Source organism: Nostoc sp. (assembly GCF_036919895.1).
Lineage (GTDB): Bacteria > Cyanobacteriota > Cyanobacteriia > Cyanobacteriales > Nostocaceae > Nostoc.
This window is the reverse complement of sequence record NZ_JBALBW010000077.1, coordinates 57,672-115,342: the sequence shown is the minus strand read 5'-3', so window position 1 is coordinate 115,342 and position 57,671 is coordinate 57,672. Positions and strand designations below refer to the sequence as shown.

Here is a 57,671-nt window from a genome sequence, read left to right as displayed (position 1 = left end):
GCAACCATTTCAATACTTACTCAAGTGTTGGGCAGAAGTTGTTGGGCCAGGGGTTGCCGCAAATACTCGACCATTATCGATTCAGCGCGATGTTTTGTCGGTAGCAACTTCTAGTGCTGCTTGGGCGCAAAACCTGACTTTTGGTCGCACGTCTCTGCTTTTAAAGTTGAATAAAAAGCTGCCAACGCCTTTGGTTGATATTCGCTTCTCTACTGCTAGCTGGCAGAATCCATCTGTGGAGAGAAAACAGCAACAAACGGTTTCGCCCCACGAGCATCCCAGTTACCTTGGTGATGAAATTAGCCGCCCTGATGTTATACCCACCAAGGATGTAAATGCTGCTTTTGGGCATTGGACGAAGATTGTGCGATCGCGATCGCATGGCTTACCCCTTTGTCCTCAATGTGAATCTCCCACCCCACCCGGCGAACTCCAGCGCTGGGCAGTCTGTTCTATCTGTGCTGCTAAACAGTTTTAAAGAGAGTCAGTTCTGACTTCAATTGACAGCAAAATAGTTTAGCGATTATTCGTTGAGGAGAATTTTTCCTCAATTAATTTGCTTCTGCCATATAGAAAAGTTCTAATTATTGAGAAAATAATATGTTTTATGGCTAAAATATGTCGAGTGTGGTAATGAAAGCAGACTATTTATCTGTAATTATCTGCCTTAATCTATCCTTAAGGAGGAAGTTAAAAGGCTAGATAAATCAAAAGCTTTCGTTTTACTCTTGATCCCTAATAAGTTTTAACCAAAATCTATAGGTAAGCACTCTCTAAATTATTTAAAAATATAACAAGATTATAAAAACATCCTAAAGTTTACTTTATCGTCGGGATCGCTGAAACCTATAGAAAATAATGACTTTTTGGCTTTTATCCGTCTTTATATATAGAAGCAAAATATAAGAATGAAATTTAGCCGGAAACGGCACTAAAGATGAATCCAAATGAAACCTATTAAAGTTTTAGCATCTGCCTGTAGATATTGCCGTCATTACCAACCAGAGGGTCGCCGTGGCGGAGTGTGCCAGCAATTGGGAGCGCCAGTTCAAGCAACTTGGAAGGCTTGCTCTTTGGCGCTTCCACCTTTTGCACCTTCTTGGGAAACCTTGGAAGATGCCTGGACTTTGCCTGATGCAGCACCAGTTTTAGCTTGTTCTCATTCTGTAGCCTCAGATTTAGATAATGCTGCTCTTGTCCCTGTAGAAGAAATAACTGCCTCTATATATTCTGAACAGGCTAAGACTGAAGCAGTGTTTATTTAGCAATCTATTATTACTGAACCGATTTTGTAGTTTTCTTAAGATAAGATTCGTTTTTAAGATATTTAGTGCTTTAAATTTGACATGTATAAAAATCGCACCTCAAAAAAGGGTGCGATTTTTGCAATTTTAAGGTAGCCAAGGAAAAGAGCGAAAATCTGGTGGACGCTTTTCGAGAAAGGCTTGTTTGCCTTCAGACCCTTCTTCTGTCATGTAATAGAGTAGGGTGGCATTGCCAGCGAGTTCTTGTAAACCCGCTTGTCCGTCACAATCAGCATTGAAGGCGGCTTTAAGACACCGAATTGCGATCGGACTTTTTTCTAAAATCTCTTGCGCCCATTGAATACCTTCCGCTTCTAGTTGTTCTATTGGGACGACACAATTAATTAAGCCCATTTCTAGAGCTTGTTGTGCATCATATTGGCGGCAAAGAAACCAAATTTCTCTAGCTTTTTTTTGTCCCACGATGCGGGCGAGATAGCTGGCTCCAAAACCACCGTCGAAACTACCAACTTTGGGGCCAGTCTGTCCGAAAATGGCGTTATCAGCAGCGATGGTAAGGTCGCAAATTAAGTGTAGTACGTGTCCACCACCGATCGCATATCCAGCTACTAGGGCAATCACCACTTTCGGCATGGAACGAATCAGGCGTTGTAAGTCCAGCACATTCAAGCGGGGAATGCCAGTTTCGTCCACATAACCCGCATGTCCGCGCACACTTTGATCGCCACCCGAACAGAAGGCATATTTGCCATCAGTGTGTGGGCCATAACCCGTAAATAAAACAACGCCAATTCTAGTATCTTCACGAGCATTAGAGAATGCATCGTATAGTTCAAAGACAGTTTTGGGACGGAAGGCATTGCGTTTATGGGGGCGATTGATGGTGATTTTTGCAATGCCATCGTTTTTTTGATACAGAATATCTTCGTAGGTTTTGGCCGTTTCCCAGTTAATTTGCATTGGTATGGAGTGCGCTGTTGTGCTTGAGAATTTTATCGCGGACGTAGGGACATGCGATACCTGCGGTGGGCTACGCCTACGCTAAAATTGTTGTCTCAAGCCTTTACAATCTGTTAATTGTCTGGGTGTTGAGGAATAAAAATGCGACGTGACACCATCTTTTACAAATTATTTAAGCAATTTCCAGGATTGCTGTTTGAATTAGTAGATGAACCTCCTCCAGAAGCGGAAAACTACCAGTTTGAATCGGTTGAAGTCAAAGAAACAGCGTTTCGGATTGATGGAGTGTTTTTACCTCCTGCCGATGCAGTTTCCAAAACCGTCTTTTTTGCAGAAGTGCAGTTTCAGAAGGATGAAGACTTATATCACCGCTTCTTTAGTGAGTTGTTTTTGTTTCTCTACCGCAACTCGATTCGTTACGATGACTGGTTTGGAGTCATAATTTTTGCTTCTCGCAGCTTGGAACCTTCTTCCTCTTCGATTCACCGCGCTTTGTTAGAAAGTGGTCAAGTTAGGCGGGTTTATCTGGATGAGTTGGGGGATTTGCGAGAACAACCTTTGGGATTGGGTTTGATGTTGCTGACAAATGTGACTTCGGAAACGGAAGCAGTGGAAGGGGCGCGGTTTTTGCTGGAGCAAGCACGGCAACAATCTGAACAAGCGATAATTGATTTAGTTACGACGATTATCGTCTACAAGTTTTCTACCTTAAGTCGAGAGGAGATTCAAGCGATGTTAGGACTAAATTTGCAAGAACCACGGGCTATTCTGGAAGCGAAGCAAGAAGGGCGAGAGGAAGGAAAGGTTGTAGGACGAGAGGAAGGCGAAAGAACGATCGTTTTACGACTATTAAATCGCCGTGTAGGTCATATTCCTGATGCGCTTCTGTCCCAGATCCAAGGGTTATCGGTGGAACAGTTGGAAGCTTTAGGTGATGCTTTGTTGGATTTCTCTACTCTTGCTGATTTGCAAAGGTGGTTACAAGGTCAAGCAACAGGGTAAATTTCACGTAGAGAAAAAGGGCGATCGCAGTCAAATTCTCATAGCTACAAACCTTTGATGAATGTATTGCTGGAAGACACACGGGGCTATCAGGAAGCGCTGGAAGAAAGAGTGCGATCGCTCATCCTGCGACTGTTAAAACAGAAAATTTTGGCTGTTGACACTCGATCACAATCACCATTAGGGATAAAATAAGCAACCGTGCAGAAAGTTACGTTAAGGCTAATTTTCCTAAAAACAGAACTTAGTCATTATCTTTTGAACAGCCCGAAATCTTGATTATTTAGTTGAATGTCCATGCATATTACTCAGCGTCAAGAGCAATTTAGTAACGCTTATATTCGTGCTGTTGCAGCAGTAGCAGGTTATACCCTTTATAAACAAGAGGTAGATGATGACAGCATTGACTTGGGTATTGCAGCCAAAGGAGCTATTGGAACTATTCGCTCCCCCCATTTAGAATTACAGCTAAAAGCCCCTTTTAAGAGGAATGTAGTTGGTGCTACGAGTATGAGTTATCCATTAAAGAAAAAAAACTATGACGATTTAAGATATACTAATCTTTATATTCCACGCATTTTAGTTGTTGTTGTCTTGGCTGACGATCTAAATAGTTGGTTGTATCAGTGCGAAGAACAATTAGTTATTAAACATTGTGCTTACTGGACATCACTGCGAGGTGAAAAAGAATTACCTATTGGTCAAGAAACTAAGTCAGTGCGTTTATCAAAAGATAAAATATTTAATGTAGAAAGTCTACAAAAAATGATGGATATAATCTCAAATGGAGGTAATCCATGAAAGCAACTATACGAGATATTGACGTTCTTAAATCCATAAATCCACTAGAAGTTGCTAGCTATTTGGAAACTCAAGGTTGGAAGGAACAAAGGCAAATAAACGATATTGCATCTCTTTGGACATTAGAACTAGCTCAAGGAGACAATGTTGAAATATTATTACCTCTGAATCCTGAATTTCGAGATTTTTCCGCTCGGATGGGGGAAGTTTTACAAAATCTTGAAATTGTAGAAAATCGTTCTCAGTTAGAAATAATAACTAATCTTAAAACTCCACTAGCAGAAATTGTACAAATTTCAGTGAATCATTCAGAAATTATAAATGGGAGCATTCCTATATCTCAAGGAGTTCAATTATTTGAATCGGCTAAAAAGCTCATGTGGTCTGCTGCTTCATCTGCTGTACAACCTAAACCTTACTTTAAAGGAGGTTCATTTAGTGAAGTAACTGACTATATGCAAAATTTACGTTTAGGACATACCAAAGAAGGTAGCTATGTTTTAACTATTATTTCTCCATTAAAAGTTGACAATTATCAATCTTCAGATTGCTTTGAAAGAAAGGTTACTAGAACTCTATTTCAAGCTTTAAATATTATTAGTTCAGCTCACGAGCAAAAACTCTCTGAAAGAGAAAATGTTTTAAATAAAGCGATAGAAGAAGGAGTAAGTGCTAATCTATGTGATGCATTATCACACATGATAAATAATGATAATGATCCAAACCTGAGTTTTAATTTAACTTGTTCAAAAGCAATAGATCATCCATCTAATATTCCTTTAGAAATAAAATTAAACAAACAAGTTCTGTCTGTTATTACAGAAGTTAGGAATAAATTAAAATCTCGCAAAAATACTTTGGGTAGAAACCAAAAAGCTATCCTAATCGATACTATTGCATTGCCTTTATCTTCTAAACAAGAACTATTACACTCAACAATTAAAGGTTTAGTAATTAAGCTTGAATGGTTTGGTGGAGATGAAAAAGCAAAAGTTACTGTTATAACTATTATAGGAAATGAAGAGAAAGAGATAATTGTTGAAGTTAATCGTAGAGACTATCTAATTGCATTTCAAGCTAATTTAGATCAGCTACCAATAATATGCAATGGTCACTTAATTACAGAAAATGAATTATTAGTTTTGAGAGAAGTAGAGAATTTTTCTCTATCTCGAAAGAATGTTTAAATTCACTAAATATCAATAGTTTGTACTTACTTAGTCAGTGCTTATAATACTTGTTGTAAAGCACTTCCAAGTTCAATCCCACAAGCATTTCACCAAATGGGATAGTTAAATCGCAATATTGGCGGAAAACTTACTTAAATTATCCTGTCGCCACTTAGCATCTGCTTTACGATTTGTCTGCAACTCCAAAACCCGAATTCCTTTAGCTGTTAGTGGGTTTAATCTTTGCTGCAATTGCTCCCAAGTAGTAATCAATTCATGCTGCACATTATAAGTAACGCACAACTGAGCAAAATCAATATCCTGGGGTGTGCCAAAAAACTCTTCAAATGGTGGATCAAATTTGGCGATGGGTAACATTTCAAAAATACCACCGCCATTGTTGTTGATTAATACAATTGTGAGATATCCCACAAATTTATTGCGGATTAAAAAACCATTTGTGTCATGTAACAGCGCTAAATCTCCCGTTAACATCACACTACTTTGCTGGCGATGGGCAATTCCTAAAGCTGTGGATAATGTGCCATCTATACCATTTGCACCCCGGTTAAAGTGCGATCGCACTCCTAAGTTATTCGGCTTCCAAAAATACTCCACATCCCGCACAGGCATACTGTTACCAATAAACAGAGGTGTTCCGGGCGGTAAAATCTGAGAAATTAACCAAGCTGCTTTACTCTCAATGATTTCATCTATCTTCCCCATCGTCTGGTCAACAGCTAACCTAACCTTAGCTTCCGCATCACACCATTTCTTTCCATAGTCTGAGGATAAAGATAAATTCCTCTCTTCTACCTTGATGTCTTCTACAGATATCCGCAAATGCGTCGTCCTTCCATGCAAAGGGTCAAGGTTTTGATCGCTCTTGTCAATTACCCAGCGTCGTGGTTGCGTTGCATCTATCCAAGTACGTAGTTCTTTACTCGTAGGTATTTCACCCACCTGAATCACCATTTCGGGCGCTAGCTGCTTTGCTAATTGCTGATTTCGCAAAATCAGGTCATAAGTAGAAATCAAATAAGGGTTGAGTTCGGCATAATTTCTGACTGGGGAAAGTCCCTCAGCTAGCACTGGCCATTTGAGAGTTTGGGAAAGATGCGCGATCGCTCTACAATACTCTTCTGGTTGCGATGGTTGGGCAACACCTGCGATAATAATGCCGCGATCGCATTCTTTCCATTCTTGGGGAATGGGGAATGGGGCATAGGGAATGGGGCATGGATTTGCTATTCCTGCAAAAAAGTCTTCTGGGTGAAACTGCGATCGCAAATAGCTCAAGTCAATTCCATCAGGTACAGGCGCTAAGGGATCGCGAAAGGGAATATTCAAATGTACTGGCCCCTTTGTAGGAGTTTGCGTTCTTTCCCAGCTATGAATTACCGTTTGTCGCAGGTAAGCTAGCATTCCCAGATCGGCGGAGGGTAAGGCTAACTCTGTTTGCCAATTTGGGTAGTTTCCATATAATCTCAATTGATCTACAGTTTGCCCAGAGTGACAATCTCGCAATTCTGGCGGTCTATCGGTGGTTAATATCAACAGTGGTACGCGACTATATGAGGCTTCAATTACTGCTGAATAAAAATTTGCTCCTGCTGTACCAGAGGTACAAACTAATACCACTGCGCGTCCGGTTGCTTGAGCTTGTCCCAAGGCGAAAAAGGCGGCGGAACGTTCATCGAGAATGGAAATCGCTTCAAGTTCAGGTGCTTGTTGAGCAAATGCTACTGCTAAGGGTGTAGAGCGCGATCCAGGACAAACGATGGCACAAGTCAATCCCAATCGCTTTAGCGTCTCTGTTAAAATATAAGCCCAAAGTTGATTAACATTCCTATAAGCGATCGGCATTAAATCAAACATAGCTATAAAACAATCTTAAATTTTAGATTTTGTCTAGGGAAATTCAATTTAAAATCCATCAATGCGGTGTTGCGTTCCATCACCGCTACGCGAGTTTCTGGGAAAGAAAATCTCCAAGCAAACTTGCTCCACTTTCTACAAAATGCCCAATTTGCTCTCAAACTTTTATGGACTGCATTCATTTAACGGGAATTCGCGGCTATGGCTACACTGGGTATCTACCAGAAGAACAGGTGCTAGGACAATGGTTTGAGGTGGATGTGAGGTTATGGTTGGATATCTCCACAGCGGCCAAGACTGACGCGATTGAAGACACTTTAGATTATCGCAGCGTCATTAGCTTGATACAACATTTGATCAAAACGTCTAAATTTGTTTTGGTGGAGAAATTGGTAACAACGATCGCAGATTCTATCCTCCAAGAATGCAATCGTGTAACAAAAGTCCAAGTCACTCTCAGCAAACCTGCTGCACCTATTCCAGACTTTGGTGGCAAAATTAGCATTGAACTGACTAAAAGTAAGTCCAATCTCTAAAGCGCAAAATGTGTTTTTCTTCTCAATATCTATAAACTAGCAAAAACAGGGGGTTTCCGTGGAGTGTGGAAGTATCTCCCAAAGAGAATCTTTCCTACCATTCCCCCCCAGCACCTGTTTTTTATCAAAAAACTAAAAAATCACATAATCTACTAATGAGCATTTGATTTGTATATTTTCACTTCAAATCATTTATGATGAAATCTTAACCAAAAGCAATGAATAGTTCTAACTAATAATCTTTCATTCACAATTCAAAATTTAATACCAATTCTTTGTAAGACTGCATAAAATCAAGATTATTTGGTGAACCAAGGGGCAAAATTACCTGATTAGTTGTTAGTAGCATTCTAGTTAATGAATAGTATCATATCGCATACAACACACGATCTTAGTTGAAAAAACTAAGATCGTGTGTTGTATGCTGTGATTTAATTAATTTTTTTCTTGATTATTTTTTAAATAAATACTATACTTAATATTTATTTTCTCCAGAAAAAATATTGTATATTCTTGAAAATCAGTTTTTGCTTGATTGTAATTATCTTGATTGTAATTATATGGTAACTTCCATTTCTTGGAAATGGCATGATATCAACTGCATAGAATAATCAAAATAAGCTTTGACAAGCACAGAAACTATCGGAGGTTAATAACATGATGGTATTTCCTCATTAGTCAGTATCTATATCAAGCAATAACACAGGCTATTAAAAGATTGTTTATGATAAAATAATAACCTTTATATCGAGTTGACACTAACAGTAAAAATCTGAACCTTAGCAAACGGGTTATATTACTATGTTCGCCCGCAAAATCCTAGTTGTTGAGGATGAAAAAGTCATAGCCTCAAATATTAGAAAGAGTTTACAAAAATTAGGTTATTCAGTTTCAGAAATAACCAAGTCTGGTGAAGAAGCAATAAAAAAGGTAGCCGAAACTCATCCACATTTAGTATTAATTGACATCTGTCTAGCTGGTGAAATTGACGGTATACACATAGCAGATATTATCCAAAACCAGTTCCATCTGCCTGTAGTCTATCTAACAGATTGTTCGGAACACGAAACATTACATAATAATCAGCTAAGTGAGCCTTTTAGTTACATAGTCAAACCATTTATTGAAAGTGATTTACATTTTGCAATTGAAATGGCTTTGTATAAACATCAGAGCAAAAAGATATTATATGAAGAAAAACAGAGGCTAGCAGCAATTATTAACAGTATGGCCAGTGCAGTGATTGTAACTTATGCAAATGGTTGTATTCAAATGATGAATCCCAGAGCAGAACTAATCACTGGCTGGAAGCAAAATGAAGCGTTCGGTAAAGATTTAGTAGAAGTCATTAGCTTAGTTGACAAAGATGTAGGAGAAAAAATTCAAAATTTAGCCAAAGATGCAATCGAAGCAGGTGAAGTTTTCAATTTACCAGAAAACTGCACACTGATTGCCAAAGATGGCAAAGAGATAGCGATTGGGGACAATATTGCACCCATCCGCGATCGCGATGGTAATATTACTGGTACGGTTTTAGTTTTTCAAGATATCACCAAACGCAAGGAGACTGAGGCGGAACTGATCCGTAATGCGTTTTATGATGGGCTAACAGAATTACCGAATCGTGTTTTATTTTTAGATCGGCTCAGACAAACTATTGAACGTAGCAAACGCAGAAGCGATTATTATTTTGCAGTTTTATTTTTGGATTTAGATGGCTTCAAAGAGATTAACGATCGCTTTGGGCATGGAATAGGGGATGATTTTTTAGTAGCGATCGCTAGACGTTTAGAGTCGTGTTTGCGTGGTGGTGATACTGTAGCACGATTTGGTGGTGATGAGTTTACAGTTCTTTTGGAAGATATTAAAGATATTACCGACGCTACCAATGTTGCTAAACGGATTCAAGAATCCTTGCGATCGCCACTTAACCTGAATGGATATGAATTATCTACTACAGCTAGCATTGGTATTACTTGGAATTTTAGTAGTTATGAGGAGCCTGCAACTCTGCTACGGGATGCTGATATTGCTATGTACCGAGCTAAACGGCAGGGAAAAGCTACTTATGCCATATTTAGTTAATTAGTCTTTTCTAGTACCACTTAAATCAAATTACTACGATTTTCTTTACAACTTGTTAAAAGGGTCTCAAGACTCTAAATTTATTTATGCTCAAGAGAAAAATATTTATTTTGAGATATACGATTCTGCCCGCTTAAACTTATACAAAATCCAATAGTATAATCCACATTTTGTAAAGTTTCATAACAAACTCAAACTTTATACACTCATCTTATACATCTCCAACTTGGGTAATACATCATCTCAAACAGATATCTGTAATACTACATACAGCTTGAGAGTTTACTTATAAATACTTACTATCTCAAATTACCAATTCAGATCAATACGCCTAAGCGGTGTTAACGAAGTTAACTCTTTAAGGGATTAAGGAAAGGGTTGAGTCGAGATTCGGTCACGGCTAATTATGATGGGTAAAAATGATTTGTCATTAGGACTTATGCAAAACTATACGTGGTAGGGGCAATTCATGAATTGCCCCTACCAAAAATCAAGGTTTGAGCTATTTTTTGGGTAAGTCCTCATCATATTAAAGTTTGGTAAAAATAAATCTCACACTAATTAAGTAAGTCACTGAATTTTCCAGAGATGTTCAACATAAAAAAAGAGAAAGAATTAGAGTTACTGATAATTAGGGGATTCTGCCCGAATTGCCACTCAGTGCATTTTAAGTATACCGAATATATAAGAAATATTTCCTTTGAATTTAGTTGTTCTACATGTAAATGGAAAGCTGAGTATAGATCGCAAGATTTGAAAGAAGCATCAGATAATTGGTTTTCAGGCAAAAACTGAATCGCCAGTCATAACAATAAAAATTAACACTATTGTTCCTCTTTGCACTTATTACTTTGTTCTAAGGAGTCCAATACATCGTGCTAAACAATTTTGAGGCTGTATATCCTGAAGCGGATAAACTTTATTTACAGCAATAAGCTATTAAGCGATACATACTGCTTAAAAAGTTGAACCAATCTGAACTCACTTTAGATGACAAACTCTTTATAAAAAACTTTCAGTCTGCATTGGATTTTTAGTTTGGCTTCGGACAAAAAGATTGGTTCGCGTAAATTAGGCATTAAGCGCATATAAGCATTAATCATAAAAAAGATAACTTATTGTATTTAAAGTAAGTAAGTGCAGCCCGCATTTCTCTACGATACACTCTTGCTAGCTTGCTTCCACGTTCGCGGAGAGTCGTAGAGAAGTGACCGGCAAGCTCAGTGACCATCGGCATTCCTCTTTGGGAAAAACTTTTTGGTTTACAACTATAGCAATCCTAATTTGATTTGCTCTCCACCGATAAACTCAGATCCCCCACTTCTTCAATAAATTGGGGATATTTATGTTCCTAACTGATTTAATATTTCTATATATAGAATTTTTATTCATGGAAAAAACCGAAAAACAGAAAATGCTTGCAGGTGAGTTATATCTGGCAGAAGATCCAGAATTGGCTGGCGAAAGTAAGCGAGCTAGTCGTCTATTGCGAAGGTACAATTCTACAACTGAAGAACAGCAAGAGCAACGTCAGGAAATTTTGCAAGAGTTATTTGGAAAGATCGGTGACAAAGTATCAATTTTGCCACCCTTTCACTGTGACTATGGTAGTAATATTTTTGCTGGCGACAAATTGTTTATGAACTATGGCTGTGTAATTTTAGACTGCAATATAGTTCATATTGGTGAAAATGTCTTGTGCGCTCCTTATGTACAAATTTATACGGCTTATCATCCGACAGAGCCAGAAATTCGCCTTTCTGGGAGAGAATTAGCTGCCCCAATTAACATTGGTAACAATGTCTGGATTGGTGGCAGTGCAATTATTTGTCCAGGTGTAACTATTGGTGATAACACAACCATTGGTGCTGGCAGTGTAGTTGTTAAAGATATACCTGAGAATGTTGTCGCTGCGGGCAATCCCTGCCGCGTCATTCGGTATTTGTCGTAGAATTTAAAATTTATAACCTCTAGCAATCCAGTAGAGCCAGTCTGCGATCGCTTCTTGAGTTTCGCTATCAGTATCAATGGCTGCTATTTCAGATAACTTTGCAGAATATACATCTTCATCCTTACCATTAATATAAGCCACTTCTACAAACATATCTTTTAAACACTCATCATCTGGAGCCATTCCCAGCACTTCCACATCTTTCTCCTCAGTAGAGCCTGATTTGCGTCCCTTCTTAGTCCACTTAGCCACAAAGGGAAAATTCAGAACCTCTTCGAGGTGGTAATACCAACCCATAGCTCGGTCTTCTTTGTCTTCAGCATCTACAATAATCTCTGTTTTAATGCGATGCTCTCGGTTTTCGTCGGCTTCAACATTAGGCATAAGATAGCGCTTTACGTGTATAACATTTTGATAATATTACCAAAGTCTTGACTAAGAATAATTTTTCTAAAAGATGGTTAAGTATATAGGACTGACGCATAAGATACACCCCAACGCCCTTAAAAGTGGGCTTTTAGGGTTCCTCTTTTTTTATGGGAGATTAGAGAGGATATAGGTTTCAGTTTTCAGTGCGTAAGTCTTGCTATATCTAAGTTATACAAAAAACCGCTTGTCATTGACAAACGGTTTTCTAGTTATTTCCCTCAAATAGGAACTTATTTGCTCTGCTTCGGTGCTAAATTATTTCTCAGCACCAAAGCGCAAAATTTTTCAGGAATTAAACTAGTCTCAAATCAGGATAATTTGCCAGTACATCATCAGACGTGAGGGTATCATTTTCAGCCTGCGGAGTCCAAAGTACTTCAATTGCCAGAAGTTTCTCACTAGGGATACTACCAATTTGGCGCAAAGCTTGACGCAATTCATCAGCACTGTTAATGGCTGCGGGGATTTCAAACTTGCCTAGTGTAGCTGCTAGCAAGGTGACAATAATATATTCTCCAGGGCCTTCAGTAAATAGGCGGGTGGGATTGTCGAGTTCACCAACGGGGGGTAAAGCATCTTTGGCAAGGGCTGCTTTTAGCTGGTTGTTGACGTTAGAAAGAGTTTCTTCGCTAAACTTGCTGCGTTCTGCCAGTGACAGCCGATTAAACTGACTTTCAGCTGAATTTAAACTGGCTTGTTGAGTACCACCACCTGCATATACAAAGTATTCGGGATGGCGGAGTAAGGCTAGGCTGGCTTCTTGCAGAATTTCTGCTCTCCCCTCTGGGGTGTTAGTATCAGCAGTTTCAGCAATGTGGTTGAGTTCATTTTGCAATTCGCGGGCTTGAGCTAACAAACCAACTTGTAAACGAGTTACCGAAACAGGAGAGTTGCTGCTGTAATCGGCTTCTGGTGTTTCACCACTAGAGACGCGGCGGAAAGTTTGCCATAAGAAATTAGCGATCGCAAAGAAGATTAAGATGCTAAATAGACCACCAAATCCTCCCCCGATACCCCAAAAAGGAATTAGGAAGGGAAAGCCAAAACCGCCACCAAAGCCTCCGCGAGGATAATACCCGCCCCCTCCAGGTGGTGCATAAGTGCGTGGTGTATAGGTGCGGCTGGAAGGCGCTCTAAATGAGCCACCACCGATACGGCCTCCACTGCGGGCTGCTAATGCTCCATCGGCGTGACTAAGAGCCAAAGCTAACACCAGACTTAGGACTAAGAAGGTCTTTAACAGTGGTTTGATGATTTGTTGTAGTTTTTTACGCATAGTTACAATCGCTTAGAAAACAGAATTTTTTATGATTTCTCCCCATGCTGGTAGGAGTGTTGCGGTATGGCGCTAACGACAGCCTGTAACAAGCAAGCCTTGTAGCATTCACTTTTATTTTAAAGGCTACATACTCAATCTACCGCGTCTTAGCTGGCGTAGGCAGCGATCGCAGGGGGGATTTCTCGACTGGGGAACCGTACCTTAAGATATGTTCACAATTACAGAAAGTTGTGATGTCTACAACGGTCTAAGTCTACGGGCAATTGTTGCTACGTCTTGGATTAGCATTTCTATACTACAGTCTTAAATTATACAGTTGATTATTTTTACTAATTTTTTAATACTTCACCTACTTGTTTTGTCACAAGCTGGGAGGATCTTTTTAATATATAAGCACTATATATAGGAATCATATTTGATTATTGAAAAAATACAAGTATCTGTAGGGTGCGTTACGCTACGCTAACGCACCCTACATGGATTTCAAAAATCAAATACTAGTCTTATAATACATTCATAAATCATTATATTTACTTATTTACGAGAAACATCAAGTGACTATAATACTAATCAGTAAAGCTAACAAGACACTAAATGGTTATCAAATGCTTGTGCAGCTTTGTGGCATTTTGGCACACAACTTCAAAGTATTCACGATACTTTATTGAACGTAGGTTATTTTCGCAACATTGATTCGCTAAGTAAAATAACTACAAGGGCTAGATTTTATTTATTGTCCATCATGCACAGGAATTCTCAATACTTGAGAATTCCGCCGCCAAAATAAAATCAATCCAAAAAAATAATCTTCCTGGCTAATCTTCTAAAATAGCCTTCAAGTTTTTCTACCAGATTCGTTTTAAAAGAAATAAAATAATAATTGTGGCTTTGGAAGTGATCCTAATTGCAAATAAATTGAAAATTATTTGAAGTAAATTCGTCAACTTGATTATGGAACATATTTCTCAACTAACAGCTGAAGTCAGAGATAAAGCTGCATACCCAGATATCCTAGTCATAAGCCGGATCTTCCTACCGAAAGAAGCTGTAATTGGGGAATATATGTATAATCGCTGTCTCCAAGATCCAGAGCGAGTTATTGTGCTGACAGCGAGTTGTTCAGGAGATAAGGTATTTGACGAAAGTCAACAATTTCCTGTGTATCGCTGGTTTTATCCTACATACTGGCGTAGTGGCTTTGTGGGAAATATCCTGAAGCCTTTTGTCAATATTGTCTGCTCATTTGTCCTCGCAATCAAACTCTATTTTCGCTATCACTACCGTTATATAGAATGGGGCCACGGTTACGACTTTCTTTCACTGTTGCTATTGAGCTATTTCTTACCTATTCGCTTTTTTATCTATTTGCACGGAAATGATTTTCTTTGTACTTTACACAATCCCGTGCTGCGATCGCTATTTAAATTAACACTCAAACGCGCTGAAGGTATTGTTTGTAACAGTTCTTATACACAAGACTACCTCAGAACTGCTTTCCGATTAGATACTCCTACCCACGTCATTAACCCAGCAATCAGACCAGAAAAATTTGGTAATAATGTAGAGAGTCCCAGCAGCCTTGGTGATTTGCGTGTTCGCGTGCGTCAGGCGTACAACATTCCCGATTCATCAATAGTTATTCTCTCCATCGGACAGTTAGTAAAACATAAAGGTTTTGACCGAGTAATTGATAATGTTCCACTATTGCTAACCTTTGGGGTCGATGTTCACTATATAATCTGCGGTGAAGGGCCAAGTGAATCACAACTGAAATCTCTGGCGCATCGTTTGCGAGTAGATAAGCGCGTCCACTTTGCGGGATATGTGCCGGAGCGGGAATTAGCAGGTTATTATGCAGCTTGCGACATATTTGCCATGCTGACTTTATTGGATACTAAACCTAACAATATGGAAGGTTTTGGTATGGTTTATTTAGAAGCAAGTTACTTCGGTAAGCCGATAATTGCCTCTCGCTTAGGTGGTATTCTAGATACAGTTCAGCATGAAGAAAATGGGATACTGGTTAATCCCAATTCTGGTTGTGATGTGCTTCAAGCTTTCAATCGGTTGTGCAAAGACCAACAGCTACGCGAGCAACTCGGTCGCAAAGGTAAAGAATTAGCCAAGGGTCGAACCCTGCATCGATCGCTTTACAAATCAGAGGGGAGAAACGCGATTTTGTGAGATGAATGCAAATCGATGGATGCCTACGACTGTCTAAAATACGCCAAAATTGGATTGGTGTCAACTTAAAGCCAGGGCAATTTAATTAAGCGAACTTGATATCACAAATAGCTCTGCAAATGAGCAAGATTGCAGTGTAGAATCTCGCTTGTGATTCGATTAAATGTGCAATGAAAAATATCTGGTTTCCCATAGAGAAATTCCTTCAGCATTACGCAAAGCGGCGAATGCAATCTTTTGTGTTTACAGTCATTGGATGTCTTGCTGTAGTTAGTGTGATTACCTTTGGGACTATGTATGTTGTGGCTCAACCTGCTTCAACCTCATCTGAACGTCCTGCTGTGAAAGCGCCAAATTTCGGGCGACATTTTCAAGAATTCGGGCGTGAAGGCTCTATCTTGATTTACGACTCAAAAAACAACCACATTTATGAACATAATCCTCAACGTAATGTAACAGCGATCGCTCCAGCTTCGACATTCAAAATTTTTAACGCGCTGGTAGCTTTAGAAATAAGTACACTTCCCGATGATGTAGCAGTTCTCACTTGGGATGGAATTCACCGAGAAATTGATGCCTGGAATCATGATACAAATTTGCGTCAAGCCTTTAAAAATTCAACTGTTTGGTTCTATCAAGTACTAGCGCGTAGGGCTGGATATGAACGGATGCAGCAATTTATTAACAAAGTAGGTTACGGAAACCGCCAGATTGGAACCGCCGCAGACATCGATCGTTTTTGGCTACAACAGCAGATATTGCAAATTTCACCCCAAGAGCAAATTAAGTTTTTGCAACGGTTGTATCAAGGCGATTTGCCTTTCTCGCAACGGACAATAAATCTTGTTAAAGACATTATGATCCGCGAACAAACTCCAGACTACACACTGCGAGGAAAGACAGGATGGTTAACGAGTAGCAAACCAAACGTTGGTTGGTTTGTGGGTTATTTGGAGCAAAACAAAAACGTCTACTTTTTCGCCACAACCCTTGATATGCTTAAAGCAGAGGATGCACCCGTCCGCATCGAGATTACACGACGCAGCCTTAAAGATTTGGGCTTGTTGGCTCAAATCAACTAACCACCTCCGACAATAGTTACCACTTCTAAGCGATCGCCTGGTTGCACTTTTGTTTGCGGCCAAAACTGGCGGTGTAAAATTTCGCCATTATATTCTACAGCCACCAAGCGGGGATTGAAACCCAACTGTTGGAGTAAATCGGGTAAAGAAGTTTGAAATGAGCAGCTATGGGTTTCCCCATTTATCTGAATCGTAATCTCATTAGACATAAATGTGGGGAATAGGAAATTGGGTATTGGTTACTCACTTTGGGCTAATGACAAATGACTCTTTTTAAAGTTCTGGTTTAATGCGATTGAGTTGGGATAGCAAATATTGTGTTACTAGAGTAGGCTGTTCGGCTTGCATGAGCGATCGCACCACGGCTACTCGTTTGGCTCCGGCATCGATCGTATCATTGATATTATTCGCATCTATTCCCCCAATGGCAAACCAGGGAATTGAGCAATTTTTGGCTGCATAGCTGACATATTCTAAACCTGTGGCTGCCTTACCTACTTTTGTGGGAGTTTCATAAACTGGCCCCACGCCAATATAATCTACACTTTCAGCAATTGCCCCTTGCATTTCTTCTTTATTTGTGGTAGAGAGACCTATCAGACGCTGCGAACCGAGTAATTGCCGAGCAACAGCAATAGGCATATCTTGTTGTCCCAGATGCACCCCATCGGCATCGACAGCTAAAGCTAGATCCACGCGATCGTTAACAATAAACAAAGCACCGTAAATATGGCATAACTGGCGGAGTTTTCTCGCTTGTTCTAGACGCAAAGAATCATCGGCGGTTTTGTCGCGGTATTGTAAAAGGGTTAATCCTCCTTTGAGTGCGGCCTCGACATTGTTCAACAAATTTTCATGTGGGGAAGTAACAAGATACAAATGCGATCGCCACAACAATTGATGGCGCTGATGACCCATTAAACTACTTTCTAGGGTATAAACTTGATAGCGCATCTGTTTACAAGCCTTAGCCATATTTGGTTGGGTTAGCTTGCTGTATTCTTCCAGTACCCGCAAGGCTTCTTCGACGCGGCAAAAATTAGCTTGCAATACCGATTTTATACTAGCTCGTTCTTCTTCTTGAGGATGGGTTAACTCAGTTCCAGGATCGCCTGGTGTATCTCGCGCCGCCCGCAATTCTGAGGTATGCCACCTGGCTAATTCTTGGCGTAGGCGCTTGCATTCAAGAGCTAACTGGGCATTATTCAACCCAAAACGACACCATTCTTCAATAATTCGTAAGCCTTCACGAGCGCGGTCTAAATTGGCATCTAAAATGCGGTAAACAACTTGTTGTATTTGCTCTTTTTGGCTGAATGGCTCGACCATTACAACAACCCCGTTAGTGCTTTCATCGAAGTGTGAATTATCATAAGTCCTAGTAACCATAGTTAATTAATTTGCTTTTTTTTACTCAATTTTCGCTGAATCTACGCAAAACAACGTAGTAGTGAGGGTTACGATAAATTATCCCATGTTCCTATAGGCAGTGATAAGGGTAGTTTGAGGCTACAGTTTTGCACTAAGGTTAGTCAAGTCTTTTTGGGTGAACGACAAGCTTACAAAGGACTAGCCGAAAGGGATACACCAGAAAATCTCCAATGGGCAAACTAAACTGAGACTGTATGGATACTATTTAGAGAGTATTTGTTTTTTGAGGAAGATTTAAAAGATGTTGGTAATCACCATCTCTCAAAAAACTGGTAATTACCAAAATTTTTGTCAGAGTTCAAGGATTGCAACGGCCCACATCCCTCCCAGAACTTAAGTCCTGGGCTAATAGTTGAAGTCCACTTAAGTGGACTTTAATTCTTGTTTAGTTCTCTTGAGAGGAATACAATCTGTTAGCTTTGGAATTCTATTCCGAGGCGACGATTGTTAGATGTGAATAATGACAAGCTCTTTGGGGGTGAAAGTATTTTGACAAAGATATTGTTGGACACACACAATATCATTTATTACCCTGGATTAAAAATCGCCAATCGGTCAATATGTGAGTAATATTATCGACATAATACTCTCTAAGAGTATAAAAATTTATTGTTACTTCTCAGGAGACGTGTTAAATATGATTCACCGGAGTGCATTTACTAAGTACCGTAGAGTAGATATTATGCTTGCAAGGCTGAAGTTTCTGGAATCAGCAAAGCTTTTATTTTTTAGCTTATCAGTATTATCTTTTACCGTCACCATAGGAACAGCAAGTATAGCGTTCCTGGGTAGCGCGATCGCTCAAATGCCATTGACACCAAATTCAGCACCTGTGGGTGAGAAAACCAATTCTCAGGCTAACATGCTGTTTGTCAACCCCAATGGTGGAAATGACAGCGCAGGTAATGGCAGCGAATCTGCTCCTGTGAAAACCATTACTCATGCGTTGCGATTAGCAAACGCCAATACTGTAATTATGCTCTCCACCGGCACTTATAGCGCCGAGACAGGAGAGGAATTTCCTTTAATGCTAAAACCGGGTGTTTCAATTCAAGGCAACCCTAGCAATCAAGGTAAGGATATTATCATTCAGGGAGGTGGTGATTACCTGAGCCGCAGCTTTGCCGGTCAAAATGTCACAATTGTGGGAGCAACCCAAGCTTTACTGACTGGGGTAACGGTGACGAACCCCAATCGCCGGGGTTACGGTTTATGGATTGAATCTAGCGATCCAGTAATCGCGGAAAATACATTTACTGGTAGTACTCAAGATGGCATTTCTGTCTGTGGTAATGCTGCACCCACTATTAGCAAGAATTACTTCGATCGCAATGGAGCCAATGGCATCACAATTGCTGGTAACTCCAGTCCCCAAGTGAAGGAGAATGTTTTTCACGAAACGGGTTTTGGAATTAATATTGCTCAAAATGCCGCTCCGATAGTCATAGGCAATCAAATTCAGAACAATAGATCGGGAATTGTCGTGCAAGCAAAAGCCCGCCCGATTTTACGGAATAATATTATTCAAGATAATAAAGAAGATGGTTTAGTTGCGATCGCTCAAGCAATGCCAGATTTAGGTAGTGCATCAGAACCTGGGGGTAATCAATTTCAAAATAATGCCCGCTACGATATTAACGCCAGCGCTGCTAAACAGGTAATTTCGGCTGGCGGTAATAATCTTGTGAGCGATCGCATCACTGGCAAGGTAGATATTAACGGGACAATAGCACTAGCAGCCCAAAATTCTCAATCAACTTCCAGCAATGTGCCACAAGAAATACCACCAACTGGGGAAATCACCTTCTCGGCTCCCGAAACCTCTGAAACTACCAATAGGCAAACCAGCAACAGCATTTCAGCAAATAATCCTGTTTCTACACAATTAAATAGTCAATTGCTGCCATTAGTACCAGCCAAAGTTCCACTTTCCACGCCTATATCCAATCAGCAGCAAGCTACCTCTAAAGTTGCCGGTTTTCCCACTCCTAGCAGCTTGTCGGCTAGACAAATACCAACTTCCAGTCCAGCACAACCACCTGAGACACCACAGTTAAATTATGTGCGGATCGATCCTAATACGATTGAGTTTACTGCCCCTGAGTACCCATCCAATTCAGTTGCCAGCACGAGAAATCAAACACAGCAGCCATTGCCAATAGTAGAAGCTACTGCCCCAAATGCGTCAGCACTTTTACCACTTCCTGATAACAATATCCCCATTAGTAATCCTCGCAATATACAAACAAGTTCTGCAACTATGCCTTATCGCGGTAAATCTGCGACACAGTTCGGTATCCGTTATCGCGTAGTTGTTCCACTCTTCACTGATAAAGATAAAGATTTAGTGCGATCGCTTGCTCCTGGTGCATTTCCCACAGTTTGGGATGGACAAAGAGTTATGCAAGCAGGAGTATTTAGCAGTGAATATAACGCTAAGGAAATGCTCAAAACACTCTCTAGTAAAGGTTTAAGAGCCATTATGGAGCCGTTGAATTAATAAGTGCTGAGGGCTAAAAAATTCTATCCTGGCTTGTGATCCAAACGGGTGGCTTGCTCTAAGGCCGCTTTTTCTTTGGCTCGGCGGACATAAGGTTGTAATTGAGAGCGATCGCAACCTGTTAAAATAATCAAATTTTCTAAGCTGATTCCCCGCATTAACATTTCTACGCGCCAGGTTTGTTGCGCCTGAGCGATCGCTGGCGTTTGTCCTTGGGGAGTTAATAGTCCCTCACTCCACACTTGCCAACGTTTCTCAAACTCTGATTCTGACATCGGCGTGCCTATTTCATTCAGAAACATGGCTGTTTGAGCATCTTTACGACTTTTCAGCCATTTAATTAAGGGATTATTGGTAAAAGAACCGTAGCGTTTGCCCAAAATCCATTGATTCACAGGCACTTGACGGACAAATCCGGGGATTGTAATTTGTAGGAAGTGCCCTTGAGGATCGTAGATTTGGTGCATTCGCTCCAAGCGAATTATTTCTGTGGCGGATAACCCAGCCCCAAATAACACATAAGCCAAGGCATAATCTCGGAGTCCCGATTTCTTTGCTTGTTGCAGAATTTCATTAACTAAACTAGCTGGTAAATCAGCTACTTCTGTGGTATTGAACCCTCCTTGGAAACAGCTTGTTGCTGATTCTGGTGAGGATGACATGGCTCCATGTAAAAACAACTCCACCAAATTTTCCAGAAAATCATCCCGATCCTCCCAAAGTTCGTGAAATTCGCTGGTAAACTCAATTACGGCATATCCCAAGATCATCCCATTTAGCAAACTGGCTAATTTTTCTGCGGGTAAATAGGTATTTAGGTGTCCTTGCTGGATTACAGTAGCTAAATACTGAGCTACATAACGGTTTGCCTCTGTTACTCCCCTGCCTAATGCGCGGCGATTTTCTGCCGGGAATTGGTCGGCTTCACCTACCACAGACCGGACAAACTCTGGCACTCGTTCTAATGCGTGCAAGCTATCACTTGCATAATCTTTCAGAGCTTGGTAGACATTGCCAGGAGGTGTTGCCCGCCGCACCAGCGACTCACCTAAATCCTTAAAGGCTGCGGACTCTTCCAGCACAGCTAAAAGTAGTCCGTGCTTATTGCCAAAATTCCGAAATAGAGTCACTTCATTGACTTCGGCTTTTTCAGCAATTTGGCGGGTTGTGGTAGCGCTAACTCCCTGAGCCGAAAACAACTCAAGTGCAGCTTGAATCAAGCGTTGACGAGTGGAAATGAGGTGAGACGACATAGAAAAATGCAAGTGGCACTTGCAGGGGTATCAGAGTTCTGCTAGCATAACAAATGTAAGTGATACTTGCTTTACTCTCCTCTACGAGTTCGCCAGTCACTAATGGGGGAAACCCCCAAGACCGTGCTGGCTCACTGTAACGAATTAGTATATAGGGTGGGTAAATCCCTTGTGGGGTGGCATCCGAAAAAAGGCAAATTGCTTCATCATCCATCAACAGGAATTTTTATGACCGCAAATTTTGGGGCGATCGCCCCTGAGAGAGGCAACTCACCTCAACTCAGTTGGACAAATGTAATATTTTTTACTACGTTTCATGCTTTAGCACTTCTGGCTCCTTGGTTTTTCTCCTGGTCAGCATTAGGTTTGCTAGTGTTTCTCCATTGGTTATTCGGGAGCATTGGTATTTGCCTGGGATATCATAGACTACTGAGCCATAAAAGTTTCCAGGTTCCTAAGTGGTTAGAGTATGCGATCGCCCTCATTGGAGCGCTGGCTTTGCAAGGTGGGCCAATTTTTTGGGTAGGTGGACACCGCCAGCATCACGCTCACACGGAAGATATTAATTTAGACCCCTACTCTGCTCAAAGAGGATTTTGGTGGAGTCATATACTATGGATTTTCTACCCGCGTCCCGAATTTTTTGACTATGACACCTATAAGAAATATGCCCCCGATCTAGCGAGACAACCCTTCTATTGTTGGCTGGATCGCTACTTTTTGCTGTTGCAAATACCCTTCGCACTGCTCCTATATGCTTTAGGAGGATGGCCTTTTGTGTTCTATGGAGTGTTTCTTAGATGTGTCTTGCTTTGGCACTCAACCTGGTTTGTGAACTCAGCATCACACCTGTGGGGTTATCGTACCTTTGATGCTAATGATGGCGCTCGTAATCTTTGGTGGGTATCCATCGTCACTTATGGAGAAGGATGGCATAACAACCATCATACTTATCCCCACATGGCAAAATCTGGATTGTCTTGGTGGGAGATTGATATTACTTGGTGGAGCATCCTAGTTTTGCAGACTTTGGGTTTAGCCAAAAAAGTTGTCTCACGTCCTCCTCAAGGTGCAACTCACGGATAAATTGCAACTCAACGACCGTGAATTTGTTAAGCCGATTGCTTCCCGCAGTCGGCTTACTAATTTTTATCAGTAGTATTTCACGATAAAATCTAACCGTTTAATTATTTACGCCGTTCTACTTAATTCCAAGACGTTTGCAGACTGGTTAAAACTTAACGAACCACAGAGGCGCAGAGTCCACAGAGAGAAGAAAAAAATGCTTAATCCAAGCGGATTACTTTTTAAATACGAACTACGAATTAGTTCGCTAAACTGACTCGACTGTAGAAGCACCAAAACGATAGCCTTTGCCGTAGACTGTGTGAATCAGCGCAGTTTCTCTACCTACCTCAATTTTACGGCGCAGCAAACGAATTAAGGCTGCAATCACATTACTGCTGGGTTGTTCTTCCTCTTGCCACAAATTATGCAAAATTTGGGCATGAGTCATTAGTTGTCCCGTGTGTTCCATAAAATATTGCAGCAACTGACTTTCTTTTTGCGATAACTCAATTATTCTTCCTTGGCGATAGGCGACTTGATTTTCACAATCGAGTTCTAAATCAGCGACGGTTAAACGTCCGGTAGTGGTTTCATAGGTTTGGGAACCGGAACGACGCAATAAAGCCCGGACTCTGGCTAGTAACTCTCGCAGTTCAAAGGGTTTAACTAGATAGTCGTCTGCACCAGCATCTAAACCTTGTACGCGGTCATCTAGAGTATCTTTAGCTGTGAGAAACAGTACAGGAGTAGTTTTGCCTTGTCGTCGCAATCGCTGACAAATCTCTAACCCCGTTTTTCCTGGCAGCATCCAATCTAAAATTAGTAGGTCATAACTGCCTGCTTGTGCATATTCGTTGCCACTTGTGCCATCGAAAGCGGCATCCACAATGTAACCCTCACGAGTCAACAAGCGACTCAAGGGTTCAGTTAGTTCAACTTCATCATCAACTAATAAAATTCTCATGCTGCTGTGGTAAGCATATAGAGATATTATTCAACTGCCAGAACGCCAAGGATATTAAGAAAAAGAATGCTGACTGTTGCATTACCAAAAGGGGAACTCCTTAAAAATAGCATCCGCCTGCTACAATCTGTGGGATTAGATTTTAGCGCTTTTTTAGATTCAGGAACTCGCCAACTTCAAATTCCTGATCCTAAGGGACTTGCAAAAGCTTTGTTGGTACGGGCGCAGGATGTGCCTGTTTATGTAGAATATGGTCAAGCACAACTGGGTATTGTCGGTTACGATGTGTTGCGGGAGAAGCAGCCGCAAGTTGCTCACTTGGTAGATTTGCAGTTTGGAGATTGTCGGATGTCTGTGGCAGTAAAAGCATCAAGTTCTTACCGATCGCCTTTAGATTTACCACCACATGGTAGAGTTGCTTCAAAATATGTGAATTGCGCTCGTGAATATTTCCACAGTCTAGATTTACCTGTAGAAATAGTCCCGTTGTATGGTTCAGTGGAATTAGGCCCGATTACTGGAATGTCAGAAGCGATCGTGGATTTAGTTTCTACAGGGCGAACTCTGCGCGAAAATGGTTTGATTGAAATTGCTACTCTGTATGAAAGCACGGCACGGTTGATTGCCCATCCTCTGAGTTACCGCCTGAATACAGGTAATCTCAGTGATGTGATTTCCAAGCTGCGGGAAACGGTTTTGGTAGATGTTTAACGGTTACAGCAGAAGTTAGAAGTCAGAAATCAAACTAAACAGGATTTCTGCATAAAGGCAGTGAAAGCCTTGATTTACCCTATGGGCAATTCATGAATTGCCCCTACATTTCTTACTTGATGCGTAAGTCCTATACACTAGATTTATTAATAAAAGTTAATGGACACTGGACACATTGATACAGAAGTGGCGCGGCTAGAAGCCCTCCGCCAGTATCAAATTCTTGACACCGAACCCGAAAAAGCTTACGACAATCTTGCTCAGTTAGCGGCATTTATTTGTGATACTCCCATCTCTTTGGTAAATTTTATTGATGGAAATCGCCAATGGTTTAAGGCAAAAGTAGGTTTAGATGTATCAGAAATGCCCCGGTGTTTTGGATTGTCTTACCTTTGCCAAGAGCAACGTCAGGTTGTAGTGGTTCCTGATACCTTAGCTGATGAAAAGTTGGCCAATAATGCAGTAGTCACTGGCTATCCCTACGCGCGGTTTTATGCAGGTGTACCCTTAATTACCCCAAAGGGAGATATAGTAGGAACTTTGTGTGTAATTGACCAAGTTCCAAAAGAATTGAGCCAAAAACAAGTTGAGGCGCTTGCGGCTTTGGGTCGCTTGGTAATCGACCAATTAGAACTTAGACGTTATGTAACTGAGGTATCTGAAGTTACTGAAAAGCTAATGGTGCAAGAGCAAGCAGCCAGAACCCGCATTAATAATCTTCTGGAAAGCATCACTGATGGTTTTTTTGCCTTGGATAAAAACTGGCGCTTCACCTATATTAATGGTCAAGCAGAACGGCTATTGCAAAAAAAACAAAGTGAACTTCTGGGTAAAAACATCTGGGAAGTGTTTCCAGAAATCATCGGCACAACATTTTACCGTGAGTATCACAAGGCAATTTTAGAACAGGTGAGTGTGGAATTTGAGGAGTTTTATCCGCCACTAAACTGCTGGCTTCAAGTCCACATCTATCCTGCAAAAGACGGCTTGTCTATTTATTTTCAAGACATTACTGAACGGCGGCGAACAGCAGAAGCATTACAGGAAAGTGAAGAACGCTGGCAATTAGCATTACATGGTAATAATGATGGCATCTGGGATTGGAACCTCAAAACTAATGAAGTGTTCTTCTCAACTCAGTGGAAAGAAATGCTCGGTTATAAAGACCACGAGGTTTCCAATGGTTGGGATGAATGGATAAAACGAATCCACCCCGATGAGCGAGATTTGGTACTTCAAGCTTTCCAAGACCACTTTGCCAAGAAAACACCGTTTTACGTCTGTGAATATCGAGTCCAATGCCAAAACGGCAGCTATAAATGGATTCTAGATCGAGGACAGGCACTTTGGGACGCATTGGGTGATATAGTTCGCATGGTGGGTTCTTATACAGATATCACAGATCGCAAGCGGGCAGATGAAGAATTAAAACGGCAGATTTTACGATCGCAATTATTTGCTGAAATCACCCTGAAAATTCGAGAATCTTTACAAATAGATGAAATTCTTCAAACTACAGTGACAGAGGTACAAAAGTTACTTCAAGCTGACCGAGTTTTAATTTTTCGACTAGAAGCTGATGGTTCGGGAACAGCGATACAAGAGGCGGTGTTACCTGGTTGGACAGTAATTTTGGGAAAAAATCTGAACGATAAATGCTTTAAAGAACAATACATAGAAAGATATCGTCGGGGCAGAGTGAGTGCTATTGAAGACATTGAAGCTGCTCATATTCAACCATGCCATCGAGAATTTCTTCAGCAGTTTGCTGTGAGAGCTAACCTTGTAGTACCGATTCTTGTCAGGGATGGCATTTGGGGCTTGTTGCTGGCTCATCAGTGTGCCTCACCTCGACAGTGGAATAACTTTGAGACGGAGTTGTTACAGCAACTAGCTAACCAAATTGGCATTGCTTTATCTCAAGCCCAACTATTAGAAAAAGAAACTCAGCAAAGTCAAGAACTCGTCCGTTCTAATGCAGAATTGGAACAATTTGCTTATGTAGCTTCCCATGACTTGCAAGAGCCGTTACGGATGGTAACAAGTTATTTACAGCTACTAGAACGAAGATACAAAAATCAGCTTGATGCCAATGCCGATCAGTTTATCACCTACGCAGTAGATGGGGCCCGGCGAATGCAGACCCTAATCAACGATTTATTGAACTATTCTCGCGTCAGCACCCGCGGACAACCTTTTAAATTAGTTGATTGTGATGTAATCTTACGATCTGCGATCGCTAATCTCCAAATTGCGATCGCAGATTGTAAAGCTATTGTTACTCACGACCCTCTACCGAAAGTGATGGCTGATTCTACCCAACTTACACAAGTATTTCAAAACCTGATTGGTAACGCCATCAAATTTTGCCAAAATCAGCAGCCACAAATTCATATTGGGGTAGCCAAGCCAAATGCAAATTTAGACGGGGAAAATTTAAATTCCATCCCATCGGTAGATGAATGGTTGTTCTGGATATGCGACAATGGGATAGGTTTAGAATCCCAGTATGCAGAACGCATTTTTATAATTTTCCAGCGCTTGCACGGTAGAGATAAGTATCCCGGTACTGGAATTGGTCTAGCAATTTGTAAAAAGATTATAGAACGCCACGGCGGCCGGATCTGGGTTGAGTCGAAACCGGGTCAAGGCTCGACTTTCTACTTCACAATTCCAGATAGAGCAGGTAAGCAATCGTGAGTACCATAAAAGCGATTATGCCTATTGAGGTTTTGTTGGTAGAAGATAATCCTGGCGATGCTCAACTTACACGCATCGCCCTAGAAGATAGTAAAATATCGATTCACCTAAATGTGGTCGAAGATGGTGTGGAGGCAATGGCATTCTTGCGAAAACAAGGGAAATACATCACAGTAGCTCATCCCGATATTGTACTGCTCGATTTGAACCTACCCAGAAAAGATGGGCGAGAAGTACTGGCAGAAATCAAAGCAGACGAAAAGCTCAAAAGAATTCCCGTAGTAGTTCTGACGACCTCCCAAGCTGAAGAAGACATCCTCAAAGCCTATAATTTATCTGCAAACTGTTATATAACTAAGCCAGTAGATTTCGATCAATTCGTTAGAATTGTCCAATCAATAGAGAATTTTTGGTTTGCGATCGTAAAACTGCCGCCGGAGTAGCGCAAATGGCAGGTAAAAATATTAAAGTCTTATTAGTAGAAGATAACCCTGGTGATGTTTTTTTATTACAGGAGTTTTTAAAGGAAGTTACCACAGTTGTAGTTGATTTGATGCCCGTTGAGCAGCTTTCTGAAGCAATTAACTACCTAGCAAAAGAAATTTTTGATGTGATTCTGCTAGACCTCTCGCTGCCAGATAGCCAGGGGCTAGAAACCTTTATCATCGCTCACCATCAAGCAAAAGCCACTCCGATAATTGTGCTGACTGGTATAAATGATGAAACCTTGGCAATTAGGGCAATGCAGGAAGGAGCGCAGGATTATTTGGTCAAAGGGCAAGTCACTGGTGACTTGCTGGTGCGCTCCATGCGTTATGCCATCGAACGTCAACGGGCAGACGACGCATTGCGCCACAGTGAGGAGCGATTTCGGGTGGCCCTCAAAAACTCTCCTATCTTTGTCTACAACCAAGATATGGAGTTACGTTACACCTGGGTTTACAATCCCCCATCGGGCTTGACAGTTGAAGAAATATTGGGCAAACAAGACTTGGATATTATCCCAGTTGAAGATGCTCAACATCTCATCAAAATTAAGCATGGGGTGCTAACTACTGGCATAGGAACACGAGAGGAAGTATCAATTACAATCAAAGATACAACTCGATATTACGATTTGACCGTTGAGCCATTACGGAATGAGTCGCAAGAAATTGTGGGCGTGACATGCGCCAGTATTGATATTAGCGAACGTAAATTGGCAGAAGAAAAAATCCGCGAACAAGCAGCATTACTTGATGTCACCACAGATGCCATTTGCGTCCGAGATTTAAACAATCAAATTATTTTCTGGAACAAAGGCGCAGAAACACTTTACGGTTGGCAAGCTAAAGAGGCTTGGGGCAAAAATGCTACTGAGCTTTTGTTTGACGAACCCTCACCAGAAATCGAAGCGGCTCTGTTGCAAGCTATTAATAAAGGAAAATGGCAAGGCGAGTTAACTAAACTTACAAAAAGGGGTAAGGAAATCCTTGTTGCTAGTCGCTGGAGTTTGGTATACGGCGAACAAGGAAAACCTAAAGCGATTCTCACCGTTGACACAGATATTACTGAGAAAAAACATTTAGAAGCCCAATTATTTCGCGCCCAACGCTTGGAAAGTATTGGCACTCTAGCTAGTGGCATTGCTCACGACCTAAACAACATCCTGACACCGATTTTGGCCGGAGCGCAACTGTTACCACTCAAATTCCCTGATGCAGATGAACGTACCCGCCATCTATTGGAGATTTTGGAAATCAACGCTAGACGCGGGGCTGATTTAGTTAAACAAGTGCTGTCATTTGCGCGGGGTGTAGAAGGGAAACGCATCACTTTGCAACTCAGACATCTAATTGTGGAAGTTTCCAAGATTCTCAAAGAGACATTTCCCAAATCCATACAAATCAGCACTGATGTATTGCAAGATTTATGGATGGTCTCTGGAGATAGCACCCAACTACATCAAGTGCTGATGAACCTCTGCGTTAACGCCCGCGATGCAATGCCCAATGGCGGTAGTTTGAGTCTTTATGCTGAAAATCTGTTGATTGACGAAAATTATGCCCGCATGAACCTGGAAGCCAAAGAGGGGCCTTACATAGTGATTACTGTCTCTGATACTGGAGTTGGGATTACTAAAGAAGTCTTAGATAGAATTTTTGAGCCATTCTTTACCACAAAAGATGTCGGAAAAGGTACAGGCTTAGGACTTTCCACCGTCTTGGGAATTATTAAAAGCCACGGAGGTTTTGTGAACGTGTATAGTGAACCGGGAAGTGGCACTAGCTTTCAGGTTTACTTACCAGCAGTCGAAGGAATGGAAACAATTACTCCAGAAGAATTGCTACCACAGACAGGACGTGGAGAATTGATTTTGGTTGTGGATGATGAAGTTGCTATTCAAGAGATTACAAAAACATCACTGGAAACTCACAACTACAAAACCCTAATTGCCAGTGATGGTATTGAAGCGATCGCGCTATACGCTCAAAACCGGGATAAAATTGATGCTGTACTCATGGATATTATGCTGCCCACACTGGATGGTTTAACTACCATCCGCACCCTAAAAAAAATTAACCCTTTAGTCAGAATTATTGCCAGCAGTGGACTCATGTCTGACAATAAACTCAGTGCAGTAGCGGCTACTGGTGTCAATACATTCTTGGTAAAGCCCTATACTATCAACGAATTATTGCTTTCTTTACAAAAAGTACTATCGCAACTCAACTAATTACGTAACTATACTGGTAGTCACAAGTAGAAAAGGTCACTTAATTTATATGGATGCGAATTTTCTGAATTTGATATGATTGAGCATCGACTAACACACTCTTCTTACGGAGTGTAGGCAGTGGAAATTTTCTAACCCTATGCCTAATGCCCTATGCCCAATCCTTTTTATATGCCTCGGTTTCTTAAGTTAATCGTAAATATAGCGGTTCTCAGTCAAGTGAAGTACAAGAACCCCACCCCCAACCCCCTCCCCGCAAGCGATGAGGGGACTATGATGTAACTCATGTGATTAGGAAAGGCTATATAGTAATCTTGAGTGCATTGTTGCTCATATCTGTGCAAGTTTGGGCGCAAGATTGGCGACCAGTTCGCGGTGGTATCCCTTTCGGTATCAGTGGTATGGCTTTGATAAAGCAGCAAAGCAATACGCTAGATTTTCTGATTGTCCACGACAACAAAAAACCCAATCAAACTCGTTTAGCAATTATTAGTATTAAAGGGAAAAACCAACCTGAATATTTCTCATTAAACTGGCCAGACAAAATAGAATTGCCCATCGATTTAGAAGCTTTAACATCTGTCCCAGAAAAAACAAAATTCTCTTTCATCGCTTTAAGCAGTTCTGGAAAAGCCTATTACATCAGGTTAAATCCAGTTACTAAAACCGTCTTAGTTATCAAAGAATTCAATTTACCAGGAATTATTCAAGGGAATAATTTTGAAGGATTTGGATTACAAAATATAGACGGAAAAATAGTTGCTATTTGGGGACATCGAGGTGAAGGAGAACAACCAGCAACTATTTTTTGGGGAATGTTTGATTTGGCTAAATATGAAATTACTCTCGCAGGTTCTGCCAATCTAAAAGTACCGTTTCCATCTGGCAATGTTCGTCATATTTCAGATATTAAGATAGACCCCATAGGAATTGTGTACATTACCTCAGCAAGTGATGCCGGAGATGATGGCCCGTTTCAGTCAGCTGTGTATATCGCTGGTTATCTAGGATTCCATGATAACAAAATTGTCTGGCGGCAAAATTCTCAACTTGTTCCTCTCTATCGCTCTGAATACCACAAAATTGAAGCTATGGAACTTGTACCTGGTGCAGAAGGTGGTGTGATTGTTGGTACAGATGATGAGAATTTGGGTTCCTACGTATACATTGTGGGTGGAAGTAACTGAAGTATGTCTTTGTTGGTTTATTTGCGATCGCTAGCAGATCCTATGCACATACCAAAGATTTTGTCAAGTCATCCAGTGCGATCGCAATTTAGTATAAGTTGACCATTATCTGATTGATAACGGCCACTTAATTAATTACCCCTACACATTAAATCGGAACAACATTACATCCCCTTCCTGCACAACATACTCTTTCCCTTCACTGCGAACCAACCCTTTCTCCTTCGCAGCATTCATCGAACCAGTTGTTACCAAATCTTTATAAGCGACAGTTTCAGCGCGAATAAATCCCCGCTCAAAATCGCTGTGGATTACACCAGCAGCTTGAGGTGCAGACATTCCCGCATTAATTGTCCAAGCGCGGGTTTCTTTAGGGCCGCAGGTAAAATATGTCCGCAAGCCTAGAAGCGAGTAAGTTGCCCGAATCAATGATTTCAAACCGCCTTCTTCCACACCTAAAGACGCGAGAAAATCAGCCTTATCTTCTTCTGGTAACTCTACTAACTCCGCTTCAACTTGGGCAGAAACTATCACAACTTGAGCATTTTCTGTCGATGCAATTTGCCGTACTGTTTCCACAAAATGATTACCAGTTGCCAACTCATCTTCAGATACATTGGCGGCGTAGATAATCGGTTTATAAGTGAGCAGTTCTAATCCCTTAATAATTACTTCTTCTTCTTCATTCAAACTTACCTGACGCACCGATTTACCTTCATTTAAAGCCGCAGCTAATTTTTCCAAAACTGAGACTTCAAACTGTGCATCTTTGCTGGTACGAGCTTGTTTGCGAGTCCGGTCAATTCGCCGCTCAATTTGTGCTAAATCTGATAAACCCAATTCTATATTAATGATTTCAATATCTCGTGCTGGATCGACAGAACCAGCAACGTGAATAATATCATCATTTTCAAAACAACGTACCACATGGATGATCGCATCAACTTCCCGGATGTGGGACAGAAATTGATTCCCTAGTCCCTCACCCTGACTTGCACCTTTAACTAAACCGGCAATATCTACAAATTCAACCCGCGCCGGAATAGTTTGTACCGAACTAGCAATCTTAGCAAGAACATTTAACCGCTCATCCGGTACTGCGACAACGCCGACATTCGGTTCAATCGTGCAAAAAGGGAAGTTAGCTGCTTCTGCCTTGGCATTAGCAACTACAGCATTAAATAAAGTAGATTTTCCGACGTTGGGAAGTCCGACAATTCCGGCTCTTAGCATTTTGGATTTTAGATTTTGGATTTTAGATTACATTACCAGGGTAATTTAAACCGGCTCCGGTATGGTTTGGGGAATCGTCCCTGGAACTGTTTGAGGAATGGGAGCAGGTAATGGTTCTGGTACAGGCCCCGGTAAGGGTTGGGGTATGCCTGGCCCCGGTGTAGGTTCAGGACTCGGTAACGGATTGGGTTCAATATTGGGAATTCGTGGTTCGGGTATAGAAATCGCAGTAACATTAAGCATGGTAAATCCAAATGAAATTATTCAACCTTTCCAACGTAGATGACAACCTCATCTGTTGACATCTCCCCAAATGGCTATACCCACGAACACTTCTTTTCACTTGGGCATTGGGAATTGGGAATTGGGCATTGGGCATTGGGCATTGGGAATTGGGAATTGGGAATTGGGAATTGGGAATTGGGAATTGGGAATTGGGAATTGGGAATTGGGAATTGGGCATAGATTAGGGACTTCCAAATAAAAAATATTCCAAAACTGACGCAAAAATCCTCTTAATCTCTCCTCTCTCTGTGTTCTCTGCGTCTCTGTGGTTCGTTTTTTGGGATAATTTATTCCTTGGAAATCCCATTATTTTTCTTCCCCTGCTCCCCCTGCTCCCCTGCTCCCCTGCTTCTTCACACTTTCCGAACTACTCATCTATAACTTTTTCCACCACCTCTGGCACCGGATCGTAACCACCTGGATGAAACGGATGACAGCGCAAAATCCGCCGAGTTGCCATCCACCCACCACGCAACACTCCAAATCGTTCAATAGCTTCAATAGCATACATCGAACAAGTTGGTTGAAAGCGACAAGTCGGGAGAAACAACGGCGAGATAAACATTCGGTAGCCCCGAATCAGCCAAATAAATAATAATTTCATTGCAGCTACCCAAATCTTATAAATTAGTAACAGGGGTAAAACTTTTCATTTTGTTGCATCTTTGTTAATTACATTTTCTGACTTCACCTCAATTCCGGTTTTCTGGCTGCAAATTGCGTTGGCTCTGCCCGCCGAAGGCATCGCTGCAATCTGGGTGTTACTCATCCTCTCAATTGCATGGGTGGTAAACCTCTTCGCCGACGAGCCAGAAATCGTGCGGAAGATAGTTCATATTGGCACTGGTAATGTGATTTTAATCGCTTGGTGGCTCGATATTCCCGCTAGCGTCGGCATTACAGCTTCAATTTTAGCGAGTGCAATCACCTTATTATCCTACCGATTGCCCATTCTTCCTGGTATTAATAGTGTTGGACGGCAAAGTTTAGGGACATTTTTTTACTCTGTCAGTTTCGGTATTTTAGTCGCCTCTTTTTGGTACTTGCAACAACCCCAATACGCAGCACTCGGAATTTTGATCATGACTTGGGGAGATGGACTAGCAGCCTTAATTGGGCAACGTTTTGGTACACACAAGTATAAAGTCTTTGGGATGCAAAAAAGTTGGGAAGGCTCCCTAACTATGATGCTAGTTAGCTATTTCATTAGTAGTTTGATTTTAGTTGGAACTCAAGGAAACAGTTGGCAAATTTGGGCTATATCGCTGATGGTGGCATTTATCGCTACTGCTTTAGAAGCTGTTTCATTTTTGGGTATTGACAATTTAACAGTTCCTTTAGGGAGTGCAGCCCTTGCTTTCTTTTTAAGTCAGTTAGTGTTGAGTTACTAATTGTCTTGAGTGCTATTCCTAAAGGCTCGTTACTAACGAGCCTCCTTACATGATTAGCCTTACGCCCAGGCGGCTGGCGGTAACTTAAGCTTTGTGTACGGCTTTTGATTCGACATCGGACGCGCTTGCGCCTGGTTTTACCCAACCGCGATTCTCTTTCAGAGAGGCTGCGCCAACGCGCAAATAGGATTCAAAGTCGCTCGGTGCAGGAAAATCGCGTTTTAACTGTGCCAAATCTGCTGCATAGCCGACGTTCTCAAACCAGCGAAACATAAGGGTCACTTCTTCTCCCGCTTGCTGCTCAAATGCTTCAAACGGAATTTGTTGGTAGTTAACGGTTTTTCCTAAAACACGGCTGAACGCGGCAGCGATTTCTGTCATCGTCATGTCCACACTGGCGACTTCCTGCTCGCGTTTCAAAAAATCTGCGGGACGATCGAACACCTCGGCGACCATTTCCCCGTAATCATCTTCAGAAAGCTGCTGCAATTTCGTATCAGGACTGAGCGGCTGTGCAAGCGTTCCGTTTTCAACCATCGGGCGCATTGCGTTGTAATTGTAAAAGAAAAAAACCGGACGCATGATCGTGTAGGGCAACCCGATCGCTCGAATATATTCTTCGACTTGAAATTTGCTGTCAAAATGCGGAATGCCAGTTTTGCGTTCTGCGCTCCCCACCGAACTGTAGACGAAATGCTGGATACCCGCAGATAAAGCAGCGTCTGCAACAGCCTTGCCCTCACGGATTTCAGTTTCCGATCCGTGTTGGAAGTTTTGCATCGAAAAAATGCCGTCAGCACCTTGCAGAGCGCGATCAAGTGAAGCGCGATCGCTAAAGTCTCCTTCTACGATCTCTGCGCCCGCTTGCTTAAGCGCTTGGGCGGCAGGTTTGTTTAGGTCACGCACGAAGGCACGAACAGTGAACTTTCCGCGCTGCAAAAGATGACGCGCCACCGCGCCGCCTTGATTGCCCGTGGCTCCGGTGACTAAAATAAGTCGTTTTTCGTTTGTTTTCTGCATCATACCTTCTCCACCCTGTTTGTGTGTTTGTTTCATCTTGTTTAACTTTCATTCAGTACGGTAGCTTCTACAGAAAGAAAGAAAAAGTAGTTAAACTTCAAAACAGTTATGCAAAAAATTCAAAGATGCGGTTGCGTGAATGGACAAGCTCAAAAGCCTGATGATTTTTATGCGCTCCGCTCAACATGGCAGTTTTTCGGAGGCCGCACGACAGTTAGGCATGGCTCCTTCAGCAGTGAGTCGAGCCGTATTGCGTTTAGAAGATAACTTGGGGGTGCGCTTGCTCCATCGGACGACTCGCAGTTTGGCACTGACTGAAGATGGCAACCGATTTTATCAACGCTGTCAGCAAATTCTCAACGACTTGGAAGAAGCCGAACTCGAAGTCAAACAATCGCAATCCATGCCGATCGGAACATTGCGGCTTGATCTGAGTTTTGTTTTTGGCAAACTGCATATCGCTCCGGCTCTGCTGCGATTTGCCGCACAATATCCTGAGCTAAACCTGAATGTTTCTTTTAACGATCGCTTGATCGATCTGATTGAGGAAGGCATTGATGCGACTGTGCGGATTGGAATGATCAGCGATAGCGGTTTACTTATGCAACACCTGGCAACTGCACGCTACATCACTTGTGCCTCGCCACAGTATCTCGCCCAGTATGGTACGCCCACAACGCCTACAGAACTATTGCAGCATCGCTGTGTCAACTTTATCTTTCCACAGACCCGACGAGAACCTAACTGGAAGTTTGAACAAGATGGAAAATTGATTGACCTTTCCGTTAACAGTTATCTGCGATTCGATAATTCAGAAGTTATTTTAGAGGCAGTCATTCAAGGAGCCGGTGTGGTTCAATTTCCCAAATTTATTGCCGCGAAAGCGATCGCGCGTGGAGACCTCCAACCGATTCTCCAACCCTACGCGCCCCAAGTTGGATTAGCGATCGCAGTGTTGTATCCACAAAAACGCTATCTCTCGGCTAAAGTTCGCGTTTTTGTTGAGTTTATGAGAGAATTGACGCTTGCTTTAAAGCAAGTTGATGTTGTAGATTGAACGCTTATGAATTATCATCACCTTGCAATTTTTTAACCCCGTTTGGACGTGGTTATATTGCCAATTCGTTATTTTTAGTTTGTATACGCTCTTGTATCTAAACTGCTTTTTTGCACAGTTTGAAAATTTAAATTTGTAACTCACGCAACATCCTTGTTTATTTCGTTTTGAATTTCATCCCAAGACACAGTGCCATTAATGCGTATATCTTCCCTAGCTTCTTTAATGGCTTTTAAGTCTTGGTTCATCGTCGACATCATCGATTCTTTTTAAGAATGCGTGAATTTCATCTAAAGTACTTTCATAAGCTTGATGTATAGCAATCCGATTTGATTTCTGAATCACTCGTAGAGGTAAGGGACTGGGGATTAGGGACTGGGGACTGGGGACTGGGAAGAAGGAATAAAGGTGTACTGAGTTTTGTTCAAAAATCAAATATGAGTCCTATAGCAGTACGTTGATATCTTTAATTAACTATTCTCTTTCGTGTGCTGGTTTCATTTTTAATCATCCGAGCCGTCTCTAGTTTCGCCTAGACGTAGAGAAATAAACATATTACGTGAAAATTGAGCCGAGTCTATTACCGCGATCGCTCCCCAATCCAATCGAGTAAAATCGGATTGACTAACTCCGGCGCTTCATCCTGCGGACAATGCCCCACTCCCTCTAAAGGAATAAACTTTTCTACTTGCGGAAAATTAGCTAATTCTCTCCCTAATTTAATTGGTTCCCACGGATCGGCCGTTCCCCACAAGATAATCGCAGGACACTGTAACAGTGGCAAAAGGTCTTCTGGTAATGGCCCTGTAGAATAAGAAGTAAAAGCCAGGAACACAGCGCCAGCCCCCGGATCGCTTGCTGGTGACATAAGAATATCTACCAACTCATCTGTCACCATCTCAGCATTCGAGTATGCTTGCAGCAGAATTTTCCGCACCGTTTTCGGTTTGGCGAGTTGATTGAAAAAGAAATCGCCAACTGGTTTGATAGATAACAGGCGTTGCAGTAAAGGCGCTCCGTAACGACGAGATAAAGGTAAAGTTACTCGTTTGCGATCGTGCAACAGCCGTAAAGAACAGTTGAGCAAAGCAACTCCCAAGGCAATATCTGGGTTGCCAACTGCTGCTTGCATGGCCACAATACAGCCAATAGAATTGCCAACTAAAAAAGCAGGTTCACCGACAACTTCGCGGCAAAAATCTGCTACTTGTTGTCCCCAGGTTTCTAGAGTGTAAGCAATTTTTTCACCAGGTTGAGGTTTTGCAGAACCACCAAAACCAATCAAATCGACCGCATAAACACGACAACTTTGTGCTAGCACGGGAATATTTTTCCGCCAATGCCACGAAGAAGCCCCAAATCCATGCACTAGGACAACAGCTGGCCCAGTGGTTCCTTGGGTTTGATAGCAGATAGGGAAATCTTGCCAAATCCAGGTTTTTGTAGAGGTAAATGCTGTATTTGAACTTGAGGTTGTCATGGGAAATTTGATGAATATAAGGGTAAAAGCCTTTCAGCCGTCAGGCGTAAGTAAAATTGTTTTTAATTTGAACAAAATTTATCAGATTTTTAAAGTAAATGCTTGGCTCTAGTGATAACTTAGACATACACCACCAAAGCTTCTAAGCTGATAATTTTATGCAGCATAGAGAGTTTTCGTCTTGTTGATAGAGGCAATTTACTCACAACTTAGATTATGTCAGCATTAGGAATCATAACTTCTATGATGCGAATAATATTTTTGCGATTTATTCAGATGTGAGTGAATTAGGATCATTGCTAGATTCAGTAGTTTCACAATTTACGATCGCTAATGCGAGTCTATAACATTATCAAATATGAGGCATCGGCTAAGGAGTGGTTTGCAACTGGAAACTGACGCTGAATTTAACAATATTTTTCTTGTTCCTAGTTCTGCGAGCCAGACAACATGAATTTACTAGAAACAATCGATACTCCCATTGGGAGCTATGCACCCGATTTTGAACTGCCAGGAATTGACACTCAAGTACACCATCTCAGGCGTTATCTTGAGAAGTTTCGAGCAGTGGGCGTTATTTCCATGTGTAACCACTGTCCTTATGTAGAGTGGTATATAGACAGGTTAAAAAACATTCAAGCCGAATTTGCCCCCAAAGGCTTTACACTAATTGGGATGAATGGTAGTGATGGTAATCATGAAACTAGGCCAAGCTTTGAAAATATGAAAGCTTTTGCCCAGCGTCACGATTTGAACTTTCCTTACCTGTGGGATTCAACGCAAGATGTAACCCAGAGTTTTGGGGCGACAAAAACACCAATGGCTTTTTTAATAGATGCTAATGGTATAGTCCGCTACAAAGGTAAAATTGACAATCATCCCCAAGATGCATCAGCAGTGGGAGAGGAATATTTGAGAAATGCGATCGCTTCTCTATTCCTTGGTCAGACAATAGATGTACCACAAACAGAACCAGTCGGTACTACATTGATTTGGCGCAACTAGACATAGATAGTCCCTGTAACTGCTATCTTAAATTGGAGGCAATTGCAACTTTTTTGATAAAGCGTAACTTCATGGGAACGAATTACCGACGGGTTTTACTCAAACTGAGCGGTGAAGCCTTAATGGGCAACATGGGCTATGGCATTGATCCAGAAGTGGTCAAAGGAATAGCACAAGAATTATCAGAGGTGATAGCCACTGGCACTCAAATTGCTATAGTTGTTGGCGGCGGCAATATTTTTCGTGGCGTTAAAGCAGCGTCGGCGGGGATGGACAGGGCAACCGCTGACTATATTGGGATGATTGCCACGGTAATGAACGCCATGACGTTGCAAGATTCGCTAGAACACATAGGGGTACAGACGCGGGTGCAAACCGCGATCGCTATGCAAGAATTAGCAGAACCATATATCCGTCGTCGTGCCATCCGTCATCTTGAAAAAGGGCGGGTGGTAATTTTTGGGGCTGGTTCTGGAAATCCCTTCTTCACTACAGACACCACTGCGGCACTAAGAGCAGCAGAAATCGATGCTGAAGTGATTTTTAAAGCCACCAAAGTAGACGGGGTGTATGATGCAGATCCTCATATTTATCCTAACGCCAAGCGTTACAATAGCCTCACCTACGCGCACGTTTTAGCCAAAGATTTGCGGGTGATGGATAGTACTGCGATCGCCTTGTGTAAAGAAAATAATATCCCAATTCTGGTATTTGACCTAACGGTGAGAGGTAACATCCACCGAGCAGTTTTGGGAGAATCAATCGGTACCCTTGTGGGAGGTTCTTGTGATATTAGCTGACGCTAAAAGTAAAATGCAAAGTTCTGTTGAGTCAACTCAACGAGCTTTTAACACGATTCGCACTGGTCGCGCCAATTCGAGTTTATTAGATAAGGTATTAGTGGACTATTACGGTTCACCTACAGCCTTAAAAGCACTGGCAAATATTAGCACGCCAGATGCCTCGACAATTCTGATTCAGCCCTACGAGCGTAACACCCTAAACATCGTTGAGAAAGCGATTTCTCTCTCAGATGTGGGTTTAACACCGAGCAACGATGGTTCTGTAATTCGGCTGAATATTCCGCCTTTGAACAGCGATCGCCGGAAAGAATTCGTTAAAATGGCTACAAAGTATGCTGAAGAGGGTCGTGTTGCCATTCGCAACATCCGCCGGGATGCAATAGACTCGATTCGCAAGCAAGAGAAAGCCTCCGAAATCTCCAAAGATGAATCAAAAGACCAACAAGACGACTTGCAAAAACTCACAAATGAGTACACTGCCAAAATAGACGCACTCTTGTCAGAAAAAGAAAAAGACATTACGACTGTTTAAAGTCTAAAGTCTGAAGCATAAAGGCTGAAGAATGATGATAAAATTCTTCAGCCTTTATCATTTCTTCAAAAATTAATCACCTAAGTGGGCGATCAACTAATTCAGGAGCAAAAATTCAGCCTTATGTACGACTGCATCATCGTCGGCGCTGGGCCAGCTGGTGGAACGGCTGCATATCATTTAGCCAAGCAGGGTCGTTCAGTATTAGTGTTAGAAAAGGAATCCCTGCCAAGATATAAACCTTGCGGCGGTGGTGTATCTCCAGCGATCGCTCAATGGTTTGACTTTGATTTTAGCCCAGCCATTTCTGTAAAAGCTGACTCCCTTCGCTTTACCTGGAAATTGGGCGACCCTGTGGAAGCAAAAATTGCCACAGAAGAACCAGTCTGGATGGTGCGACGAGATATTTTTGACCATTTTCTAGTGCAGCAAGGACAGAAACTAGGGGCTGAAGTACGAGATAATACTGAAGTAACTGGTATTGAATTTAAAGGCGACTATTGGCAAGTTAACACAGCCAATGGGCCAATTACAGGTCGCTACTTAATCGCAGCTGATGGTGCTAAAGGGCCAATGGCAAAATGGCTAGGCTTTAAAGAACGTAAACGCCGTTTAGCAGCAGCTTTAGAAGCAGAAGTTCTGGCAACAGTGAAGGACAAATCCACGATTCACTTCGAGTTTGGCTTAGTAAAAAATGGCTACATTTGGAACTTCCCAAAAGCTGATGGTTATTCCATTGGTGTCGGTACGTTTATCGGTGGCGAAGCCCAAGATTTTAAAAAGATTTTAGATGAGTATGCGCGATCGTTTAATGTAGATATCAAAACTAGCAAGCAGTATGGTTATCCCCTTTGTTTGTGGAATGGCAAGCAAAAGTTGCATACTCAAAATGCAGTTTTAGCTGGGGAAGCTGCTTGTGTAGTCGATCCCATGACAGCAGAAGGTATTCGTCCCTCAATTTTTAGCGGTTTAATTGCAGCAGGAGCCATTAATGAGGCTCTTTCTGGTGACACCAACGCTTTAGAAAAATATAGTGAAGCCATTAATGAAGAATGGGGTACTGAGATGGCTTGGGCGCAAAAATTAGCTGGAGCATTCTATCGCTTTCCTAGCATTGGCTATAAAGCTGGTGTTAAGCGCCCCTCCGGGGCCAAAATCATGGGCAAGATTCTCTGCGGAGAACTGCGCTATGGCGATGTTGCCGGTCGCGCCCTCAAGCGGTTAATTCCTGGTTTTGGAGGTTAATTAAAAATTAGGTAACGAATCTCTAACGGACAAGACACCATCGCACTTAAAAATACCTAGAGAAAAGCCAGAGACTTGTTCCAGTCCCTAGTACACAAATAAACCCTGCCAAACCAGCTAGGGGTTTTTTGTTCTTACCTGTGAACCAGTCAGAGACTTTACCTGTGTAAGTAATTAATTCTGCTGTATCTAGGGTTGCGATTGCCCATATCCATCCCGCGTGTAGTCCCCAAGCTAGACCCAAATTGTTGCGATCGGCAAAACGTGCCAACACCAGCACCATTCCCATCAGCCACAATCCAGGGAGTTGGGGTGCGGTTTCACGTTGCTCCCAAACTAGATGTAGTAAGGCAAATATCAAGCTAGAAATTGCTGCTGCTACCCAAACGGGATAATCCTGCGCTAATTCCGTGAACAGAAAACCCCGAAAAACTAACTCTTCTATCCCACCGACTAACAACGCTATCAAGAAAATCGGTAGCAAGATGGGTAGTAGTAACTTGAAATTCGTTTTTTCAAAAGAACACCAGCCTAACCCAAATTGCCCACTAAACACAATAGCTAGGCTCACCACTCCCAAACAGAAACCTAGCGCTAAGGAACCAAGAGTTGAAAGATTCCCAATAAAGCCGTAATCAAAAAAAGATTTATTGGTAAACCAACTAACTCCCCACAGAATTGGGGGAGCTAATAGGTAAAGTGACACCAGTAAGGGCATTTTTTGCTCTGGCTGCAAAGGTTTAGGGGGTTGCCAATTGAGCAATATTGCTGATATTGCGGTTACTGGCAACCAGCAAACTATCCAGAAAACAAAAAATACCATCACTATAACTAGTGCTGGTGCATTTTGCATAAATGCTAGTAAGGCATTGACCGAAGGCTCAAAAAAAGTTATCAAAAAAAACACGATAGACTTCTTGCACTATAGATTTCTTGCTGATTAATCAAGACTCTACTAAATTTGGTGAATTATGCAAGGGGTCTAATCGTATTTTTTACCTGAGACAAAATTTTTTCAATAGAGTTACCAGTTTGCTGATGGTAAGGATAAGTTTCAGGTGATGATAACTTGTCCTTACCCCGACAGCAAATTTACTCTTCGTCTTCCAAATCTTCGTCAGATTCGTCAGAGTCTATATCTGGTGAGGTCAGTTTTTTATCACTTTCACCAAGTTGAATCAAGTGAATATGTTTGTATCCCAGTCTAATTTCAAACTCATCTCCAGACTTTAAGCCCATTGCTTTGGTATATGTAGCACCAATCACAATCTGACCATTTTGATGGACACTAACCCGGTATGTCGGTTCACGACCACGACCATCTTTAGGTGCTTCTGGACTTAGAGGAATTCCTCTAGCCGATAGCAAAGCGTCATAAAAATCCGTGAGATTGACACGAACCTGGTTATTCTTAGTAACAGTGTAATAGCCGCACTGTTTAGCTCTTTCTCGGCGTGGTAAAGTGGAAAGTTCTTTTACTTTCGCAAGTAGTGCTTTTCCGGTTAATGGCGCGGTTGCAGTTTCAGTCATTATGCTCAAATTTTCCTTACTCTCTCCAAGCTGATAAACGATGTAGTCTCATGCCAGCATTTGGCTTTTTAGCATTTGCATAGAGCTACTTAGGACTCTAGTGTAACGAGTGAATCACTGCCGATAGGAGACAAAAGCACTTCATATTATGGTTGTCCACAACCAATTAAAGGTCATAGTTGCCATAGAAATTAATTTTGCTGATTTCACGGCACTTTTAACCATTATTCGCCATCAGAAATGAAATTATTTTTTCTTTTGGCGCTACTGTAGCGGTGTAACTTTCAGCCACCTTTACAAATGGGGTTGGCTCTACTCCAAATAAGTCGTAGACCCAATAAATTGCAGGTTTTCACTTTTAGTGCTTGACCTTCTAGCTAATGAGCAGGTAGAGTTTTCTCTACTCATCCTCTCAAGCTTAGGACAGCATAGTATTTCAATAGAGTCCTATGGGCTTATGCCCTTTTGTCCTGCCAGTAGAGACGCGAATTTTCTTGTCTCTACACTACGAATCAACAAAGCAGTAGTAGCCGCGCTGATACAGCTATCGATTCTGGTTTTGTGACTTCGTAATTTTATATTAAATACTAGCATGGACTAATAATAGCAAAATAGTTGTTTAATTTTGAATTAAAGTTGCTGGTAAATTTTTATTTAAATTTCTGGACTTAAAGGAAGGAAAAAGCCGTGAAGATTTTCCTAACCCCTTATTGCATTATAAAAATTTATCTAATTTAGACGAGCAGTTTTGACCGATGAGTTCAACCCAATATTTTCGTGATTGAGAGGAGGTAAAAATCTCAAAGTCTCGTGTATCATGGATTCCCGGATAGGCAAGACTTTTATTTGAAAGTGGTGAGGATTTTTCCTTGGTTTATTACCGTAAGGTCAAAAGCGGTCAGAAGATTTTGTCCGTCTGTCTATGGGAAGAATAAATCTTTTAACATCCGCCTAGCGCTTAATTGCCACTACTATATATTGAAGATGTGCTTTTACACTTCTATATAATCAAAAAATTTCGTCAAGCGTTAGCAAAGGCGGAATTTTCCAGCTAGGATTGCTTGACTCAAGTTGATATGAAGACCTGTTACTAACCGGAAATGCATTTAAGTTGGATACAATCGCTAGCTAAAAGATAAACCTGAGTCCCTTTCTAAGTAAAGCCCCTTTCCATTACATTCTCAAACGGCTAAATTCAATGTCAAGCTACGATTACATTTTTGGGGTTTTCTCTCAGAATTTGACACAAATTTTGCCTACAGCGCTGCTAAAAGTAAAATTTTAATGGTTATCCTTAAACTAGAATCAGTTGCCTTTAATCGTCAGCCTATTAACACCAGGCTTTGAATTGAGGGCAAAAAAAGTATAGCTCACTTTTCGCAACTACTTGCCTTGACTCATGATTGTTAAGGCTGGTGAAGCAATTTTAAAATTTTGGTTAGTAGTCATGGAAGTTATTTTTAAGGTGATTCGGCAGCAACAAAATTCCTCGCCTGTTGTGCAAACCTATCTTGTAGAGGCTGAACCAGGTAATACAATCCTGGATTGCCTCAATGATATTAAGTGGGAGCAAGATGGAACATTGGCATTTCGCAAGAATTGCCGTAATACCATTTGTGGTAGCTGTGCTATACGAATTAATGGGCGTTCGGCTTTAGCTTGCAAGGAAAATGTTGGCAGTGAACTTGCTAGATTACAACAAATAGCATCATCCCAAAGTAAAATAAATACCATTCCTGAAATCACGATCGCACCTCTTGGCAATATGCCCGTGATTAAAGATTTGGTTGTAGATATGAGCAGCTTTTGGAATAATCTAGAGGCAGTTGCCCCTTATGTCAGTACAGCAGCCCGACAAGTACCAGAAAGAGAATTTTTGCAAACACCACAAGAGCGATCGCGCCTCGATCAAACTGGTAACTGTATTATGTGCGGTGCTTGTTACTCTGAATGCAACGCCCGTGAAGTTAATCCAGACTTTGTAGGCCCCCATGCCCTTGCCAAAGCTTACCGGATGGTAGCAGACTCCCGCGATAGCGATACCGAAAATCGTTTAGAAAGCTACAACGAAGGTACTAAAGGCGTATGGGGTTGCACCCGTTGTTTGTACTGTGATTCAGTTTGTCCAATGGAAGTTGCACCATTAGAACAAATCACCAAAGTCAAACAAGAAATTCTCACCCACAAAAAAGCTAGCGATAGTCGCTCAATTCGTCACCGGAAAGTATTGATAGATTTAGTTAAAGAAGGTGGTTGGATTGATGAACGTCAATTTGGTTTACAAGTAGTCGGTAATTATTTCCAGGATTTAAAAGGATTACTCAGTCTTGCACCCCTCGGTTTGCGGATGATCCTTCGGGGTAAGTTTCCCCTATCATTTGAACCTTCTGAGGGGACAGAACAAGTGCGATCGCTCATTGAATCTGTGCAACAAAAAGAGGGATTAGAGATTAGGGATTAGGGCATTAAAAGAATTCTTTCCCAGTCCCCAGTCCCCAGTCCCCATTCTTCAACGCGGTTCTTGAGGTATATTCAACGGCTGTCCATTCCGGTCGTATACTAAAACATCCCACTGCCCGTTGTTACTGGACTCAAAAGCAATCCTACTACCGTCAGCGCTGATTGTAGGGTTGCGGACTTCAGCTTGGAGGTTATTAGTCAAATTTCGTGATTGGCGTGTTTCTCGGTCATAAAGAAAAATAGCCGATCGCCCCTGACGGCTAGCCGCAAACACAATATAACGACCATCTTGTGAAACACTAGGATGATTTGCGATCGCATCAAAGGAATTTAAACCTGGCAAATCAACCAAATCGCGAGTCACCGTATCAAACATATAAACATCTTGGCTACCGCGCCGGTCAGTAATAAAAACAATGTATCTCCCAGAAATTTGGGGGTTTAATTCCGACGCTAAACTATTGAGACTCCGACCCCCCGGATCAAAGGGATAACTCAAAAGGCGAGGGTAGCCAAAACACCCAGTTAATAAACTTAAGCAGAAAAATACAGGTATAAATAAAATACGTTTCATATAATTAGTCATTAGTCAATCGTCTCACAACTCCTAACTCCTAACTTCTAACTCCTAACTCCTACGGTGGTGAACCTACGGTTGCACCGTTAGGAATATCTAACTCAATATTTGGCCCTCGGTCTAGGACTTCAATATCCCACTGACCACGACTGGCACTTTCAAAGACAATATAACGTCCGTCTGGGCTGATATCTGGTTTTCTGATCCAGCCGCGATAGGTTGGTGTGACGATTTGCGACTGTTGTGTAGCGCGATCGTAAAGCGCCACCACCGCCCTACCTTGGTCGCTAGTAAGATAAGCAATATAACGCCCGGTGTAGCTCAAACTGGGACTTTCGGCAATTGTCTCTGCTCGGTTTATACCTGGTGTGCTAATAAATTGTTGCCTCTCCAAATCGAAAACCAGTAGCTGCTGATTACCATTCCGATTAGATACAAACGCTAAAAAGCGCCCATTTCCACTCAAAGCAGGTTGCTCTTCGGTGTAGCGACTGTTGAGAGAAGTAGGCCCGATGAGAATATCGTTAGAACCACAAGATGCAAGCAAACCTGTTAAACCAAAAACCAGGCTCCAATGAATTGGTCTTTGGAGCCAAAATGTAGGCGTAAATTTTTCCACCTCAACTGTTTTCCGTCGCCTTTAAACCTACTAACACGCCAACTGTTTTAAACATCGTCATCAAAATCGGTCGAATTATCTGGCCCCTGATTTGGCTTTTCAATGGGGTTGTATGGTACATAATCAGTTGGGATCGCCTCATCATCTTCGCGCGGTCTTCGAGAAGTTGAGTCAGCGGGTGGACGACGCTTTCTTGGTCTGGGAGCGGCATCATCTTCCCGGCTTTCTGGACGTTGAGAACCGTTATTATTACGGCGAGAAGGTTTTCTGACTTCCCCTCCCGAACTTTCCCAATCATCAACTTGCCTAGATGAAGAACCCCAATTTTCATCTTCAGAGTTTTCAGAAGGGCGATTCACAGGACGGCCAGAAGTCCGTCGCCGCGTTCTGTCAGTTGGAGACTGTCTTTCACTACTAGTGCTATTGCGGCGTTCAGGACGACGGGGGGGTTGCTCCTCGTAGTAGTTATCACGAGTGGAAATTTCATCCCTGCTACCCCGAATCCGGGCACGCACGGGGCGTTCTTCCTCGTCTTCATAAGGCAATGGCTCTAAGTCTGCATCCATTTCAGCTTGATACTTTTTGCGATCGTTGTAGGAATAGCGATCGCTAACCGGCCGATCTTCATCCACAATCGGAGTGTTACGCTTTGCTTGCTGGGTAGCTATACTCCGCAGACGAATACTTTCAACTGCAAAAAATACAGTTGTGCCAACTAAAAGCAGTTGACCAAATTGGAGAATCGGGTCTAGCCGCCATCCTTGAAACACGAGAATGAAACCGCAAAGCAAACCGACTGCCGCAAAAAAGATATCTTGATCCCGTGACAATTCTGGACGCACAGTGCGGAGAAAATACAGTGCTGCCCCAGCCACAGCCAGGAAAATTCCTAGAATACTGGCTGAGTTTGCCCCAAAATTTACCTGAGCCAGAAAACTGGCTGAGTTCAGCCCAAAATTTATCATTGCTGTTTTCCCAATATCAAATCTATGTTAGCGAGTCACAATTAAAATCACTACTCTAATTAGTCACGATAAATATTGAAGCTTCAAAGCCTCTGGCAAAGAAGCTCTGAAGCTGTTCACCGAAAAGTAAAAACACCTATGTCTGTCATCTATAACTACCACCAGCCGCAGTTTATGCTGCTTTTGGTGAAATAAATGTAAATAGCTGACAGACAATCGATTATGAGAGTTAATTTAACTCTCATAAGCATTATGAACGCTGAATTTTATCTTTTTGGCTAATGAAAATTAGACCAACTGTAACGGGTATTACAACAATTGCAGTACCCCAAGCCAAACTCCAAAGAAAATTTGCTAAAGAAGGCGTCATACTTCTCAACCTTTTTTTACACACTTCATCCTAATTTTAATAGTGTATTACTTTCTTGAGAAGCCTCTAAGTCGGAACTGCAAAACTTGGTGATTGCTGTGAACGAGTTTGCTTTTTTATTCCAGATAGAAGTGACAGCATTTGGTTAAAATGATCAGAGTGCTTTACAAAGCTTCAAATTTTGTGGCGATGTCAACGACGGGCTACGCCTACACGAAGCGCAGCTTGCCGTTTGCCTAAGTCTTTCTTTCTTTACAGATAGTACCTTAAACCGATGACTGGTGTTGATCTGACTGCTTGGATTCTTGGCCCTGTGTTAGGGGTGATGACATTTTTATTTATATTTCGGATCATTCTCACTTGGTATCCGCAAGTGAATCTGAATCGTTTGCCCTTTAACTTAATAGCTTGGCCTACCGAACCATTTTTAGTGCCATTGCGAAAACTGGTACAACCTATAGGCGGAGTGGATATTACACCTATTATTTGGGTTGGTATCTTTAGTCTGCTGCGAGAAATATTACTAGGTCAACAAGGATTGTTGACTATGGCATCTCGTGTAAATTAGGGAATTGGGAATTGGGAATTGGGAATTGGAGAGAAGTCAAAATTACCTCTTTCCCCTCTGCTCCCTGCTCCCCTGCCCTCTTCCCAGTCCCCAATCCCCTATCCGTTCATCTCCTGGACAAAATTTGTATAGACATTACCCTGCAAAAATTGTGGAGTTTCCATAATTTTTTGATGGAACCCGATAGTGGTGGGTAGTCCAGTGATGGCACATTCCCGGAGTGCGCGTTTCATGCGGTTGATAGCAGTGGGTCGGTCTGGGGCCCAAACAATTAACTTGCCAATCAAGGAATCGTAGTAAGGCGGGATTTGGTAATCTGTGTAAACGTGAGAATCAATCCGAACACCAGGGCCTCCAGGCGGCAGATAGCCACTAATCCGTCCTGGAGAGGGGCGAAAGTCATGATCGGGATCTTCAGCGTTGATCCGGCATTCAATCGAATGACCCCGCAAAACTACTTCCTCTTGGGTAAGTTTAAGTCTTTCCCCTTGAGCAATCCGAATTTGCTCGGCAACCAAATCTATCCCAGTAATCATCTCTGTTACAGGATGTTCCACTTGAATTCGGGTGTTCATTTCCATAAAGTAGAATTTACCGGATCTATCCAAGAGAAACTCAATAGTACCCGCCCCACTGTAATTAATAAATTGGGCAGCTTTGACAGCAGCTTGTCCCATTTTCTCACGTAGGTCTTGGTCGAGAGCCGGACTGGGAGCTTCTTCTAGTAGTTTTTGGTTCCGGCGCTGAATTGAGCAATCGCGTTCGCCTAAGTGGATGACATTACCGTAGTTATCCGCCAAAATTTGAAATTCGATGTGGCGGGGACGTTCAATAAATTTTTCGATGTAAACGCCAGAATTCCCAAAAGCTGCTCCTGCTTCTCCTTGCGCTGCTAGGAAAAGTTTCACAAATTCATCTTCAGAACGAACTAGGCGCATACCCCGTCCGCCACCGCCGGCTGTGGCTTTAATCATCACTGGATAGCCGATATCTTTGGCGAATTTTAATCCTTCTTCCTCAGATTCTACTAACCCCTCAGTACCTGGGACTGTCGGAACTCCAGCTTTTTGCATGGTTTCTTTGGCAGTGGATTTATCCCCCATCAGCTTGATAGCTTCTGGAGTTGGGCCGATAAAAGCAATATGATGGTCAGCACAGATTTCCGCAAACCGGGCATTTTCTGCCAAAAAGCCATAGCCTGGATGAATGGCAGTGGCATTGCGCGTCAGGGCTGCGGCAATAATATTGGGAATATTCAAATAACTTTTACTGCTAGCTGGTTCGCCAATGCAAACCGCTTCATCAGCAAGTTGGACGTGGAGAGCATTCCGGTCAACGGTGGAGTGAACCGCGACTGTGGCAATTCCCATTTCTTCACAGGCGCGGAGAATGCGAAGGGCGATTTCTCCCCGATTGGCAATTAATATTTTGTCAAACTTCATTTTTTAGTTTCGATATCATTACCAGTAGATTGACATTTTCCCCGATCCAACTTGAAACGACGCTTCCGCATTATTTAAAATTATCACAGGAGATTCGCCACCCTGACTCTAAGCAAATTCAAGATTGCAGGCTTGCTGCCTCTACAGGTTTTACTACACTAACAACATTGCTGCTGTAAGTCATGGCTAGCTTGCCAAACTGGGCTTTTGCGATCCGCGATCGCACCGCATCTCCCAAAGTCGCTCTACCCTTTTTAATATCACTTGTGCAGATGCTAAATTTCTGTCAGTCTGATACCGCCTTGAATAAATTTATATTTTTGATAAATATAACTTTAGATATCACCTTACTATAATTATTTTCTTATGCTATAGTCTATCTTTAGACAAGCCGTGCGGATGTGGCGGAATTGGTATACGCGCACGCTTGAGGTGCGTGTGGGCAATGCCCTTGCGAGTTCGAGTCTCGCTATCCGCATATTTTTGTTTGTCAAGGGTCAATAGTCAAGGGTCAATAGACCTGAGACTATTGACCCTTAAATCTTGGTATAGCTCTGTTTTTTATGCTTTTATAGAGATACGTGAAGTTTTGTAAAAAGCATTGAGTATTACTTTTACGCCGATAAATAACTTAAAGCAGCCAGCAGCTTGGCATCGCCTCACTCCGATTTGGCAAGGAGGGGAGGAAGTAATTCAAAAAAGTTTACCTCACACTCAGCTAGCACCGGCTTGGCAGCTTATGCTTTTGGGTGATGGCTCTCCAACACGTCACTTAGAATTGCTTACAGGCGAGTCTATAGAAGTAGATGTCATTGATATGTCATTGATTGGCATGGATTTGGATGCTGCACCTGATTTAATTCAAGCTGTCCCAGGGCCACGACTACGGCGACAAGTGTGGCTGCGGACTGCTTCTGGTCAACGATTAGCTTATGCTACCTCGTGGTGGGAAGCCAGTCATGTAGATGAGTATTTGCAAAATCGTTCATTACCAATTTGGGCAAGTTTAGCTCGTCTCCGCACAGAGTTGTACCGGGATGTTCGCGGGATTTACTATGGTGACTCATTGGCGCTAGAGTCTGGTTTTGGCGTAACTGGGCCTTTTTGGGGTCGTCATTACTTGTTTTGGCATCATGGACAGCCACTAACCTTAATTTATGAAGTTTTTTCGCCTTATTTAACTAAATATTTGGGAGCGATGCAATTAAATTCCCAAAATCAGTAAAATTCTGCGATCGCTACCGAGCAAAGCCAAATAGCTAAAATTGACTTGTAGCTTTTTCCAGTTACTTGTATCCTCAAATTGCTTGGAATCACAGATTTACTTGCGAAAATTTTCCGACTAAGGAATTAATCTTAGCGAAACGTCCTACTAAATTCAACAAAGCGTGTTAAAAATGGTAACTGAGTCAAAAACACAGCTTTTGAAAGACTAGGTAAAGTTGATTATATAAGTAGCATCAGCATCTAAGGTAGAAAAATTTAATCCAATTAGCTGCCTTAAAGAATGGTTAAACCAGTTGATGTACTTGACTAATCAAGCAAGTAATGATTTTGCAAGTATAAGGTATAGGTTTCAATGGCACCGCCTCTTGTGTCTGTTCCGATGAAGAAAAAAAAGAAACCGTCTCTGGTGCTGACGCTCTCGGCTGCTGGGCTGTTGATTGGTGCGGGGACTCTAGCATACTGGTTCTTAAGCCAGAGACAAATATCTTCCAGCGATTTGCTCGTAGGTGCAAATATTATTCCTGGTGATGCGCTTTTTGCGGTTTCTCTGACAACAGATCCCCAGCAGTGGCAGAAACTGCGACAGTTTGGGACAAAAGAAACCCAAGCAGAACTGGACAAAAATTTAGTAGAATTGCGCGATCGCTTTCTGACTAATAATGGTTATGACTTCCAGAAAGATATCGCCCCTTGGGTAGGCAATGACGTTACAATCGCAATTCTTGCCCCAGCAACAGCGAGTAAAGCTGCACCTAAACCAGTTACCACTAATGAAGATACTGCTAGCGATCAGCAGTCGATGGTAATGGTATTACCAGTAAAAAACCCAGAAATCGCCAAGAATATTTTGGCACAACCCAAAACCCTTAAACAAGGCAAATGGATTGACCGGATTTATCAAGGGATCGCCATCAAACAAAGTGAGGGACAAGCAGGGGAAAACTTCTCAGCAGCATTACTAGATGGGCGTTTTTTAGTCATCACTGATAGTCCCAAAGCCACAGAACGAGCGATCGATGCCTACAAAAATCAAACATCCCTAGCGACAACAGGGGGCTTTGCTGAGAATTTTCCCAAAATTGCCAACGATCAACCCTTTGGCCAGTTTTACGTAAATGTGCCAACAGCAGCCAAAATAGCCGCGGCTTCTCCAAATCGCCCTTTACCTGCTCAAGTTTTGGCTCAACTGCAAAACAACCAAGGTTTAGCGGGGACAATGACTTTAGAGGCAGAAGGAATCCGCTTTAAGGGCGTTTCTTGGTTAAACCCTAATAGTCAACGGGTGCTGGCGGTAGAAAACAACGCAGGAAAAATGCAAAGCAGCCTACCAGCAGAAACCTTAATGATGCTTTCAGGGGGAAACTTACAGAGATTGTGGGGAGATTACGTTTTAACATCTCAGGGAAATCCCTTGTCACCGATCGCACCAGAACAACTCAGAGGTGGGATAAAATCTCTTACCACTCTCGATTTAGATAAGGATTTGCTCAGTTGGATGAAAGGTGAGTTTTCCTTATCAGTGATTCCTAGTAGTCAAAAAGAAGGTTCACCAGACAATTTTCGTTCGGGTTTAGTGTTTATGGTACAAAGCAGCAATCGTAATTTAGCTGAAGCATCCATAAAACAGCTAGATGATGTGATGAAAAATCAATACCAATTCCAAGTCCAATCGGCGAAAGTTGCAGGACAACCCGTTGTTAATTGGGTTTCACCTTATGGTACATTAACTGCCACCCACGGCTGGTTAGATGGAGATATCGCCTTTCTAGTAGTGGGCGCTCCTATCACTGATAAGATTGTTCCCAAACCCAACAACACACTAGCTAGCACGATTCCATTCCAACAAACAGTTCCTACAGAACCAAATCCGACAAATGGTCAATTTTTCCTGGATGTGGAACGAACTGTGAAAAATTTCCCTTTACCAACTCTAATTTCCAATCAACAAATTTTGCTTGATGCAACGCGCTCAATTGGAATGACATCCGCCGTCAGCGACAGTCGTAGTAACCTCTACGATATTTTTATAGGACTCAAAAAAGTCAGTAACACGACTCCGTTACCTAGCCCAGAAAGCAATAATAGCAACTCTTCTAAATAAGAGAGCAGGGGGTAGGGAGCAGGGAGATTAGTTTGGGAGCATCCACTTTTGGAAGAAACACCGGGCGATTGGAAATCGCGGCTATATAGACTAAACCCGCCTGCGCGGGTTTTAGGGATTTCCAAGGAATAAATTATCCTAAAAAACGAACCACAGAGACGCAGAGAACACAGAGAGAAGAGAGATTAAGAGGATTTTTGCGTCAGCTTTGGAATATTTTTTTATTTGGAAGTCCCTTATAGAGTCCGCTCAGGCGGACTTCGTTTGTATAGCCCCAGACTTCTAGTCTGTTCGCGTAGCCTGCGCCTTAGCGCAGGGGCGATCTGCCAAAACGGGATGCTCCCGATTAGTTTTCCCCTCAGCCTCTTTTCAATTCCCAATTCCCAATTCCCAATTCTCAATGCCCAATTCCCAATTCCCCTGTTTCATAACCCTGTAAACATATAGGATCAGAATAGTCAGAATCCATATTTTAAATCATTCACGGAGAGAACACTTTATGAACCTGGTTGTACTCCAGAACTGGCTGGACAATGCCTCCTTTGCCATATTATTCCTAACAATGCTGGTGTATTGGGGAGGAGCGGCTTTTCCGAATCTGCCTTATCTAGCCGCTTTGGGGACAGCTGGGATGGCGATCGCTAATTTGTGCATGGCGACTCTACTAGGGGCAAGATGGATAGAAGCTGGTTATTTTCCCCTAAGTAATCTCTATGAATCTCTATTTTTCTTAACTTGGGGAATTACCACCGTCCATCTAATTGCTGAAAGTAGTAGCCGTAGCCGCTTAGTAGGAGTTGTTACATCTCCAGTGGCAATGTCGATCGCAGCTTTTGCTACTTTGACGCTACCATCCCAAATGCAGCTGTCAGAACCCTTAGTACCTGCTTTGAAGTCAAATTGGCTGATGATGCATGTTAGCGTCATGATGTTGAGTTATTCTGCTTTGATGGTGGGTGCATTATTAGCGATCGCTTTTCTGATTGTCACTCGCGGTCAAAACATCCAACTACAAGGCAGTTCTGTAGGTACTGGTGGCTATCGCAGCAACGGCTACCGCTTGCACAAAGCAGCTGAACTAATTTCTCAACCACCAGCCCCTTCTGCCGAAAATAACGGCTTTGCTCGTTTTGAAAGTAGTAGCAACGGCAACGCTAACGCTAACACTGCTGTTTTGAATTTAGTAACTACCTCTGAACCTCAAACCGTAGCATCTGCCGAACCTCTTTCACCTCAGCGCCTTAGCCTTGCCGAAACCCTCGACAATATCAGCTATCGCATCATCGGATTAGGATTTCCCCTGCTAACAATTGGCATTATTGCCGGTGGTGTTTGGGCTAATGAAGCCTGGGGTTCCTATTGGAGTTGGGATCCTAAAGAAACTTGGGCATTAATCACCTGGTTAGTCTTCGCCGCCTACCTCCACGCCAGAATTACTCGCGGTTGGCAAGGGCGCAGTCCCGCAATTTTAGCCTCCACTGGCTTTGTTGTTGTCTGGGTTTGCTATCTGGGTGTAAATCTTTTGGGTAAAGGTTTGCATTCTTACGGTTGGTTTTTTTAGTAATCGTTTAAATAAAACTACCCCACCCTAACCCTCTCCTTGTAAAGGGGAGGGTTAGGGTGGGGTAAAAACCAAATTCGTAAACTACTTGAGGGTTGGGGAGGGGTAACGCGAGAATTATAGGCTAATTTATTGGACATTAAATTATTACTAAATTTTTATTTGAGCAGCACTAAATCTATAAAATCATCATTTTATTTCGGATGAACTGTTATATCTCTGGAAAATATAGATTTATTGACAGGAGTTTTTTATGGAAGATGGATTTGAGAGACTGAATCACGATGAAGTTGTGTCTATAGAACCAGACACTTTTAATAAGTTAAATATTGCTAAAACTTTTAAAGTCCGTGATTTGATTACAGCAATTAAAGAATATATTGGAGCGGAAGAAACGGATGAAGTAAATTTGTATACCCAAGGATTAAACTGTGAGGTTCTACAATTTAGTACTCAGGGATGGAAAAAAGGAAAAGTTAGACTTGCTTTAGAATTTTGTCCTGATGAATCTGAGTCACCGCTTGATGAAATTTTTCAAAGACTCAAACAAGTAGAAAACTAATACCCAATAAGCAAAAGATCCCCGATTGATCTAAGAAGAAATTGGGGATTTGATTTTTTTGATGTTTGCAAATAAAATTCGACTATACGTAAGGGTAACGCCCCTGCAAATCTATTGGTACTCCGAACGATGCCTTCGGCAGGCTTCCTCTTAATTACAGATGGATATCTGGTGAGGAAATATGACCTAAATGTACACAAAATAATGTATATCTGATTTAATGTGGATTGCTAAAATCGCGATCGCATTAGTCAGAGCAGCTATGCACACACTTGGCAACACAACTCCATCATTGGGCTACATCTTAGCACTAGACTTAGGTACAACAGGCAACCGCGCCTTTGTCTTTAACGCAGACGGCAAGATTGTTGGGCAGGCATATAAAGAACTAACTCAGTATTATCCGCAGCCCGGATGGTTAGAACACGATCCTCAACAAATCTGGAAAGATACGTGTTGCGTGATGCAAACTGCAATTGAGAACGCCCAAATTATTCCATCAGCGATCGCAGCTTTGGGACTAACTGTACAGCGCGAAACCTGCTTGATTTGGGACAAAACCACTGGTAAACCACTCCATAGAGCGATCGTCTGGCAAGATCGCCGCACTGCTCCCCTTTGTCACCAGTTACAAGAGCAAGGCTATGCTGATGAAATTTACGATCGCACCGGATTAATCATTGATGCTTATTTTTCTGCTACCAAACTCAGGTGGCTATTAGACAAGGTTACAGATGTTGACCTGAACAATGTCTTAGCAGGCACTATTGACACCTGGGTGTTGTGGAATCTTACAGGCGGAAAAGTCCATGCCACTGACCACAGCAACGCCAGCCGGACAATGTTGATGAATCTCAAAACCTGTGAGTGGGATGAGAAATTACTGGATCTGTTTCAGATTCCGGCTGAGATTTTGCCCCAGATTCAGCCTAGTTTAGGAATGTTTGGAGTTACTGATGCCACCTTGTTGGGCGCTGAAATTCCCATTACAGCTATCTTGGGAGATCAACAAGCGGCTTTATTTGGTCATGGCTGCGATCGCCCCGGTTTGATGAAATGTACTTACGGGACTGGCAGCTTTTTGGTAGCTCACACAGGCGATCGAATTGTGCGAGCGCACAATCAACTTATTTCCACGGTGGCATGGACACAAGCAAATCCAAGGGGAGCATTGAACGTAGGCTATGCCCTTGAAGGTAGTATGTTTACTAGTGGAGCTTGTATTCAATGGTTGCGCGATCGCCTCAAACTGATTAAAACTGCTGCTGAAAGTGAAACGATGGCAAATCAGGTAACAGATAATGGCGGAGTCTACTTTGTGCCTGCATTTAGTGGACTAGGCGCACCCTATTGGGATATGAGCGCTAGGGGAGCCTTTTTCGGCATTACCGCCAGTGTCCAACCAGAGCATCTAGTACGCGCCGTGTTGGAAGCGATCGCTTACCAAGTTCTGGAGGTAGTGCAAGCAATTAATGAATCTAGTAGTAATCCAGTTGGACGATTAACCGTAGATGGTGGTGCTTGTGAGAATAATTTTTTGATGCAGTTCCAGGCTGATGTATTAGGTATTCCAGTTGAACGGCCGATAATGCGCGATACGACCGTTCAGGGTGCAGCATTTGCAGCAGGTTTAGCTGTAGGATTTTGGGAAAGCTATGAAGCACTGGTGCAGCAACGGCAAATTGAGCGTGTATTTGAGCCAAAAAGCAATGAGCCATTATCCAATTTTGGTACTTGGCAAAAAGCAGTGAAACGAACTCTCGCTTGGGAGGAGTAGTTACCTTTTGATCGTGTTAATTTCTGTGTATCCAAAAAATTTACTTTGGGCAATGAACAACAAGGATCAGAGCCGAATGGCACTAAGAAAAGGGAAAATCGTTGAGGCAGCAGGGGTGCAGAGGAGCAGAGGAGCGGAGGAGCAGGGGAGAAAGAAGAAGTTTAAGGCTTGCGTTCGGATATTTAGAAATTCCCCCCTGCTCCCCTGCAATCCTTACACTGCCTACCCTTCAGCTTAACTTAGTGCCATTCGGATCAGAGCCTTTTGGAAGATCCTTTAGAAGATGTATAAATATATAACGTAAACTACTATCGGTCAAAATATCACTCATATATTCATATATAAGGATGCTTCCCGCATGATTACTAAACCTAAGATTTTTATTGATGGCGAATCAGGAACCACAGGCTTACAAATTTACTCACGTCTCAATCAACGGGATGATATCGAGTTAGTTAGCATTGAGGCATCTAAACGTAGAGATGCAAGTGAGCGAGCTAAACTAATCAATGCCGTCGATGTTGTTATTCTCTGCCTACCTGATGATGCAGCCCGCGAAGCTGTTAGCTTAGTAAGTAGTACTACGGTTAAGATTCTTGATGCGAGTAGTGCCTATCGCACAGCTAATGGCTGGGTATATGGGTTCCCTGAAATTAATCCAGGACAACGAGAGAAAATCGCCAGCGCCCAATTTGTTAGCAATCCAGGTT

At 42.1% G+C, this 57,671-nt stretch carries 54 protein-coding genes and 1 tRNA gene (2 of these 55 cut by a window edge); 35 read left to right on the top strand and 20 right to left on the bottom strand.

The annotated features are described in order from the left end of the window. A protein-coding gene (locus V7K55_RS15610) for a DUF721 domain-containing protein (RefSeq protein ID WP_334832736.1) crosses the window boundary here: on the top strand, positions 1-478 show its 3' portion. The gene continues 62 nt to the left of window position 1, outside the view; only the last 478 of its 540 coding nucleotides appear in the window; the start codon falls outside the window, past its left edge; its stop codon occupies positions 476-478. A 469-nt stretch (positions 479-947) separates the two neighbouring features. Next, a complete protein-coding gene (locus tag V7K55_RS15605; RefSeq protein ID WP_334832734.1) occupies positions 948-1,265 on the top strand; it encodes a hypothetical protein in 318 nt (105 codons plus the stop codon). A 126-nt stretch (positions 1,266-1,391) separates the two neighbouring features. On the opposite strand, the gene menB is transcribed toward V7K55_RS15605, so the two are convergent. After that, positions 1,392-2,225 (bottom strand): 1,4-dihydroxy-2-naphthoyl-CoA synthase, encoded by an 834-nt coding sequence (gene menB, locus V7K55_RS15600; RefSeq protein ID WP_334832732.1) that lies wholly within the window; start codon positions 2,223-2,225, stop codon positions 1,392-1,394. A 141-nt stretch (positions 2,226-2,366) separates the two neighbouring features. On the opposite strand from menB, the gene V7K55_RS15595 reads away from it, so the two are divergent. The 4 genes from V7K55_RS15595 to V7K55_RS15580 all read left to right on the top strand — a co-directional run bounded on the left by V7K55_RS15595 (position 2,367) and on the right by V7K55_RS15580 (position 5,215). Next, positions 2,367-3,227 carry an Rpn family recombination-promoting nuclease/putative transposase gene (locus V7K55_RS15595; protein WP_334832730.1) on the top strand — a complete coding sequence of 287 codons (861 nt, stop codon included), beginning with the start codon at positions 2,367-2,369 and terminating at the stop codon, positions 3,225-3,227. A gap of 57 nt (positions 3,228-3,284) precedes the next feature. Then, the gene (locus V7K55_RS15590) at positions 3,285-3,422 is read left to right on the top strand and encodes a hypothetical protein (RefSeq protein ID WP_334832728.1); all 138 of its coding nucleotides are present in this window, start codon (positions 3,285-3,287) and stop codon (positions 3,420-3,422) included. Positions 3,423-3,524: 102 nt separating this feature from the next. Next, positions 3,525-4,028, top strand: a complete 504-nt coding sequence (locus V7K55_RS15585; protein ID WP_334832726.1) for a DUF4365 domain-containing protein — start codon at positions 3,525-3,527, stop codon at positions 4,026-4,028. Further along, the gene (locus V7K55_RS15580) at positions 4,025-5,215 is read left to right on the top strand and encodes a hypothetical protein (RefSeq protein WP_334832724.1); all 1,191 of its coding nucleotides are present in this window, start codon (positions 4,025-4,027) and stop codon (positions 5,213-5,215) included. The genes V7K55_RS15585 and V7K55_RS15580 overlap by 4 nt, the downstream gene beginning before the upstream one ends. Before the next feature lie 105 nt (positions 5,216-5,320). On the opposite strand, the gene menD is transcribed toward V7K55_RS15580, so the two are convergent. Beyond that, positions 5,321-7,075 (bottom strand): 2-succinyl-5-enolpyruvyl-6-hydroxy-3-cyclohexene-1-carboxylic-acid synthase, encoded by a 1,755-nt coding sequence (gene menD, locus V7K55_RS15575; RefSeq protein WP_334832722.1) that lies wholly within the window; start codon positions 7,073-7,075, stop codon positions 5,321-5,323. Between the two features lie 167 nt (positions 7,076-7,242). On the opposite strand from menD, the gene folB reads away from it, so the two are divergent. The 3 genes from folB to V7K55_RS15560 all read left to right on the top strand — a co-directional run bounded on the left by folB (position 7,243) and on the right by V7K55_RS15560 (position 11,647). Continuing rightward, positions 7,243-7,611, top strand: a complete 369-nt coding sequence (folB, locus tag V7K55_RS15570) for a dihydroneopterin aldolase (RefSeq protein WP_334832720.1) — start codon at positions 7,243-7,245, stop codon at positions 7,609-7,611. Between the two features lie 801 nt (positions 7,612-8,412). Next, positions 8,413-9,696 (top strand): GGDEF domain-containing response regulator, encoded by a 1,284-nt coding sequence (locus V7K55_RS15565; RefSeq protein ID WP_334832718.1) that lies wholly within the window; start codon positions 8,413-8,415, stop codon positions 9,694-9,696. Between the two features lie 1,390 nt (positions 9,697-11,086). Next, positions 11,087-11,647, top strand: coding sequence for a sugar O-acetyltransferase (locus V7K55_RS15560; RefSeq protein ID WP_334832716.1), 561 nt, complete (start codon positions 11,087-11,089; stop codon positions 11,645-11,647). A gap of 3 nt (positions 11,648-11,650) precedes the next feature. Here V7K55_RS15560 and V7K55_RS15555 read toward each other — a convergent pair whose 3' ends face one another. After that, positions 11,651-12,031: a calcium-binding protein gene (locus tag V7K55_RS15555; protein ID WP_334832714.1), complete on the bottom strand. Its 381-nt coding sequence runs from the start codon at positions 12,029-12,031 to the stop codon at positions 11,651-11,653. A 337-nt stretch (positions 12,032-12,368) separates the two neighbouring features. After that, positions 12,369-13,352, bottom strand: coding sequence for a DUF1517 domain-containing protein (locus tag V7K55_RS15550; protein ID WP_334832712.1), 984 nt, complete (start codon positions 13,350-13,352; stop codon positions 12,369-12,371). A gap of 954 nt (positions 13,353-14,306) precedes the next feature. Between V7K55_RS15550 and V7K55_RS15545 the strand changes: the two genes are divergently transcribed. Together V7K55_RS15545 and blaOXA are read left to right on the top strand one after the other, a co-directional pair. Further along, positions 14,307-15,539 (top strand): glycosyltransferase family 4 protein, encoded by a 1,233-nt coding sequence (locus V7K55_RS15545; RefSeq protein WP_334832710.1) that lies wholly within the window; start codon positions 14,307-14,309, stop codon positions 15,537-15,539. Positions 15,540-15,766: 227 nt separating this feature from the next. After that, positions 15,767-16,621 (top strand): class D beta-lactamase, encoded by an 855-nt coding sequence (gene blaOXA / locus V7K55_RS15540; protein WP_334832763.1) that lies wholly within the window; start codon positions 15,767-15,769, stop codon positions 16,619-16,621. Here blaOXA and thiS read toward each other — a convergent pair. Both thiS and V7K55_RS15530 read right to left on the bottom strand, forming a co-directional pair. Continuing rightward, positions 16,618-16,830, bottom strand: a complete 213-nt coding sequence (thiS, locus tag V7K55_RS15535) for a sulfur carrier protein ThiS (RefSeq protein ID WP_289795252.1) — start codon at positions 16,828-16,830, stop codon at positions 16,618-16,620. The two genes, blaOXA and thiS, sit on opposite strands and share 4 nt — an antisense overlap. 64 nt (positions 16,831-16,894) lie before the next feature. Beyond that, complete coding sequence (locus tag V7K55_RS15530) at positions 16,895-18,010, bottom strand: thiamine phosphate synthase (RefSeq protein ID WP_334832707.1); 1,116 nt, start codon at positions 18,008-18,010, stop codon at positions 16,895-16,897. Positions 18,011-18,689: 679 nt separating this feature from the next. Between V7K55_RS15530 and V7K55_RS15525 the strand changes: the two genes are divergently transcribed. Next, the gene (locus tag V7K55_RS15525; RefSeq protein WP_334832705.1) at positions 18,690-20,552 is read left to right on the top strand and encodes a DUF1565 domain-containing protein; all 1,863 of its coding nucleotides are present in this window, start codon (positions 18,690-18,692) and stop codon (positions 20,550-20,552) included. A 23-nt stretch (positions 20,553-20,575) separates the two neighbouring features. On the opposite strand, the gene V7K55_RS15520 is transcribed toward V7K55_RS15525, so the two are convergent. Further along, a complete protein-coding gene (locus V7K55_RS15520; protein ID WP_334832703.1) occupies positions 20,576-21,805 on the bottom strand; it encodes a TetR/AcrR family transcriptional regulator in 1,230 nt (409 codons plus the stop codon). Positions 21,806-22,033: 228 nt separating this feature from the next. On the opposite strand from V7K55_RS15520, the gene V7K55_RS15515 reads away from it, so the two are divergent. After that, positions 22,034-22,891 carry an acyl-CoA desaturase gene (locus V7K55_RS15515; protein WP_334832701.1) on the top strand — a complete coding sequence of 286 codons (858 nt, stop codon included), beginning with the start codon at positions 22,034-22,036 and terminating at the stop codon, positions 22,889-22,891. A gap of 247 nt (positions 22,892-23,138) precedes the next feature. Here the strand turns inward: V7K55_RS15515 and rppA are convergent, their stop codons facing one another. After that, the gene (gene rppA / locus V7K55_RS15510) at positions 23,139-23,837 is read right to left on the bottom strand and encodes a two-component system response regulator RppA (protein WP_334832699.1); all 699 of its coding nucleotides are present in this window, start codon (positions 23,835-23,837) and stop codon (positions 23,139-23,141) included. Between the two features lie 66 nt (positions 23,838-23,903). On the opposite strand from rppA, the gene hisG reads away from it, so the two are divergent. The 5 genes from hisG (at position 23,904) to V7K55_RS15485 (ending at position 31,151) form a co-directional block, all read left to right on the top strand. Continuing rightward, positions 23,904-24,548: an ATP phosphoribosyltransferase gene (hisG, locus tag V7K55_RS15505; protein ID WP_334832697.1), complete on the top strand. Its 645-nt coding sequence runs from the start codon at positions 23,904-23,906 to the stop codon at positions 24,546-24,548. 159 nt (positions 24,549-24,707) lie between these two features. Next, on the top strand, positions 24,708-27,248 hold the full coding sequence (locus V7K55_RS15500; protein WP_334832695.1) for a GAF domain-containing protein: 2,541 nt from the start codon (positions 24,708-24,710) through the stop codon (positions 27,246-27,248). Positions 27,249-27,265: 17 nt separating this feature from the next. Next, the gene (locus V7K55_RS15495; RefSeq protein ID WP_442949090.1) at positions 27,266-27,691 is read left to right on the top strand and encodes a response regulator; all 426 of its coding nucleotides are present in this window, start codon (positions 27,266-27,268) and stop codon (positions 27,689-27,691) included. Positions 27,692-27,696: 5 nt separating this feature from the next. Further along, entirely contained in the window at positions 27,697-29,964 is a 2,268-nt protein-coding gene (locus tag V7K55_RS15490; protein ID WP_334832761.1) for a hybrid sensor histidine kinase/response regulator, read from the top strand. A 305-nt stretch (positions 29,965-30,269) separates the two neighbouring features. Beyond that, positions 30,270-31,151, top strand: a complete 882-nt coding sequence (locus V7K55_RS15485) for a hypothetical protein (protein ID WP_334832759.1) — start codon at positions 30,270-30,272, stop codon at positions 31,149-31,151. Positions 31,152-31,292: 141 nt separating this feature from the next. On the opposite strand, the gene ychF is transcribed toward V7K55_RS15485, so the two are convergent. Together ychF and V7K55_RS15475 are read right to left on the bottom strand one after the other, a co-directional pair. Then, positions 31,293-32,384, bottom strand: coding sequence for a redox-regulated ATPase YchF (ychF, locus tag V7K55_RS15480; protein ID WP_334832691.1), 1,092 nt, complete (start codon positions 32,382-32,384; stop codon positions 31,293-31,295). A 45-nt stretch (positions 32,385-32,429) separates the two neighbouring features. Beyond that, on the bottom strand, positions 32,430-32,627 hold the full coding sequence (locus V7K55_RS15475; protein WP_334832689.1) for a hypothetical protein: 198 nt from the start codon (positions 32,625-32,627) through the stop codon (positions 32,430-32,432). Positions 32,628-32,666: 39 nt separating this feature from the next. On the opposite strand from V7K55_RS15475, the gene V7K55_RS15470 reads away from it, so the two are divergent. Continuing rightward, complete coding sequence (locus tag V7K55_RS15470; RefSeq protein WP_334832687.1) at positions 32,667-32,849, top strand: hypothetical protein; 183 nt, start codon at positions 32,667-32,669, stop codon at positions 32,847-32,849. Positions 32,850-33,036: 187 nt separating this feature from the next. Here V7K55_RS15470 and yidD read toward each other — a convergent pair whose 3' ends face one another. Beyond that, on the bottom strand, positions 33,037-33,273 hold the full coding sequence (gene yidD, locus V7K55_RS15465; protein ID WP_334832685.1) for a membrane protein insertion efficiency factor YidD: 237 nt from the start codon (positions 33,271-33,273) through the stop codon (positions 33,037-33,039). Positions 33,274-33,334: 61 nt separating this feature from the next. Between yidD and V7K55_RS15460 the strand changes: the two genes are divergently transcribed. Next, entirely contained in the window at positions 33,335-34,060 is a 726-nt protein-coding gene (locus tag V7K55_RS15460) for a diacylglycerol/polyprenol kinase family protein (RefSeq protein ID WP_334832683.1), read from the top strand. Between the two features lie 84 nt (positions 34,061-34,144). Here V7K55_RS15460 and V7K55_RS15455 read toward each other — a convergent pair whose 3' ends face one another. Further along, entirely contained in the window at positions 34,145-35,116 is a 972-nt protein-coding gene (locus V7K55_RS15455; protein WP_334832681.1) for an NmrA/HSCARG family protein, read from the bottom strand. A 103-nt stretch (positions 35,117-35,219) separates the two neighbouring features. Here V7K55_RS15455 and V7K55_RS15450 point away from each other — a divergent pair, with 103 nt between their 5' ends. Continuing rightward, complete coding sequence (locus V7K55_RS15450) at positions 35,220-36,137, top strand: LysR family transcriptional regulator (RefSeq protein WP_334832679.1); 918 nt, start codon at positions 35,220-35,222, stop codon at positions 36,135-36,137. A gap of 580 nt (positions 36,138-36,717) precedes the next feature. Here V7K55_RS15450 and V7K55_RS15445 read toward each other — a convergent pair. Continuing rightward, positions 36,718-37,617 (bottom strand): alpha/beta fold hydrolase, encoded by a 900-nt coding sequence (locus tag V7K55_RS15445; RefSeq protein ID WP_334832677.1) that lies wholly within the window; start codon positions 37,615-37,617, stop codon positions 36,718-36,720. Positions 37,618-38,067: 450 nt separating this feature from the next. On the opposite strand from V7K55_RS15445, the gene V7K55_RS15440 reads away from it, so the two are divergent. From V7K55_RS15440 to V7K55_RS15425, 4 genes are all read left to right on the top strand, one after another. Continuing rightward, complete coding sequence (locus V7K55_RS15440) at positions 38,068-38,622, top strand: thioredoxin family protein (protein ID WP_334832675.1); 555 nt, start codon at positions 38,068-38,070, stop codon at positions 38,620-38,622. Between the two features lie 71 nt (positions 38,623-38,693). Continuing rightward, entirely contained in the window at positions 38,694-39,422 is a 729-nt protein-coding gene (gene pyrH / locus V7K55_RS15435; protein WP_334832673.1) for a UMP kinase, read from the top strand. Next, on the top strand, positions 39,409-39,957 hold the full coding sequence (gene frr / locus V7K55_RS15430) for a ribosome recycling factor (RefSeq protein ID WP_334832671.1): 549 nt from the start codon (positions 39,409-39,411) through the stop codon (positions 39,955-39,957). Before pyrH ends, frr begins: the two co-directional genes overlap by 14 nt. Before the next feature lie 123 nt (positions 39,958-40,080). Beyond that, positions 40,081-41,202: a geranylgeranyl reductase family protein gene (locus tag V7K55_RS15425; RefSeq protein ID WP_334832669.1), complete on the top strand. Its 1,122-nt coding sequence runs from the start codon at positions 40,081-40,083 to the stop codon at positions 41,200-41,202. Positions 41,203-41,248: 46 nt separating this feature from the next. Here V7K55_RS15425 and V7K55_RS15420 read toward each other — a convergent pair whose 3' ends face one another. Further along, complete coding sequence (locus V7K55_RS15420) at positions 41,249-42,055, bottom strand: CPBP family intramembrane glutamic endopeptidase (RefSeq protein WP_334832757.1); 807 nt, start codon at positions 42,053-42,055, stop codon at positions 41,249-41,251. Between the two features lie 239 nt (positions 42,056-42,294). Continuing rightward, entirely contained in the window at positions 42,295-42,732 is a 438-nt protein-coding gene (locus V7K55_RS15415; RefSeq protein ID WP_012412178.1) for an AbrB family transcriptional regulator, read from the bottom strand. A 1,447-nt stretch (positions 42,733-44,179) separates the two neighbouring features. Here V7K55_RS15415 and V7K55_RS15410 point away from each other — a divergent pair. Next, positions 44,180-45,193, top strand: a complete 1,014-nt coding sequence (locus V7K55_RS15410) for a succinate dehydrogenase/fumarate reductase iron-sulfur subunit (protein ID WP_334832755.1) — start codon at positions 44,180-44,182, stop codon at positions 45,191-45,193. Positions 45,194-45,241: 48 nt separating this feature from the next. Here the strand turns inward: V7K55_RS15410 and V7K55_RS15405 are convergent, their stop codons facing one another. From V7K55_RS15405 to psbX, 4 genes are all read right to left on the bottom strand, one after another. Continuing rightward, positions 45,242-45,766 (bottom strand): TolB family protein, encoded by a 525-nt coding sequence (locus V7K55_RS15405; protein WP_334832753.1) that lies wholly within the window; start codon positions 45,764-45,766, stop codon positions 45,242-45,244. 61 nt (positions 45,767-45,827) lie between these two features. After that, positions 45,828-46,388: a TolB family protein gene (locus V7K55_RS15400; RefSeq protein ID WP_334832667.1), complete on the bottom strand. Its 561-nt coding sequence runs from the start codon at positions 46,386-46,388 to the stop codon at positions 45,828-45,830. A 47-nt stretch (positions 46,389-46,435) separates the two neighbouring features. After that, positions 46,436-47,353, bottom strand: coding sequence for a Ycf66 family protein (locus V7K55_RS15395; protein ID WP_334832665.1), 918 nt, complete (start codon positions 47,351-47,353; stop codon positions 46,436-46,438). Between the two features lie 250 nt (positions 47,354-47,603). Beyond that, positions 47,604-47,723 carry a photosystem II reaction center X protein gene (gene psbX / locus V7K55_RS15390; protein WP_094330563.1) on the bottom strand — a complete coding sequence of 40 codons (120 nt, stop codon included), beginning with the start codon at positions 47,721-47,723 and terminating at the stop codon, positions 47,604-47,606. A 274-nt stretch (positions 47,724-47,997) separates the two neighbouring features. On the opposite strand from psbX, the gene V7K55_RS15385 reads away from it, so the two are divergent. Then, complete coding sequence (locus V7K55_RS15385) at positions 47,998-48,291, top strand: YggT family protein (RefSeq protein WP_094341548.1); 294 nt, start codon at positions 47,998-48,000, stop codon at positions 48,289-48,291. A gap of 98 nt (positions 48,292-48,389) precedes the next feature. Here the strand turns inward: V7K55_RS15385 and accC are convergent, their stop codons facing one another. Next, the gene (accC, locus tag V7K55_RS15380) at positions 48,390-49,733 is read right to left on the bottom strand and encodes an acetyl-CoA carboxylase biotin carboxylase subunit (protein WP_334832663.1); all 1,344 of its coding nucleotides are present in this window, start codon (positions 49,731-49,733) and stop codon (positions 48,390-48,392) included. A gap of 182 nt (positions 49,734-49,915) precedes the next feature. On the opposite strand from accC, the gene V7K55_RS15375 reads away from it, so the two are divergent. The 8 genes from V7K55_RS15375 to argC form a co-directional block, all read left to right on the top strand. Continuing rightward, complete coding sequence (locus V7K55_RS15375) at positions 49,916-50,089, top strand: hypothetical protein (protein WP_334832661.1); 174 nt, start codon at positions 49,916-49,918, stop codon at positions 50,087-50,089. Positions 50,090-50,128: 39 nt separating this feature from the next. Then, positions 50,129-50,211 (top strand) — tRNA-Leu (locus V7K55_RS15370). Positions 50,212-50,334: 123 nt separating this feature from the next. After that, entirely contained in the window at positions 50,335-50,958 is a 624-nt protein-coding gene (locus tag V7K55_RS15365; RefSeq protein WP_334832659.1) for a chorismate lyase, read from the top strand. A gap of 354 nt (positions 50,959-51,312) precedes the next feature. Beyond that, positions 51,313-53,061 carry a DUF3352 domain-containing protein gene (locus tag V7K55_RS15360; protein ID WP_334832657.1) on the top strand — a complete coding sequence of 583 codons (1,749 nt, stop codon included), beginning with the start codon at positions 51,313-51,315 and terminating at the stop codon, positions 53,059-53,061. Positions 53,062-53,560: 499 nt separating this feature from the next. Then, positions 53,561-54,622 carry a c-type cytochrome biogenesis protein CcsB gene (ccsB, locus tag V7K55_RS15355; protein ID WP_334832655.1) on the top strand — a complete coding sequence of 354 codons (1,062 nt, stop codon included), beginning with the start codon at positions 53,561-53,563 and terminating at the stop codon, positions 54,620-54,622. A gap of 253 nt (positions 54,623-54,875) precedes the next feature. Continuing rightward, on the top strand, positions 54,876-55,184 hold the full coding sequence (locus V7K55_RS15350) for a KGK domain-containing protein (RefSeq protein WP_334832654.1): 309 nt from the start codon (positions 54,876-54,878) through the stop codon (positions 55,182-55,184). A 262-nt stretch (positions 55,185-55,446) separates the two neighbouring features. Beyond that, a complete protein-coding gene (gene glpK, locus V7K55_RS15345) occupies positions 55,447-56,961 on the top strand; it encodes a glycerol kinase GlpK (protein WP_334832751.1) in 1,515 nt (504 codons plus the stop codon). 361 nt (positions 56,962-57,322) lie between these two features. Further along, on the top strand, positions 57,323-57,671 hold the start of the coding sequence (argC, locus tag V7K55_RS15340) for an N-acetyl-gamma-glutamyl-phosphate reductase (RefSeq protein ID WP_334832750.1). 623 nt of this gene lie beyond the right edge of the window; 349 of the gene's 972 nt are visible here — the first part of the coding sequence; the start codon lies at positions 57,323-57,325; its stop codon lies beyond the right edge, outside the window.

Excerpts from the sequence above, each read along its gene's own strand:
- V7K55_RS15605 (WP_334832734.1), top strand. The coding sequence starts at position 948 with ATGAAACCTATTAAAGTTTTAGCATCTGCCTGTAGATATTGCCGTCAT.
- menB (WP_334832732.1), bottom strand. The coding sequence starts at position 2,225 with ATGCAAATTAACTGGGAAACGGCCAAAACCTACGAAGATATTCTGTAT.
- V7K55_RS15595 (WP_334832730.1), top strand. The coding sequence starts at position 2,367 with ATGCGACGTGACACCATCTTTTACAAATTATTTAAGCAATTTCCAGGA.
- V7K55_RS15590 (WP_334832728.1), top strand. The coding sequence starts at position 3,285 with ATGAATGTATTGCTGGAAGACACACGGGGCTATCAGGAAGCGCTGGAA.
- V7K55_RS15585 (WP_334832726.1), top strand. The coding sequence starts at position 3,525 with ATGCATATTACTCAGCGTCAAGAGCAATTTAGTAACGCTTATATTCGT.
- V7K55_RS15580 (WP_334832724.1), top strand. The coding sequence starts at position 4,025 with ATGAAAGCAACTATACGAGATATTGACGTTCTTAAATCCATAAATCCA.
- menD (WP_334832722.1), bottom strand. The coding sequence starts at position 7,075 with ATGTTTGATTTAATGCCGATCGCTTATAGGAATGTTAATCAACTTTGG.
- folB (WP_334832720.1), top strand. The coding sequence starts at position 7,243 with ATGGACTGCATTCATTTAACGGGAATTCGCGGCTATGGCTACACTGGG.
- V7K55_RS15565 (WP_334832718.1), top strand. The coding sequence starts at position 8,413 with ATGTTCGCCCGCAAAATCCTAGTTGTTGAGGATGAAAAAGTCATAGCC.
- V7K55_RS15560 (WP_334832716.1), top strand. The coding sequence starts at position 11,087 with ATGGAAAAAACCGAAAAACAGAAAATGCTTGCAGGTGAGTTATATCTG.
- V7K55_RS15555 (WP_334832714.1), bottom strand. The coding sequence starts at position 12,031 with ATGCCTAATGTTGAAGCCGACGAAAACCGAGAGCATCGCATTAAAACA.
- V7K55_RS15550 (WP_334832712.1), bottom strand. The coding sequence starts at position 13,352 with ATGCGTAAAAAACTACAACAAATCATCAAACCACTGTTAAAGACCTTC.
- V7K55_RS15545 (WP_334832710.1), top strand. The coding sequence starts at position 14,307 with ATGGAACATATTTCTCAACTAACAGCTGAAGTCAGAGATAAAGCTGCA.
- blaOXA (WP_334832763.1), top strand. The coding sequence starts at position 15,767 with ATGCAATCTTTTGTGTTTACAGTCATTGGATGTCTTGCTGTAGTTAGT.
- thiS (WP_289795252.1), bottom strand. The coding sequence starts at position 16,830 with ATGTCTAATGAGATTACGATTCAGATAAATGGGGAAACCCATAGCTGC.
- V7K55_RS15530 (WP_334832707.1), bottom strand. The coding sequence starts at position 18,010 with ATGGTTACTAGGACTTATGATAATTCACACTTCGATGAAAGCACTAAC.
- V7K55_RS15525 (WP_334832705.1), top strand. The coding sequence starts at position 18,690 with ATGATTCACCGGAGTGCATTTACTAAGTACCGTAGAGTAGATATTATG.
- V7K55_RS15520 (WP_334832703.1), bottom strand. The coding sequence starts at position 21,805 with ATGTCGTCTCACCTCATTTCCACTCGTCAACGCTTGATTCAAGCTGCA.
- V7K55_RS15515 (WP_334832701.1), top strand. The coding sequence starts at position 22,034 with ATGACCGCAAATTTTGGGGCGATCGCCCCTGAGAGAGGCAACTCACCT.
- rppA (WP_334832699.1), bottom strand. The coding sequence starts at position 23,837 with ATGAGAATTTTATTAGTTGATGATGAAGTTGAACTAACTGAACCCTTG.
- hisG (WP_334832697.1), top strand. The coding sequence starts at position 23,904 with ATGCTGACTGTTGCATTACCAAAAGGGGAACTCCTTAAAAATAGCATC.
- V7K55_RS15500 (WP_334832695.1), top strand. The coding sequence starts at position 24,708 with ATGGACACTGGACACATTGATACAGAAGTGGCGCGGCTAGAAGCCCTC.
- V7K55_RS15495 (WP_442949090.1), top strand. The coding sequence starts at position 27,266 with ATGCCTATTGAGGTTTTGTTGGTAGAAGATAATCCTGGCGATGCTCAA.
- V7K55_RS15490 (WP_334832761.1), top strand. The coding sequence starts at position 27,697 with ATGGCAGGTAAAAATATTAAAGTCTTATTAGTAGAAGATAACCCTGGT.
- ychF (WP_334832691.1), bottom strand. The coding sequence starts at position 32,384 with ATGCTAAGAGCCGGAATTGTCGGACTTCCCAACGTCGGAAAATCTACT.
- V7K55_RS15475 (WP_334832689.1), bottom strand. The coding sequence starts at position 32,627 with ATGCTTAATGTTACTGCGATTTCTATACCCGAACCACGAATTCCCAAT.
- V7K55_RS15470 (WP_334832687.1), top strand. The coding sequence starts at position 32,667 with ATGACAACCTCATCTGTTGACATCTCCCCAAATGGCTATACCCACGAA.
- yidD (WP_334832685.1), bottom strand. The coding sequence starts at position 33,273 with ATGAAATTATTATTTATTTGGCTGATTCGGGGCTACCGAATGTTTATC.
- V7K55_RS15455 (WP_334832681.1), bottom strand. The coding sequence starts at position 35,116 with ATGAAACAAACACACAAACAGGGTGGAGAAGGTATGATGCAGAAAACA.
- V7K55_RS15450 (WP_334832679.1), top strand. The coding sequence starts at position 35,220 with ATGGACAAGCTCAAAAGCCTGATGATTTTTATGCGCTCCGCTCAACAT.
- V7K55_RS15445 (WP_334832677.1), bottom strand. The coding sequence starts at position 37,617 with ATGACAACCTCAAGTTCAAATACAGCATTTACCTCTACAAAAACCTGG.
- V7K55_RS15440 (WP_334832675.1), top strand. The coding sequence starts at position 38,068 with ATGAATTTACTAGAAACAATCGATACTCCCATTGGGAGCTATGCACCC.
- pyrH (WP_334832673.1), top strand. The coding sequence starts at position 38,694 with ATGGGAACGAATTACCGACGGGTTTTACTCAAACTGAGCGGTGAAGCC.
- V7K55_RS15425 (WP_334832669.1), top strand. The coding sequence starts at position 40,081 with ATGTACGACTGCATCATCGTCGGCGCTGGGCCAGCTGGTGGAACGGCT.
- V7K55_RS15420 (WP_334832757.1), bottom strand. The coding sequence starts at position 42,055 with ATGCAAAATGCACCAGCACTAGTTATAGTGATGGTATTTTTTGTTTTC.
- V7K55_RS15415 (WP_012412178.1), bottom strand. The coding sequence starts at position 42,732 with ATGACTGAAACTGCAACCGCGCCATTAACCGGAAAAGCACTACTTGCG.
- V7K55_RS15410 (WP_334832755.1), top strand. The coding sequence starts at position 44,180 with ATGGAAGTTATTTTTAAGGTGATTCGGCAGCAACAAAATTCCTCGCCT.
- V7K55_RS15405 (WP_334832753.1), bottom strand. The coding sequence starts at position 45,766 with ATGAAACGTATTTTATTTATACCTGTATTTTTCTGCTTAAGTTTATTA.
- V7K55_RS15395 (WP_334832665.1), bottom strand. The coding sequence starts at position 47,353 with ATGATAAATTTTGGGCTGAACTCAGCCAGTTTTCTGGCTCAGGTAAAT.
- psbX (WP_094330563.1), bottom strand. The coding sequence starts at position 47,723 with ATGACGCCTTCTTTAGCAAATTTTCTTTGGAGTTTGGCTTGGGGTACT.
- V7K55_RS15385 (WP_094341548.1), top strand. The coding sequence starts at position 47,998 with ATGACTGGTGTTGATCTGACTGCTTGGATTCTTGGCCCTGTGTTAGGG.
- accC (WP_334832663.1), bottom strand. The coding sequence starts at position 49,733 with ATGAAGTTTGACAAAATATTAATTGCCAATCGGGGAGAAATCGCCCTT.
- V7K55_RS15375 (WP_334832661.1), top strand. The coding sequence starts at position 49,916 with ATGGCTAGCTTGCCAAACTGGGCTTTTGCGATCCGCGATCGCACCGCA.
- V7K55_RS15360 (WP_334832657.1), top strand. The coding sequence starts at position 51,313 with ATGGCACCGCCTCTTGTGTCTGTTCCGATGAAGAAAAAAAAGAAACCG.
- ccsB (WP_334832655.1), top strand. The coding sequence starts at position 53,561 with ATGAACCTGGTTGTACTCCAGAACTGGCTGGACAATGCCTCCTTTGCC.
- V7K55_RS15350 (WP_334832654.1), top strand. The coding sequence starts at position 54,876 with ATGGAAGATGGATTTGAGAGACTGAATCACGATGAAGTTGTGTCTATA.
- glpK (WP_334832751.1), top strand. The coding sequence starts at position 55,447 with ATGCACACACTTGGCAACACAACTCCATCATTGGGCTACATCTTAGCA.